Below are 57,671 nucleotides of genomic sequence, written 5' to 3' on the forward strand. Positions count from 1 at the left end.
TACTGCTAAAATCATTTCCGTCAAATCTGATATTCCACCTCACGGATCTACAAAACTACCTGAGATGAGTGTAGGGTATGTTAATCGCGCCGTTGTGGGGTGCGATATTAGGGTGATTAAGGCCTCTATATAATCTACGTTTTAAATTACCAATTGTTGAATCTGATCCACAATTACGACATGTGATGTAGCAGATTACGTCGTTTTTGGGTGATACATGGCTTTTTTTCGCCGGAATAGTTTTTTAAACCTGCCTTATAAACAAAAGGTAAGGTTATGGTATATTTAATAGAACAATTATTCGAGCAGTTGCCATACGCTTTTGTAGGGGCCTGCGCTTCGGCACTCCTGGCGGCATGCTGGCTTTTATACAGCATCCAGTCTAAATCCCAAATCAGCGGGCCATACCACACTTTCCAAAATCGGTTTCGGCTTACTTCAAAACAATTGAAGAGGTTTCGCTATGGCTCACATTCGTAGCGCCAGGAATATTTTATTAAACGAAATAATATGGGTTTTTTCAAGGACTTCAAGAATTTTGCTGTCCGGGGTAATGTCCTGGATCTGGCAGTAGGGATTATTATAGGCGCGGCATTTGGTAGTATCACTCAGTCGTTGGTAAATGATATGATCATGCCGCCTATTGGTAAATTTATGGGTAATGTGGATTTTTCCAATCTATACATTCCTTTGGATCATCAGCGTGGTATCCACTCCGTGGAGGAAGCCAGAAAAAGTGGGGCGGTTATTGCTTATGGCAAGTTTCTCCAAAGCGTGGTCAATTTTATAGTTATCTCGTTTTCCGTTTATCTTATCGTCCGGCTAGTGATGGTTCTTCAGCATAAAGACAAGGAAATCAAGGAAGCTTCCAGTCCGGTACCGTCAAAGGAAGAAATACTATTGACAGAAATAAGAGATGCAATAAGAGGATTACAGCCGAACGGTGAAACTGGTATCAAACAAAGTTGAGGTCAAGCCAAGATTTGTGCTGAGACAATAATAAAAAAACAACCTGGGGTAATACCTCAGGTTGTTCGATTTTACTCAACGTTATGAGAACCAATTAATGGTTTTCAAGTACAAAGGTATAGAAATTTTATTTAAATACCATAGAAAAGTAATACGTAGCAATTAAAAATTCATTATATTTTTAGCGAGATTAAACGAAATTATCCACACAAAACTGGGGGTTATTATATCCTCTGATAGTAAAACTAGTTGGTCAAAAACATTTTTTTTGTAAAAATAGTTGTGTTTTGGTGAACTCAAACTTAACTTATATTAATCAATTAACCTTTTGGTAGAATTCGTTGATTTAATTCACCGATCAATGTAACTCTGAAATTGGGAGCAGTATTTATTTTTATATGGTAAAGAGGGTGCGTTTGACTTAGTTGTTTGCTGATTTTGTTCAAATCTACACTCCAAGGGGTTTGCCATCATCATAATTTCCCAACCACACGCTTCGACTCAAAAATTTTACATGTTTTTAATATAATAATTTCTCAGATTTATTCAATTTATAGTTTTGGAAAAAGCGACAAAAATGTGACAATTTCCTGACATTCAGGTCTTAAACCTACAAGTTATAGATTTACAATACCGCGTTGCGGTCAGATTGCCGAAAAAGTGGATGCTTATCTAATTGATATAGCAAACAGCGTAAAGATTATCAATACCTTTATACGTAAGTTAGCACAGTGTAACATTTTGATTAGGTAGCGTGTAAAGGTGAGGTGTGCAAAAAGAAACAACCTAGCAATAGACCAACTTAATGAAGCTTTATTTTCTTTGATATATCTTTTTTAATGGTTAGGTTGTTAATATCTTGTAAATTTGGTCTCAATATTCTGTGAATGAGGTGATGAAATTATATTTGTTTTATAATTACGTATCATCGTCAAATTTTATACTGTTATGAACGACATCATGAAAACTAAGACTGAAATTTTGTCAAAGTACCAGTTATTCAGCTCTCCAGAGCGCGGAGATCCAGCCGTCGAAGCCGAGTTGTCAATGCTCATGAAAAGCATGACAACTCCATCTAACGTAAAGAAACTTGAGGCATTAGTCGAGGGGCCATTGGGAATGTCCGCAGACAAGCTCCGGTCTCTAAGGGAGGCTTTTAAGCGGATTGATCAGGAAAAAAAGGATGATGTTTGAAGTTCATAGAAGTGTAGAGTCTTAAAAATATTGGCCAACACGATCTAGTATTGATACCAGGTGTCCCACCACTGCTTTAGTTTTTTACGAAGTTCTTCCTCTCTGACATTTTTTCCGGGTTCATAGAATTTACTTCCTGCAAGTTCGTCAGGCAGGAACGCTTGTTGTGCAAAATTTCCAGGAAAGTCATGAGAGTATTTGTAATCTTTTCCGTAACCGATTTGCTTCATCAACTTAGTAGGTGCATTTCGTAAATGAAGGGGAACAGGCAGATGCGCTGTATTTTTTGCGGCTTCCATAGCCATATCAATCGCGAGATAACTCGCGTTGCTTTTTGGCGAAGTAGCCAGATATATAGCCACTTGTGATAGGATTATCCGACATTCGGGGTATCCAATCACATTCACAGCATCCATGCAGGCGTTCGCCATGATCATTGCCGTTGGATTTGCATTGCCGATGTCTTCTGAGGCCATAATCAACATGCGGCGCGCAATAAAAGAAGGGTCCTCACCGGCAACAATCATCCGCGCCATCCAATATACTGCACCATTTGGATCGCTGCCGCGCAAAGACTTAATGAATGCTGAAATGATATCGTAATGTTGTTCACCTGACTTATCATAGCGGGCAATATTTTGCTGTGCTATATCTGTAACCAGCTCATCGTTGATAATCACCTCATTAACATCGCCGAGGCCTAACACAACCAGCTCAAGCAGGTTCAACAGTTTCCGTCCATCTCCGCCCGAAAGTCTGAAAAGCGCGTCGTAAGATTCAAATTGGATATTTTTTTCTTTTAGCCACGCGTCTTTTTGAATGGCGCGATCAATTAACTTTTTTAATTCTTCTTCACCAAACGCCTCCAGAATATAAACCTGGCATCTGGAAAGCAAAGCCGAATTGATTTCAAATGACGGGTTTTCGGTCGTGGCGCCGATTAACGTTACCTGACCTTTCTCTACCGCACCCAACAGCGAATCCTGCTGGCTTTTATTATATCTATGAATCTCATCAATGAAAAGAATGGCGGGAAACAGGCCAGATGGACGGGCAAGGATTTCCCTTAGATCTTTCACACCAGAACTGATAGCACTTAGGTTGTAAAATTGTCTTTTGGTAATTTCTGCGATCAGGAGTGCCAAGGTTGTTTTCCCAACCCCGGGAGGACCCCATAATATCAAAGACGGAATTGTATTCTGTAAAATAGCTTTCCTGAGTGCTCCATTCGGACCTAGTATCTTATCTTGTCCCACATAGTCATCCAATGTTCTCGGTCTCAGGCGCTCGGCCAGCGGGGTACTTAATATCGTCATTAATTTGAACCAGTTTTATATTGTTCATTACCTTATGAACAAAAAAAGCACGGCATAGTTCTGGCCGTGCTTTCAATAAATATCGTTTGTCGGGCTAGAATGTCAACCTTTCCAAAGTCATTTGTTTCTTTAAATTCCCCAATGCTCCAAAAACGAGGTTATACACCGACTGAATATTGATTTTCATCAAGTCAGCGATTTCGTGGTTGTTCAGGTTCATGTAAAACTTAAGGAAAATAGCTTCGCGCTGGCGACGGGGCAGGCTGTTGATTGCAACATTAAGATGCTGATTGGTTGAATCAAACTCTTCTTCCGAAATCAGATGATTTTCGTGCGACGGCGTATTGATGTGCCAATACTCAACTGGAATGTCTTCGTTGCTTGTGTGTTTTTGTTGTGCATTCAAATGACGTACCAACTTTCTTTTGATAGAAGCCATCAAATAAAAGCGAACGGATGTTGTATCGCCAAGGGTGGATCTGTTTTTCCAGAGCTCTACAAATAAATCATGAATGCAATCTTTAATTAAAGGTTTGTCAATGGTGAACTGCGAACAATACTGATAAAGAATGTTTACGTAAGAGCGATACAGGCAAGCGTATGCATTTTCGTCGCCTTTTCTAAACTGATCCCAAAAATTGAGTTCTTCTTCTTGTTTGTAGCGTAAGTGAGCCATTTTAAGGTTAGGAATTAGGATGTGGGGTTAGGAACTATGTAAGAATAAAGGTCATTATTACACTTGTAAATATATTTATAAAAAAACAGATAAAAAAAATATTTTCCGGATAAAATTACATTTCAAAAAGTTTCCGTCACACTTTCCAAAATCTTGCTAAATCATTTTATGTGAAATTGACACAAATTGGAAGTTTTCGCCATCAAATAACCCTTTGTCACTGAGTTTTAAAGAAGGGATAACTAACAATGCCATGAACGATAAAGTCATATACGGGGACATAAGGCTTGACTTTAATTCTGATTTTACGAACTCGTCTATTGCCGTGTAATCCGCCGCCGCCTTATATCCATCAGTGTCTGTCATCAAACCGGCAATCGGTAACGCTAAAGATCTTTTTGCCCGTTGGGCCACAGCCGAAATGCCGCCTTTGTTTTCGATTACTATATTCACAGCCTTACAAATACTTTCGTCATCGCACCCTACAGCTACTATATTATGAGAGTCATGGGCTACTGACGAAGCAATGGCTCCGACTTTTAAACCAAAATTCTTAATAAACGCAACCGCTGGCTTTTCATTCGAGTACCTGTTGACTACGGTGATTTTAAGAATATCATTTTTAAGATCCGGTGTCCAGAAGCCATTCTCAACTGGCAACTTGACCAGAACCTGATTGGTGATCAATTGACCTTCCAGAGCTTCAATAACCCTGACAAGCATTTCCTCTTTTTCAGCAGGACATAAGAAATCTTCAGGTGCCTTTGGATCGCAGTTAAATTTGTTGACATGCTCGCTCCGCAAATCGGGGAGGAGAGTCGTGTTGTCCTTGGCTACAATTTCACCATTTAGCCAGGTTTGAGAAATATTGAAGTCGGTAAGGTTATCGACCACTATAAAATCAGCAGTGTCTTTTTCCCTCAAAAGCCCGACTGGTAAATTGTAGTGAATTACTGGGTTTACTGAGGCAGCACGCAAAATGTTCCATATATCGTGACCTAATGCCAACGACCTTTTGACTAACACATTAATATGCCCTTCCACCAAATTGTCAGGGTGCTTGTCATCCGAGCAAAACATAACCTCATCGGGAAACTCTGCCAGCAACGCAATCAACGCGTCAAAATTTCTGGCAGCACTTCCTTCTCGGATCAGGATCTTGACGCCGTATTTTATTTTCTCACGCGCTTCTTCATAAGTATAGCACTCATGATCGGTAGAAATCCCATGCTGCGCATATTGTTTGGCCGCTTTTCCCCGCAAACCCGGCGCGTGACCATCAATCGGTTTCTTATAATGCTTGGCCCAGTTGATTTTAGCGATCATATCCGGATCGTTGTTCAGAACTCCGGGAAAATTCATCACTTCCGCCAGGTACCCGATTTCATCTTTTTCCAAAAGAGTTTTGATATCCTCAGGATCCAATATATCACCTGCTGTTTCAAAAACAGTTGCCGGAACGCAGGAAGGTGCACCAAAGCAAAATTTGAATGGCGTTCTTTTGCCATCAGCGATCATATATTCTACGCCGCGCATTCCAAGTACATTAGCGATCTCATGCGGATCTGATACCGTGGCGACAGTGCCATGAACTACAGCCAGCCTCGCAAATTGCGAAGGAGTCAGCATCGAGCTTTCTATATGTACATGCGCATCCACGAAGCCGGGAAGAACATATGGGAAATTGGCAGATTCGGGACCAAGTATACTAATTTGTTCTATGATGGCTCCGTTGATAGAGATTTCGGCAAGATGTATCGTTTTTGCAAACAGGTTGACGAGGTTGGCAATCATATTTAGATGGATTAAAAGAATGGAATGTTGTCGATGAGGCGCTCTAAGAATTTACCCACAACGGTTTTCTTCAATAACCTCTGACCTGGGGTACTGAGAACTTTAAATATAATTCAAAAGCTTTGCCTTCCCTATATAAAGGTGTTAGTCAGCAATGGAAATTTTTTAAATATCCTGTCGAAAACTTTTTTGGTATTGTAGCGGACTTTTTCCCGCGATCATTTTGAAATACTTGTTGAAATTGGCAAAGTTGTTAAACCCGCTTTCAAAACAAACTTGCGCAACACTGAGCTTTTCTTCCTGTAAGAGTTTGCAGGCATGACCGACCCGTAATTCCAGCAAAAACTGGGAGTATGTTTTTCGGCTGCGGCTCTTAAAGTACCGACAGAAAGAATTCGGGCTGATGTTGGCTACTTCCGCTATTTCTTCGATTGTGATTTTCTTCTGAAAATTGCTGACGGAATACTTATAAATTTCGTTGATCCGGTCGGTGTCATGAGGGTCAGGCTCGTGTGGATAATAGGTTTTGGAAAGTACCTTTACTTCCGGGCAGACGGCCAGGGTTTCCAGGATTTCCAGTACTGATATAATAGGATTTGATCGGGAATTGTCCAACAACCCCTGCATCAGCAGTTTGACTTTTTCCGCTGTTTCGCCGTAGAGTTTCATTCCGCTTCGTGCTCGCTTCAAAAGATCCACGATCGCCTTGTTCTCGGGCATGTTCAGGAAAGTATCTCCAAAAAGTTCCGGCAATACGTGAACGACTGTGGCTTGGGCGCTAAGGTTGCTATCGCCTTTAAAATACTTCTCGTCGCATCGCCAATAATGGGGAAGATTTGGTCCGATCAGAAGAAGATCTCCACTTTGAAAATTTTCAATACTATCTCCAACAAACTGAGTACCAGACCCTTGTTCGATATGAACGAGCTCCAGTTCAGGGTGATAATGCCATCGGTTATAAAAGTATAATACGACATCACGCCTGACAGTAAATGACTGTTGGACACCTTTTGGTACTCTTAATAATAGTGGTTTCACGCTTTAAATTACAAAAATGAGAGCCTAGGATAGTTAACTATGCTAATATAGTTTAAGTATTTGCTATTATTACAAAATAATAGGTTGAAATAATTCTATTGCTTTGCTTTATAATTCAAAAACACAAAAAAGTACACAAGGTTAAGTAATTCATATACACTTTCGACTCTTATGCTCTGTTAAGTGGGTAAGTGCTGCAAGAAGTAAGTGAAATATGATTTTTCCGATGTACTTTTTATTTTAACTATGGCGTCAAATATCTTGAAAATTAATGCCTCAGACAACGTAATTGTAGCGCTGAGAGACCTGCCTGAAGGCGAGGTAGTGACTTGGGAAGGGCAGCAATATGCATTGCCATACGGCGTCTCGGCCAAGCATAAATTCGTGACCGAGGATATTGACACCGGCGGGGCGATCATCATGTATGGCGTTTTGGTAGGAAGGGCCAAGCAGCCTATAAAAAAAGGCGAGCCGATTACGACTTTTAATCTAAAACACGATTCTCAGGATTATAGCACGGCCAATCGTCAACCTTACACATATGTTCAGCCGGACGTCAGCAAATGGCAGGGGCGTACTTTCAAAGGGTATCACCGTGAAGACGGGCGTGTTGGAACGTACAATTACTGGCTGGTCGTACCGCTCGTTTTTTGCGAAAATCGCAATGTCCTGATCATGAAGGATGCTTTCGAAAGGGAGCTGGGATATGCACAAACGGATATGTATCGCGAACAGGTTCGTGAATTTTTGCATCTGTATCAGGCCGGGGACACGAGAAAACTGAAAGAACTGGAAGTATTTTCTGACGTTCCACAGATCAAAAAACAGGTTAACCGTCCGTTCCAAAATGTGGATGGAGTTAAATTTTTGACCCACGAAGGCGGTTGTGGAGGTACTCGGTTTGATGCCAACACGTTGTGTTCTCTTTTCGCATCATATGCCGTTCACCCTAACGTTGCAGGTATAACCGTATTGAGTTTGGGCTGTCAGAACTCTGAGTTGACGACGCTTGAAGACGAGATCAAAAAACGTGATCCGCATTTCAACAAACCATTCTACGCGTTTGAACATCAAAAGGGCACTGAATACTCTTTAATGTCAGGTGCGATCAAGGAAACCTTCATGGGTCTAACCAAGATCAACCAATATGAACGTTCCGATGCGCCTCTTTCCAAACTTTCAGTTGGGTTAAAGTGCGGCGGATCCGATGGTTTCTCAGGTATATCTGCAAATCCGGTATTGGGACATTTGTCTGATATTGTGGTTGGTCTGGGAGGACAAACTTTATTGGCCGAGTTCCCTGAATTGAATGGTGTAGAACAAGAATTATTGAACCGCTGTGTAACAGAAGAAAAAGCAGCGAAGTTTGAAAAGCTTATGCGTGATTACGCAGGTAAAGCGGAAGCTGTCGGTTCTGCGTTCGCTTTCAATCCTTCACCTGGCAATATCAAGGATGGGTTGATTACAGATGCGATCAAATCGGCCGGAGCCGCCAAAAAAGGTGGAAACGCATACATATCAGATGTATTGAATTATACCGAAAGAGCGACGGAATCTGGTCTGCACTTGGTATGTACTCCCGGCAACGATGTAGAAGCGACAACCGGGCAAAGTGCTGCGGGTGCCAATATTATTTTATTTACAACCGGATTGGGAACACCAACCGGCAATCCGATTTGTCCGGTTGCCAAAGTTGCGACGAATTCAAATCTTGCCAAAAGAATGCCCGACGTAATAGATTTCGACTGCGGACCTGTCGTCGACGGGATCCAGTCTATCGAGCAAAACGCGGAAAACCTTTTGGAATATGTAATCAAAGTGGCGAGCGGTGAACTTACCAAGGCACAGCAGCTAGGGCAGGATGATTTCATACCTTGGAAAAGAGGGGTTTCTCTCTAAAAGGTAATTTGGAATCTGCTGTCTGGGAACTGCCTGGAAGGTTTTGAGTAAAGAACAGACAATAGAATCCTTTTCTATATAACTAATATGAATTAAGGCGCTTGAATATGTGGCTGGCGCCTTGTTCTTAAATCATAGTTTCATGTTTGAATTAAATGGTAAAGTTGTCCTTGTAACGGGAGGAGCGAGTGGAATCGGTCTGGCGATCAGCCGAACATTTGCGAAACAAGGGGCCTATGTACATATTCTTGAGTTAAACGGCGACCTCGCGCAGCAGGTGGCATCTGAAATAACCTCAGAAGGGGGGCAAGCCGAGGCACACACCGTCGATGTTTCGAAACAGTCGGACGTCATAGGTGTAATTAACGCTATCGCTGAAAAGCAGAAAATTAATATTCTTGTCAACAACGCGGGGATTGCCCATATCGGGAAAGCCGACACAACTTCGGAGGCTGATTTTGACCGCATATATAATGTGAATATCAAAGGTGTATACAATTGCCTTTTCGCAACGATTCCCCATTTGAAAGCAAACGGCGGCGGTGTGATTCTGAATATGGCATCCATCGCGGCGACCGTTGGTATTCCTGACCGTTTTGCATATTCAACAGCCAAAGGCGCGGTATATTCCATGACACTTTCTGTTGCAAGAGACTATCTCGGCGACAATATCCGCTGCAACAGCATCTCGCCAGCAAGAGTGCATACGCCCTTTGTAGACGGCTTTATATCTAAAACCTATCCTGGCAGAGAAGCAGAAATGTTTGAAAAACTATCAAAAACGCAACCAATCGGGCGTATGGCAAAGCCAGAGGAGATCGGTGCCTTGGCATTATATCTCTGTTCGGATGAAGCAGGCTTTATAACAGGATGCGACTATCTCATCGATGGCGGTTTTGAGAAGCTAAACAATTAAGGGAATTCGGCTTTCAGCAGTCGGGCATAAGCATTGAAGGGCTTATAAATATTCAAAAATTTTGATCACTAAATAGCTAACGCCTAACGGCTAACAGCTAACAGCTAAAATATGAAACTTTTTCGCTTTGGAGCATTTGAACAGGAGAAACCAGGAGTAGAACTTCCTGATGGAACACAATTGGACGTATCCGCATTTGGGGAAGATTATAACGAGAAATTTTTTGCTACGGATGGCCTGACCCGTCTTTCGGCATGGCTGGAAACCAACGCAGCCTCCGCTCCTAAGCTTCAGAGTGGATTTCGATATGGATCTTGTATAGCTCGTCCGTCCAAGATCGTATGTATCGGTATGAACTATGCCAAGCATGCATATGAGTCTGGTGCGACGGAGCTTCCCAAAGAACCAATCGTTTTCTTTAAGTCAACATCAGCGCTTTGTGGACCGAATGATCAGGTAGTTATTCCAAGAGGTTCTGAGAAGACAGATTGGGAAGTTGAATTAGCTGTAATTATCGGTAAAAGAGCAAGTTATGTTGACGAAGCTAATGCGTTGGAGTATGTAGCAGGATATGCGGTTCACAATGATTACTCAGAACGCGCATTCCAGATGGAGCGTGGCGGTCAGTGGGTGAAAGGCAAGAGTAATGATACTTTTGCGCCATTGGGGCCATATTTTGTTCCTTCGTCTGAAATAGAAAACGCTAATAATCTGGATTTGTGGCTTTCGCTGAATGGTAAAAAAATTCAGGACAGCAATACTTCGGATATGATTTTCCATATTCCTTTTTTAGTAAGTTATCTGAGCCAGTTCATGAGCTTGCTTCCGGGCGACGTGATCACGACAGGTACTCCGGCTGGGGTTGGTTTGGGTATGAAACCGCAGGTCTATCTGAAACCGGGCGACATCGTCGAGCTTGGGATCGAAGGTCTTGGAACCCAAAAGCAGGAAGCCATTGCTTGGGCACCAGGTAAATAATTTAGAAATGAAGTTCGGGAAATTGCGGTACTCCGACATTTTCCGAACTTCTTCCATATATCAGTTCAGTCAGGAATGGTAGTAGATTCGCATCAGCATTTTTGGATATTCGATCCGGTTAGGGATTCATGGATTTCTCCTGAAATGGAGGTGATCAGAAGGGATTTTGTTCCGGCAGACCTAAAGCCAGTTTTGGAGGAAAACGGAATAGATGGGTGTGTTGCAGTTCAGGCAGATCAGTCAGATGCGGAGACGGAATTCCTCCTACATTTAGCCGAAGCGAATGATTTTGTATTGGGCTTGGTCGGCTGGATTGACTTGAAAAGCAAAGATCTTTATGACAAATTGGAAAGATATGCATTGTACGAAAAACTGAAGGGTTTTCGGCATATCGTTCAGGGAGAAAAAGATGGATTCATGCTTCAGCCTGAGTTTATAAGCGGTGTGAGAGCACTTTCTGCTTTTGATTTTACATATGATATTCTGGTATATCCGCATCAATTGAAAGAAGCATATGCATTTGCGAAAGAGCTTCCGAACGTTCGGTTTGTGCTGGACCATATTGCAAAACCGTACATCAAAAAGGCGGAAATTGAACCTTGGGCAACAGACATTAAAAAGCTTGCTGAGCTCCCGAATATCAGTTGTAAACTATCCGGTATGGTAACAGAGGCAGACTGGAAAAGCTGGAAATCCAGCGATTTTACGCCATATCTGGAAACTGTTCTGGAAACCTTTGGTACGGATCGCACCCTGTTCGGTTCCGACTGGCCAGTGTGTCTTCTAGGGGCAGACTATAAGGAGATGAAAGGAATCCTGGAAAGTAATATCAGCACGCTGTCCGAATCCGAAAAGGTAAAAATAATGGGAGAAAACGCTATGCAGTTTTATGGGCTGGAAGCTGGGCTCTAGCTGCTGGCTATTAGCTTTTAGCGCTTAATTGTCTGGATAGCCAACGCTCGTTTTTCCGATCAGCATTCTAGACATGACAAATATTTTTTTAAACTATATAATTGATATTGAATTGGTTATGTTGGGTCTGGACTCTCAATAACAGCTAACAACCTTTTCCCAAACCTATAACCTAAATCTTAACCTAGAATGGCATCAATACAATCGCAGGAAAAAGTTACCATTAAAAATGAAAGTGGAGGAAAGAGGAACTATATGATTCCTTTGATTTTAGTGACAAGTCTATTTTTCTTGTGGGGATTAGCCAACTCTCTCAACGGATCTTTAATCAAGCAATTTCAAATAGCGCTCGACCTCAATAGATTTCAGGCAGGTGTGATTGATTTTGCGTTTTATATGGGATATTTTTTCATGGCATTGCCTGCGGGCTATTTTATGAAAAAATATGGCTACAAAAAGGGAATAATTTTAGGGCTTCTTCTTTACGCAACCGGAGCATTTTTGTTCTACCCCGCAGCGTCTTTACGTGAATATAGCTTCTTTTTGTTTGCACTTTTTACGATCGCGAGTGGGTTAGCGTTTTTGGAAACTGCTGCAAATCTGTACGTTACTGTTTTGGGCGACCCGGAGAAATCTGAATGGAGAATTAATTTTGCCCAGTCTTTTAATGGCATAAGCCTGGTTCTTGGACCAATTATCGGTGCTTTGTTTATATTCTCTCCCATCGAATATTCCAGGGAAGCGCTGGCAGCGATGCCTGTGGCGGAGGCCGAGCAAGTAAGGATTGCGGAGGCTTTGTCTGTTCAGCCACCTTATCTGGCAATAGGTTCGCTTGTATTATTTGTGACTTTACTTTTTGCTTTCACAAAAATGCCGGAAGTGGGAGCGGCGGAGTCCGAAAGTACCCAGAAAATATCTATCCTATCACTTTTTCGCCATAAACATCTTACCGCGGGGATTATCGCCCAGTTTTTAAATGTGGGTGCCCAAACCGTGTTATGGGGCTATTTTGTTGATTTTAAATTAGACTTTGCGAGAGAAGCTCATTGGACACTCGCGGAAGGTTATATGAACATAATTAACTCGATTACAGGTGTAAAGACGGTACTGACAACCACCCAGATAGCGGGATATCACGCTTCATTCGCATTGGTATTGTTCCTTTTAGGACGGTTCATTGGAACAACATTAATGAGTCGTTTTGCTGCTTCCCGTGTTCTGCTTTGGTACGCTTCCGGTGCGACATTCTTCTTGATATTAGCGATGATGACCGGTGGGCTGACCGCAGTGATCTGTCTAAGTCTCACCTATTTTTGCCAGTCAATTATGTTTCCGACAATTTTTGCATTGGCGACTAAGGGTTTAGGGATCGAGTCTAAACTGGCGTCTTCGTTGTTAATCATGTCAATAGTAGGCGGTGCCATCATGCCGATGATAGCAGGTGCGTTATTCAAATTCGGACCAACCTACGCGCTGATCGTACCGGTAGTTTGCTTTGCATATGTAGTATATTTTGCGGCAGTTGGTTCAAAGATTAAAGATTCATCGATTCAATGAAAAGATATTGTTTGGCTGTAGACCTGGTTGACGACCCTGTGATGATTGCTGAGTATGAAGCATATCATAAGAAGATCAAACCGGAAATAGAGAAAAGTATTCTGGATGCCGGTGTAACGCAAATGGAAATTTTCAGGTCGGGAAACAGGTTATTCATGATTATGGAAACCGTCGATGATTTCAGTTTTGAAGTGAAAGCGAAGATGGATGCAGAGAATGAGAAGGTGCAGGTTTGGGAAAACCTGATGTGGAAGTATCAACAGGCAATGCCAACCGCCAAACCAGGCGAAAAATGGGTGCTGCTCGATCAGATCTTCGCTCTGGTGTAAACCGGATTGTAAGCTGAGTGTCTTTGGGATGAAGTAAATAAATTCTATTGAAGAGACTGATATCATATCTTTTGATAGTTTGTTTTGCCGCTTTTTTGAGTTCCTCCCAACCCAGAAAAGCCGTAGAAGTTAAGATCATGAGTTTTAATATCAGGCATGGAATTGGGATGGATGAGGAGTCGAATTTGCTGGGTATATTGAAAATCATTCAGGAGCAGAAGCCGGATATTGTCGCTTTGCAGGCAGTGGATAGCCTTATAAATCAGTCGAAGGTTCAATTTCAGCTCAGGCAATTGGCCACGCAGACGGGTATGGATTACAGCTACGGTGTTGCAGAGCAGTCGGAGAGTGGTTCGCAGGGAGTTGGCCTGTTATCGGTTTGGCCTTTTGAAAAATCGCAGACGATTAATTTGCCTTCGACACCGGGATCAGATCCCAAAATATTGTTGTGTGGACTGATCAAACAATCCAGAAATCTGACTTTCAGGTTTTGCAGCTCTCGGCTGGAATATGCATCAGTTATGGATCGGGCACTTCAGTCGGCATATATCAATAGGATGCTGGAGGAGAGTATCCAGCCGGTTTTGCTGGGGATGGATATGGGAGCACGGCCAAATGAACAGCCTTATTTTTCATTTCGAAAAAAATGGCGGGACGCGGCGCAGGGCTCGCAATTACCAACCTGGGCGGAGGGCCTTCCCGGCGACAGACTTGATTATATATTCGTTTTGCTTAACAATAAGGTTCGTGTTAAAAATTATAAGGTAATTAGAAATCACCCTGAGGTTTCGGATCACTATCCCATTATTGCAACCGTTGAATTCTGGTAAAAACATGAACATATCTAATTTAAAAATCGGACTTTTTATTCCTTGCTATGTGGATCAGTTTTATCCGCAGGTAGGAATAGCGACGTTGGAGTTATTGGAAAAACTGGGTTGCACGGTCGTTTTCCCGTTGAACCAGACGTGCTGTGGCCAGCCGATGGCCAATTCGGGCTTTGAAAATATGACATCCTCATGCAATCAGCTTTTTTATGATTGCTTTTCTGATTGTGACTATATCGTCTCTCCATCAGGAAGTTGCGTTCTTCATTTGAAGGATCACCTGAAAGTGGACGGCAAACCGGACGAGTCAAAAGTAATTAGGAAGAAGGTATATGAGCTGGTGGAGTTCATCACAGATATATTGGAAATAGATTCGATTGCTGCCGAGTTTCCGCATAAAGTGGGGCTTCATCAGGGGTGTCACGGTCAGCGTGGACTGCATTTATCGCAAATGTCTGAATTGAACGCCGCGCCTTTTTCAAAACCGGAAAGACTACTGAATAAAGTCAACGGATTACAGCTAATTGATTTAGACCGGAAAGACGAATGCTGTGGCTTTGGTGGAACATTCTGCGTGAGCGAGGAAGCTGTGTCGGTAAAAATGGGTAAGGATCGCGTTGCAGATCATATCAAGCATGACGCTGAATTTATAACGGGCTCGGATATGAGCTGTCTGATGCATTTAGAAGGGATATTAAAACGCAGAAATTCGAATGTTGCGGTGAAGCATATTGCTGAGATTTTGAATAGTGCTGTAAAACAAATACCGGCACCCATTGCATGAGTACCGGTATCTTACAAAGTTTATGGAAGCGGGCCACATTGGCCGCGTTGGCTCAGAATCTGAGAAGCCTCAGTCGTTTAGTTGATAGAAGAAACGACGCGGCTCGTCTTAGTCAGAATATCAAACGATTGTGAAACCTTCTCTTTACCGTCTGTGATTTCGAAGGTATAAGTACCGTCCGTCAGCGTTGATAAGTCAAAATATTTCAAATAGGTTGATTCAGCGCGTTTATTTTCAGTGAAAAGAACATTCTTGTCAGTATCCAAAATACGAACCAAAAGTGTTTTTGACTCAGGAAGAATATATGAAACGCGGAATTGCATTGGCTTGATTTCCAGAACGCTAAGCTTAGAAGAAGCTGTTGCAGTGTTTTCTGAAGAAACGGTTGAGGTTTGTGCATTACTTGTGAACGCCAAACCAGATAAAAGTACGCCAGCAAGGGCGACAGTTGCGAAATTGTTTTTGATTTTCATAGGAGTTATAATTTGTTTGTGTCTAAAAAAAGTTAAAATCGAACTTTGATCAGACTCCGATGTCCCGATCGAAACACTTTGTATGTCAAAGATATAAAGTATTGCAATACAATAAAATAGGCGGAAATATGCATTTTTTAAAATTGTTTAATAAGTCTTTTGCGAACTTTGAATAGTGCAACGAATGTGAATAGTGCAATTTAAGTTCTTTAAAAAATACAATTAAGAAATTATTAAGAAGATATGTCCAAATCAGTAATTGACCACGCATCCGCCTCGGAAGTCTTTAATAAGGACGAGGGATATGTGAACTGGCACGATGAAACCTTATGGTTTGTGCGGCAGAAGCGTGATAAATCTTCGCGCACATTACCGGAATGGGAGAACCTTCGGGAGGCGGCGTCGCAGATAAAGCACTACGTTTTGTCTCACATGGATGAGCTTTTGGTATCGTTTGAGACCAAGGCGAAAGAAAATGGGGTGCATGTGCACTGGGCGGCCGACGCAGCCGAGCATAATGAGATCGTCCTCGGTATTTTGAAAGAGCACCAGGTGAAGCAGATAGTGAAAAGCAAATCCATGCTTACCGAAGAGTGCCATATGAATGAATTTCTTTCTCACAACGGTATTGAAGTGATTGATACCGATTTGGGTGAGCGCATTGTGCAGCTAAGACAAGAGCCGCCGAGCCATATCGTATTGCCAGCAATTCACCTTAAAAAGAAAGACATCGGCGACTTGTTCCATGAACATTTAGGAACAGAGGCCGGAGCGACAGATCCACAATATCTGACTGAAGCAGCCAGACAACATTTGCGAGATAAGTTTTTGACCCGCCGTGCCGCGCTTACAGGAGTAAACTTTGCAATCGCCGAAACCGGTTCATTCGTGGTGTCGACCAACGAGGGGAATGCTGATATGGGTGCGCATCTCGCGGATGTACATATTGCTTGCATGGGTTTTGAAAAAATTATTCCAAAGCAGGAGCATCTGGGTGTGTTTTTAAGATTGCTGGCCAGAAGTGCGACTGGACAACCGATCACAACATATAGTAGTCATTTCAAAACCCCAAGAGAAGGGCAGGAGATGCATATTGTGATTGTTGATAATGGACGGAGCACACAGCTCGGTCGGGCTGATTTTCGGAATTCTCTTAAATGTATTCGTTGTGGTGCGTGTATGAATACTTGTCCGGTATATCGTAGAAGTGGTGGGCATAGCTATCATAATGCGGTGGCAGGACCAATCGGTTCTATTCTTGCGCCAAATTTGGATATGACCAAAAACGCGGATCTTCCTTTTGCAAGTACTCTTTGCGGAAGTTGTTCGAATGTTTGCCCGGTTAAAATTGATATTCATGATCAGCTATATAAATGGCGTCAGGTACTTGCTCAGGGGGGATATGTACCAAAAGGAAAGGAGGCCGGTATCAAAGTAATGTCTGTCGTGCTGGGTTCGCCACGGTTTTACCAGTGGTCGGGCAGGCTGGGCAGGGTTGTTATGCGCGCTGCACCGTTCATGGTGAACAATAGCCTGAATCCATGGTTCAAACAACGGGAAATGCCAGAACCACCAAAGGAGAGTTTCCGTGACTGGTATGTTAGAAACAGAAAAGATAGTTGATGTGACTTTTTCGCTATTGGGAAAATAGGGATTATTGGGGAACCAAATCTTCTAAACTTAATGGTTCTAATATACATCAGCCAGTAGGAGAATTTAAGCAGCTCAATTCAACAAGAAATGAATTCCAGAGAAAAGATATTAGCGCAGATAAAAAGTAACAAGCCAGCTGCAACATCGCTGCCTGAGATTTTGACCTTCGAAAGTGACTTTTCGGATGTCAGGCAAATGTTTACTGATATGCTTGCATCAGTATATACAAAAGTAATTTCGGTTAAAGACATGCCTGAGTTGCTGACAATGGTGACAGCCATGTATTCGGATATGACGAATAGAGCTACCACAATTCCCGAATTGCTGCCGTTTGCTGATTTTAGTCTATCGGTTAATGACCCTCACGATCTTGAAACGGTGGAAATGGCGGTTTTAAGAGCCGAATTTGGTGTAGCAGAAAATGGCGCTGTCTGGATTTCTGATCGATATCTGGAACACCGGGTACTGCCGTTCATCACCCAAAACCTGGCATTTGTGATTCCTGCGCACTCATTAGTCAAAAATATGCACGATGCATATAAGCGTTTGACCGATACAACAGGTTGGGGATGCTTTATAGCAGGCCCGTCGAAAACTGCTGATATAGAACAATCGTTGGTAATTGGTGCTCATGGCTCCCGAAGCCTTGTAGTGTTTTTGGTGGACGATTTGTAGTGACGGTACAAGCAAATACCCGTTTATTTGATCTAGCTTCATTGTGCAATATCTTCACCCTTTGTTAGATATCGGATACGCTCACAAATAAATAGGGACAAATATCTTCAAAAGTTACGTCTCCTTATTCTTTCTTCTAAATTTGCATGGTTCGTTAGTTATATGAATGCCTTATCTATTAAGAGGCACGTATTAGTGTTATGTGAAACGAAAATGGCCACCACGAAGTAATAATTGAACTGGAAAAAGTTATTTCTCTATTCAATGCAGGATCCAATGCGACTTTGTGGCCAAAATAGTCAACACTAGCAGATATCATCAATCATGCCAAAAATTATTATTGCCATCGACGGTTATTCCAGCTGTGGAAAAAGTACGACCGCGAAGCTCGTTGCCAGGCAACTGAATTATCCATATATCGATACTGGTGCTATGTATCGGGCAGTTACTCTGTATTTTCTTCAAAATCATATTGCTCCAACCAACCCGAGGGAAGTTGAAAGCGCGCTCGATAAAATCCACATCACTTTTAGAAGGGACTCTGTGGGAGGTGGTAATGATACCTACCTCAACGGATTGAATGTAGAGAGCGAGATCAGGAAAATGTATGTTTCTGAAAAGGTGAGTGAAGTGAGTGCGGTTCCTGCTGTTCGTCATTTTCTTGTGGCCCAGCAGCAGCGCATGGGTAAATCGAAGGCTATAGTAATGGACGGGCGGGATATCGGCACCGTAGTTTTCCCTGATGCGGAACTAAAAATTTTTATGACAGCCGACCCCCTGATTCGGGCACACAGAAGACAGCTTGAATTGGTTGCGAAAGGAGAGCTGGTCGGGTTGGAGGAAATCTTGGAAAACCTGAAAAGCAGGGATTACGTTGACACGCACCGAGCTGAAAGCCCGCTTCGCCAGGCAGAAGACGCGATATATTTAGACAACTCAATGATGACTCTGGATGAGCAGGTTGAACTTGTAGTAAGGCTCGCGGACGAACAGATAAGCAAATCTTTTCGGAAGAAATTGGAAGGTGTGAGGTGATATGACGGAAAATACAAATTCGAAAAAATTTGATTATCTTATTGTAGGACAAGGGATAGCCGGTACGTCTCTGGCTTGGAGCCTTCTTGATAGGAAAAAGAAGATACTGATTGTAGGGAGCCAAAATATGCCATGTTCTTCGAAAGTTGCGGCAGGAATATTCAACCCTTTGACTGGCAAAAAGCTGGTAAAGACCTGGATGGCCGACAACCTTTTCCCTTACGCCGCCGAATTCTACAGTAAGCTTGAGGAAAAATTGTGTGCAAAATTTGTACATCAGGTGCCGCTTTATAGACCTTACCGCTCCATTGAAGAGCAAAATAATTACCTAGCCCAGACAGCGGATCCTTCCATTGCAAAATACGTTTCTGAAACTCCTGATCCTGCGTTGCCTCTTGAGTATGTCGAAAATCCCCATGGAGGATTGAAGGTAATTCAATCCGGGTGGATTGATCTCCCCGTTCTTTTAGAAAAAAGTAGAATCTCTTTCAAGAATCTTGGCGTATATGTGGAGGATTCATTTTCAACAGACGACCTTATTTTTTCAGCAGATTCTGTAAAATGGAAAGATTTCATTTTTGATAAGGTAGTGCTTTGCCAGGGGGCAGAAGCTTTGAGCAATTCACTTTTTAACTGGTTGCCATTTTCTCCGGTGAAAGGGCAGATAATGGAAGTCGAGGTGAAAAATATTTTGAGGCCTTATATCGTTAATCAGGGGATTTTTATTTTACCTATTTCAGAAAACAGGGGCAGAGTTGGCGCAACATACTCCTGGGATCCTCTGGATTGGAATGTGACAGAAGCGGCAACGGAGGAGCTTCAGGGCAAACTAGGTTCGCTTTTGAATATACCTTTTAAGATAAATCATCAGCTGGCCGGATTGAGGCCCTCAGTTAAGGACAGACGGCCTTTGTTGGGGATTCATCCTATCCATCCCAACCTGGTGATCTTTAATGGGCTTGGCACAAAAGGAGTTACTTTGGGGCCATATTTTGCCAATCACCTTGTGGAACACCTTGAGGATGATAAAGAATTGAATCCGTTAGTGAATATTAAAAGGTATTTTTCGTTATATTTCCGTTGACGTGAGCCATATAATTATGACCAATAAATCTATCAAGAAATATATATTTTCAGCAGCGATTCTGACATTATTAGGGTGTTGTTCCAATGTGTTGGCCCAGCGATATCCTTCTCAGGAGACCTTTGGGAAGAATCGTGTGCAGTACAAAACCTTTAGCTGGAAGATTTTCCGGACTACAAACTTCGAGATATATCACTATCAAGGTGGAACTGCCTTGGCCAAACTTACCGCGCAATATGCTGAAAGTGAGTTCGATAGAATCACGGATGTTTTGGGTTGGACTCCATATAGTCGCGTCAAGATTTTTCTTTACAATTCGCCTGCAGAGCTTGAGCAAAGCAACATGGGATTGTCTACACAGGACAATCTCGAGGATCGTAAACTGGATTTGGCTCAATCGAGGGTGGAAGTTGCTTATACAGGTGACCAGGTCGGTTTTAAAAAGAAATTGGTGAATGATATCAGTCTCCTTTTTGTATACGACATGCTCTATGGCGGGAATATGAAAGAAGCACTACAGAGTTCGTTACTTCTGACTGTACCTGAGTGGTTTATGACGGGAACTGCAGCATATATTTCCGAGGGATGGTCGCCTGAATTGAGTGACTATATGCGCGATTTCTTCAAAAACAGGAATGTGAAAAAGCCTACTTTATTGACTGGTAAAGATGCTACCCTAGTAGGCCACTCCATTTGGAACTATATAGCGGAACGATATGGAAAGGATAAGATTTCCGACATACTTAATCTCACAAGAATTATCAGAACAGAACAAACCAGTATTACCAGTACTCTGGGAATTTCTTCATACAACCGTTTTCTGCGAGACTGGAAAAGCTATTATGTGGACCTGAACAAAGACGCCGAGAAATTTTACACCACTCCTACGCCGACCTGGAAGGAGAAATTAAATGAATTTACCGATTCAGAACTGAATGCCTTTGTCAAGATTTCGCCGGATAAGAAACTCGCTGCATTGAGTGAAATTAAAAAGGGTAGGTATCGCGTCTACATACTGAATAGTGAGACTGGAAGTAAAAAGATCATCCGCCAGGGTAAGATGGAGATCATAAACGAGAAAGGTAAAAATCATGCACCGTTGCTGGGATGGGGGAAAAATAACTCCCTTATGATCCTCGCGTCCGAAAACAGCAGACACAATTTGTATATCTACGAAAAGGTCGATTCGAAAAAGCCTAAGTTGAGAGGAAAAAGGAACATACGAGGTTTGGATCAAATCGTTGATATGGACGTATCGAGTGACGGTAGTATGCTAGCTGTAAGTGCAGACAGAGGAGGGCAGAATGACCTATACCTTATTAGTGTAGCACGCGCTTCACCGCTTCCGCTTACGAGTGATCTATATGACGATCTATCTCCAAGATTTATAAAAGGATCGTCAAGAAAGGTAGTATTTGCTTCCAACAGGCCAGCTGACACATTAGGAACCAACGCCAAAGAGGACTATAAATCGGTCACTCCATATTTATCACTTTATGAGCACCCCGGCACTCCGAGAGCTGCAGTGATACCCAAAATAATGGAGGGCAGTGGAAAAGCAAAAGTAGCGCCTATATATGCAACTGATGGAGAAGTGCTTTTCATATCTAATGCCAAAGGAGCGAGCAATATATTTAAGCTGGACAGAGCTTCTGGGGCGACTACCCAGGTAACAAATTATATTTTTAGCATAAGAAGTGCTGATGTTACTTTGAACTCAGGAGGCGGGTTGGCATATACTTATCTAAATGACGGCTATTACACAGCGGCATATCAAAATTCTTTTGATGCCAATATTTCGCATGATCTGCCAACTCTTGCAACAGAAAAAAAACCGGGTGCAACAGCTGCTGATGTAAGTGCAAACCCTTCGCAGGTTAAAAACGATTCTCTTGGGAAAATTGCTGGAAAGGCAAAATTGGTGCTGAAGGAAGGTGAGGTTGATACCGATAACTATGAATTCGATGAGGATGTTTTGAAAGCATATGAATCCAAGCAGAGACGTGGTACCTTTTCAAGTTCTCCTGGTGCACTCACTCGGTCGAAAAGTGTGAGAGAAAATATTGCGATCAAAGGGCCGTATCCCTACAAAGGCTTGTTTATCCATAGCGATGCAAGCTCAGACTGGAGAATTGACCCGATTCGTGGATTCGGTTTCGCTCAGAACGTTGCGCTAAATGATCTGCTTGAAAATCACGTGATCAAAGCAGGAATATTCATAAACTCAAATTTCCGGAGCAGTAATTTATTTGCCGAGTACTGGAACAACACCCATCGCGTTGATTTTGGAGTTCGTTTTGATCGTCAAAACCTGTTTGTTGAGTTAGAAGGATCTCAACAGAAATACAAGTTCAATCAGGTAATGTTTACCATGGCGTATCCGTTTACTACGACCAGCCGATTATCGGTTTCCCCCATGTTTTCTCAAACAAAGAGAGTCGATATCAATTGGAATTACCTGGCGAATCCTGACCTTGTATCCAACTACGGTGGTTTGAGAACGGAGTATGTTTTCGACAATACCCGCGTGACAGGTATGAATATGATGGAGGGCACACGTTTTAAACTTCGCTACGACGCTTTCCTGGGGATGTCTAATGGTAATGAAAGCTTTAACCGACTGAGTCTGGATTTCCGTCACTACCAAAAGATTCACCGTGATCTGGTACTGGCAGTCAGGATGGCGGCGAGCAGATCGGGAGGAAAAGCACCTAAGCAAAATGTTTTGGGTGGTATGGAAAACTGGATATCTAATCGTCAGGACAGAAGATCGGCCAATGATCCGCTGCAATTCGGGGAAACAATTGATAACCGGGATATATTCTTTACCGACTTTGCCACCAACCTGCGTGGTTTTAATATCAATCGCATGTCTGGTACGAGCTATATGTTGCTGAACGCTGAATTGAGGATCCCTTTAATTAAATACCTTTACAGAGGAGCTATCACTTCCAGTTTCTTGCGAAACTTCCAGATTGTAGCATTTGGAGACATCGGTACAGCCTGGACAGGAAAAGGTCCATTTAGCGAAAACAATAGCTTGAATACCCAAATTATTGGTGCAGACGGCGATCCGTTCAGAGCCACGGTTACAGATTTCAAGAATCCTTATCTTTATGGATATGGCGCAGGAATAAGAACAACAGTATTCGGCTTCTATGTGAAGTTTGACTATGCCTGGGGCGTAGACAACGGATATACTCAAAAGCCAATACCATATGTTACATTGGGTCACGATTTTTGATTTAAGTGAGAGTTTTGATAAAAGAAATTTGAATGTTGTGGCAGGGGAATGTTCCTCTGCCACTGTTTTATACCGCCTCCTGGCGTATTGTTAGTAACTATAATGACAAAATTCAGATTAAGTTTGGTTTGCTGGCTGTTCCTGGGTCTGGGAGTGAGTTTTGGCCAGAGAGAAGTAATGTTCGAGCAATATGTTCAAAATCCTATGGCCATCAACCCGGCATTTACTGGGGTCAGGGAAACATTCAATATGACCGCACTCTTCCGGAGGAAGTGGTTTACGATTCAAAATTCACCCTCAAGCCAGACGTTCGCAGCTGATGGCACAGTCGCGAATGGCAAGCTGGGTATTGGTTTTCAGGCATTGAACGATCAGACCAGTTATTTTACAACTACCGGATTTTATGGGTCGGTTGCATATCATCTGCCCGTTTCCGAAGCTTTCAAACTTTCATTGGGCGCGCAAGGCGGTGTTAATATACTTCCCATTGCAAACGGGTCTGGTGTGAGTACCAACAACGACGCACTTGGAAGCCTGGGAGTAGGAGCGTGGCTGTATTCGGATCACTTTTATATCGGTGTTTCCAAGCCAGAGCTTCTCAAACAGAGCTTTGGGACCAACAGTGCAAATGCATTGTATCGAAGACCACTTTATATAATGACAGGCGGGAGCTATGATTTGGCCGAAGATGTTTTACTACTTCCTCATTTGCTAATTGTCCAGGAAAAAGACCGCAACTTACGGGCGGACGTTGGAGCTCGATTCTGGTTTAATGAAAAAGTAGGAATTGGGACCTCATACAGAATGGGTGGCGGGCTAAAAGTTTCTGATATTGCCGTAAGTTATTTCCAGTTTTCGGCTGAGACTCAGATTGGAAGAAACATTCGTCTGGGTTATTTTTATAGTACGAAACAAGCGGAGGCGATATATTACCAGCAATCCGGACCGAAGGGCGTGCATGAATTGATGTTGAAATTTATACCATCACCTAACGGTTTTCAGAAATACTGATTTTTCAGACGGAAACATGAATTTTGTAAGAGGTTGATTTATAGAGAGATAATGTGCTTATATTAATTTAAATAATAATTTTGAGATTTAATTGGATTACTCCATTTAGCCCTCACCACTAATATCATACTAAAAAGGAACTTTTTTGCGCGTTGTAAACATAAGTCTCGTAACTTTGTCGCGCAAAAGAATTATTCACATTTGTGATGGATAAATACACATATATAGCGAATTCAGACGGTGCTTACATAGAAGAATTGTATAATTCCTATAAGCAAGATCCGGCCTCAGTAGATGAAGGCTGGCAGAAATTTTTTGAGGGTTATGATTTTTATCAAAAGTACCCTGTAAATGGTCACGCAAACGGCTCCTCCAACGGAAAAGCTGTGGCACAGAGCGTCAAGGTTGACTCTTCTCAGATTCGCAAGGAAATGGAAGTGGTTCACCTAATCAGAGGATTCCGTTCTCGCGGGCACCTTTTGGCGACGACTAACCCTATCCAAAAAAGAAAAGACAGAAATCCACAGTTGGATATCACAGATTTTAATCTGGGACCCGAGGATCTTTCAACTGTTTTTGAAGCTGGAGTTGAAGTTTTCGGCAGACCAGCTACTCTGAACGAGATTGTGGAGTCGCTGAAAACGATTTATACCAAGAATATCGGATTTGAATATCTGTATATCCGCGATAAAGAGCAGAAAAACTGGCTGAGAAAGAAAATTGAGAAGGAAGCTCTTAATATGAGCTTCTCAACTGATGAGAAAAAGCATATTCTTTCAAAGCTTAATGAAGCGGTTGTATTCGAAAACTTCCTTCACACCAAATATCTGGGTCAAAAAAGATTCTCATTGGAAGGTGGAGAAACTACCATTCCAGCTTTGGATGCCATGATCAACAAGGCAGCTGAAATGGGCGTGGTAGAAGTAATGATCGGTATGGCGCACAGAGGCCGTTTGAACGTTCTTGCGAACATCATGCAAAAAACGTACGGACAGATCTTCAATGAGTTTGAAGGAAATCTTCCTGATCAGGTTTGGGGTGATGGGGATGTGAAATATCACATGGGCTTTGACAGCCAGATCACGACCAAAGAAGGGAACAAAGTTCATATGAAGCTGGCTCCGAATCCATCACACCTTGAGGCCGTGAACCCTGTGGTTGAAGGCTATATCAGGGCACGTGCTGATGGGATGTATGACAGTGACTACGATAGAGTACTACCTGTTTTGATTCACGGTGATGCCGCTGTTGCTGGTCAGGGCATTGTGTATGAAGTAACTCAGATGTCAGGGCTGAATGGATATTATACTGGTGGAACCATCCATTTCGTAATCAATAACCAGGTTGGTTTTACAACGGATTTCGTTGATGCAAGATCGAGTATCTATTGTACGGATGTTGCGAAAATAGTTGATGCTCCTGTCTTGCACGTAAATGGTGACGATCCGGAGGCCGTGGTATTCTGTATGCGATTGGCTGTTGAATATCGTCAGAAGTTCAACAAGGATATCTTTATTGATATGGTTTGTTACCGTAAACACGGACACAACGAGGCCGACGAGCCGAAATTTACTCAACCGGTATTATATAAGGCAATTGAAAATCACCCTAATCCAAGGGAGTTATATCAAAAAACTTTGGTGGAACGTGGCGACGTAGATGCTGAATTGGCTGTCAATATGGACAAAGAATTTAAGCAACTTCTTCAGGAACGTTTGGACATGGTAAAACAAAAAGCTTTGCCATATTCGATGCCGAAACTTGAACAGGAATGGCATTCTCTAAGAAAATTCAAACCGGCTGATTTTGAAAAATCACCTGAAACGGGTGTTCCGTTGGAAATGCTTGAGACAATTGGAAGAGCTTTAACGAGCACGCCGGATGGTTTCAACCGTTTGAAACAAATTGATAAATTGTTGAAAGACAGAGAACAGATGATCTTCGAGAAAAAGGAGGTTAACTGGGCTACTGCTGAACTTTTAGCATATGGTTCGATTCTTACCGATGGTAATATCGTGCGTTTAAGCGGACAGGATGTTCAGCGTGGTACTTTCTCGCATAGACATGCTGTTTTGAAAGATGTCGACACTAACCAGTCATACAACAGTTTGGCGCATATTCAGGAGAAGCAGGGAGAGTTCATGATTTATAACTCGCTTTTGTCTGAGTATGGGGTATTGGGTTTTGAATTCGGTTATTCGATGGCGAATCCTAATGCATTGGTTATTTGGGAAGCCCAGTTTGGTGATTTTGCCAACGGAACCCAGGTGATCATTGATCAGTTTGTAACTTCTGCCGAAACCAAATGGGACCGCTGGACGGGATTGGTAATGTTATTGCCTCACGGGTATGAAGGACAAGGACCTGAGCACTCAAATGCAAGACCCGAAAGATATTTGCAATTGGCAGCGAATTATAATATCATCGTTGCGAATGTAACAACGCCGGCTAACTTCTTCCATTTGCTGCGCCGTCAGCTGAAGTTTCCGTTCAGAAAACCGTTGATCGTGATGTCTCCAAAATCTATGCTGAGACATCCACTTTGTGTTTCTCCTTTGGATAGCCTTGTTAATGGTAATTTCCAGGAAACGATCGGAGATACATATGCAGATCCGGCGAAAGTAAAGAAGGTTTTGTTGTGTACTGGTAAGCTTTTTTATGAGCTTTTCGAAAAACAGCAAACTGATAAGAGGGACGATGTCGCAATTATTCGTCTTGAACAAATGCATCCATTCCCGCAAAATCAAATTGATGAGCATCTGAGCAAATATAAAAATGCGAAGGTATATTGGGTACAAGAAGAGCCATTCAACATGGGAGGCTGGACATTTATGCTGAGAATGTATAAAGGCGCCAAGCCTCTGGAAGTTATTGCAAGAGTATCAAGTGCATCGCCATCTACTGGCTTCTCTAAAATACATGCAAAAGAGCAAGCTGAGATTATTAGAAGGGCATTTGAATAAATACCAATATTAAGAGACTTAATCCGAAAACAAGATTGCTGATAAAATGGCTGAAATTGAAATAAAGGTACCGCCGGTTGGCGAGTCGATCACTGAAGTAACAATTGGAAATTGGTTCAAGAACGATGGTGATTTTGTGAAAATGGATGAAGTGATTTGCGGTCTTGATTCCGACAAAGCGACATTTGAACTGACTGCGGAAGCAGAAGGTGTTTTACATATTAAAGCTCAGGAAGGCGATACATTGAATATAGGGGATTTGATCGCTACGATCGATTCCGCGGCCAATGGATCTGCTCAACCTGCTAAGCCAAAAGAGGAAAAGGCTGTTGCTGCTGCCCCTGTTGTTGAAAAAGCAGAGGCCCAGCCTGAGGCTGCTCCGGCCCCGGCGGTTGTAGCCGAATCAGGCAAAGCTTACGAAATGAAAGTTCCTGCGGTTGGTGAGTCTATCACAGAAGTAACCATTGCTAGCTGGAGTAAAAAAGACGGAGACTTTGTAAATGTCGATGATATACTTTGTGAATTGGAGTCCGATAAGGCTACTTTCGAACTTCCTGCCGAAGCTGCAGGAACTCTTAAGATAGTTGGAAAAGAAGGTGAAACACTTTCGATCGGTGCTGTGATTTGTATTATTGAAGGTGGTTCAGGAGCTGCAAAATCTGCTGCACAAGCTGCGCCAGCTGTTGAAGCTGCTGCTTCGACTTCCGACAAAGGATTTACGGACAAACATACTTCGCCTCTTGCAGCTAAAATTCTGGCTGACAAAGGAATCGATCCAAAGGATGTGAATGGTTCTGGGGCAGGTGGTCGTGTCATGAAAGAAGATGCACTGAAAGCGGGTGCAAAACCTGCTGAACCTGCAAAACAAGCTCCCGCTGCTGCTCCTGCAAAAGCTGAGCCTGTTGCATCCGTTCCAGGAGCGCGCGGACAACGTAGGGAGAAAATGTCTTCACTTCGTAAAACAATCGCCCGTCGTCTGGTGGCAGTGAAAAACGAAACTGCCATGTTGACTACGTTCAACGAGGTGGACATGAAGCCTGTAATGGATCTTCGTTCGAAGTTTAAAGATAAATTCAAGGAAAAGCATGAAGTAGGTTTGGGCTTTATGTCATTCTTCGTAAAAGCGGTTACGGTTGCTCTGAAAGATTTCCCTGTTATCAACGGTGGGATCGACGGAGAAGAGCTGGTGTACAACGATTATGCAGACATTTCAGTGGCGGTTTCTACGCCTCGCGGATTGGTTGTACCGGTTATCAGAAATGCTGAAACATTGTCGTTTGCCGCAATTGAGAAAGAAATCGTACGTCTTGCAATTCGTGCTCGTGATGGTAAATTAGGCCTGGATGAAATGTCTGGAGGTACGTTTACGATCACAAACGGAGGAACATTTGGTTCGATGTTATCAACTCCGATCATCAACGCTCCACAGTCTGCTATTCTGGGAATGCACAATATCGTAGAAAGAGCGGTTGTAGTTGACGGTCAAATCGTGATTCGCCCGATTATGTATGTGGCACTTTCTTATGACCACCGTACGATCGACGGTAAGGATTCAGTGAGCTTCCTTGTTAGGGTTAAACAACTACTCGAGGATCCAATGAGATTATTACTCGATATGTAATATAAAGCAAGAGGCTGTCTGGAAGGGCAGCCTCTTTTGCTTTCTTAGCTTTTAGCCATTAGCTGTTAGTTTTTTGACTGGGTACAAATGCCCAGCTTTGTATTCAGCTACTTCAACTTATCGTTGTTCTTGTGGCGGTCTTTGTCTCGAGCGGTCTTTTTGAGCATATTCTTTTCAAAAGCGGCGGTGAGGTTAATGCCAGTCTGATTGGCCAGACAAATTAAAACCCATAGTATATCAGCCATTTCGTCGCCCAGATCTTTTTCCAGATCCGATTTTTTGAAAGATTGGTCACCGTAGGTTCTCGCCATAATTCGGGCCAGTTCTCCCACTTCCTCAGTAAGGATGGTCATATTGGTCAGTTCGGAGAAATATCTGACACCATAGGATTTTATCCATTCATCGACCTGCTTTTGAGCTTCTTCGATTGTCATATTCTAAATACGGTTTTTTGAATCAATAATAATGGTAACAGGACCGTCATTTAATAACGATACCTTCATATCAGCGCCAAATTGTCCGCAAGCGATCTCTCTGCCTATTTCTGAAGATAGAAACTTGATCATTTCTTCGTAAAGCGGAATAGCGAACTCAGGTCTTGCCGCATCTATAAATGAAGGTCTGTTTCCTTTTTTTGTGCTGGCATGTAGAGTAAACTGACTGATCAAGAGGATATTGCCATTTACAGTTTTGAGATCGAGATTCATCTTACCTTCATCGTCACCAAATACTCTCAAACCAACGATTTTTTTGCCCAGCCATTCAATATCCTCACGGGTATCTTTATGGGTTATTCCTAACAGAACCATAAATCCGGTATCTATTTTACCGTGAATTTGATTTTCGATTGTTACGGATGCTTGGGAGACGCGTTGTATTACTGCAATCATAGAAGGGGAAATATTGGTTCAATTTTAACAGCTAATCATACATCATAGAATTAATTAACTTAGAAACCTGTTTGAGGTGCTATATTTATGCGAGCAGCAGCTGCAAGTTAACAGGTAATTTTTTCGATCTTGAAAATTGTAATTAACTATTATGAGAGTGTCCAGTAAAATAGATTAAAAATCAGGTTATAGACAATTTATCATGAGTGAAGAAAGAATATCGGTTTTTGATATTTTCAAGATTGGAGTTGGCCCGTCCAGTTCTCATACATTGGGTCCATGGAGGGCGGCGGAGCGGTTTTTGAAACGGATATCGATTTCGAGGGAAATTGAATCAGTTAGTAGCATCGATATATACCTGTATGGCTCATTGGCCAAAACCGGAGTGGGGCACGGCACGGATCTGGCGGTACAATTGGGCTTAGCCGGGTATGATCCGATCGAAATAAAGACAGAACTTATTTCTGACATCATCGCCGAAATCAAGTCAAGCGAAAAACTCAATTTGGCTGGACGACATACCATCGCATTTTCTCCGCGAAAGAATATCGTGTTTAAGATTTCCGAGTCGTTACCGTATCATCCCAATGCCCTGACATTCCTGGCGACTTTTAACGACGGTCAGGTTTCGCAGGAAACCTATTATTCCATCGGAGGCGGGTTTGTTGTGCAGGAAAACGAAGAACGATCGGGAGCAAAACCAGTCCTTATTCCTTTTCCTGTTGATAATGCTTCCGAACTTCTGAGTTGGAACAAGTTGACGGGAAAGACGATATGGGAGCTCGTTTTGGAAAATGAACGAGCATGGAAAAGTGATGGCGCGATAAAGGCGGATCTTCTTAATATCTGGCGGGTGATGCAGGAGAGTATCTATAAGGGTTGTCACGAGGAAGGGACATTACCCGGGGGCTTAAACGTGAGGCGGAGGGCTTTCAATTTGAACAAGAAATTATTGGGAGATGAAGCATATGCAACTCAAACTGAATGGCTGCAAAAAATAAAAGCTTCTGGAAATGGGTTTAAATATACCCTCGACTGGGTCAGCTGCTTTGCGCTCGCTGTCAATGAAGAAAACGCATCCTTCAGCCGGGTCGTAACTGCACCAACCAACGGAGCTGCCGGCGTCATTCCCGCAGTACTGCTATATCATGAGGTATTTTGCGAGAGTAGCGACGACACTGTGCTAAGGTTTCTTCTTACGGCTGGCGAGATTGGCAGTATTTTCAAGAAAGGTGCTACGATCTCGGCTGCAATGGGGGGCTGTCAGGCTGAAATTGGTGTATCATCGGCAATGGCCGCTGCAGGATTGACAGAAGTGCTTGGAGGCACGGTTGAACAATGCATCATGGCTGCTGAAATTGCTATGGAACACCATTTAGGTCTCACCTGTGATCCAGTAGGAGGTTTGGTCCAGATTCCCTGCATCGAACGTAATACGATGGGAGCGATTAAAGCTATAACTGCTGCGCAGCTTGCATTACAAAGTGACCCTGGGAATGCTAAAGTATCGTTAGATAATGTAGTCAAAACTATGTGGGAAACGGCTCTGGATATGAATAACCGATACAAAGAAACCTCGGAGGGCGGACTGGCAGTGAATATCCCTTTAAGCTTAAGCGAATGCTGAAATTAAAGGTTGAGTAACAAATGAGCAAGGCCAAAATATACACCATATCCGATCAGGTCATTGGCCGTTGTAATAAACGGACCTGAAGCAACAGCCGGATTTATACCGATTTTATCTAAAACAATCGGCGTCACTGTGCCGGTAAACGAAGCAAGAAATACAACGGATATCAATGCTGCGGAAACAACCAGTGCCAGTCGTACTTCATTTCCGATCAGTAAATTGAATCCAAATACAATCAGGCTGATAATGAGGCCGTTGATAAATGCAATCGAAAGCATTCTGGCCATTCTTTGCCATAAAGTATCATCCAAACCCACTTTGTCCGCCAGACTTTGGAGGATAATTGAAGAGGTCTGTATACCGACGTTTCCACCTGTCGAACCGATAATGGGAATAAAGGCAGCCATCGCTGGGATCACGCGGAGATCTCCCTCAAAAAAACTGATAAACTTGGCGGCAAGAATACCACCCATCATTCCCACCAAAAGCCATGGAAGCCTGGCGCGGGTTTGTCGCAGTATCGTATCATCTTCTTCAACATCACCAGTAATACCCGCCATGGCCAATGTATCCGAACTCGCTTGTTCGGTAATCACGTCGATGACGTCATCAATTGTAATTCTCCCGAGTAGCTTACCTTGCACGTTCACAACAGGCAAGGCGTCAAGGTCATATCGCTGCATGAGCTCTGAAACTTCTTCGACCGGCCGGTAAGTTTCGGTGAAAATTACATCTTTATCATATAGACTTTCAATTTTCGTATTTTTATGAGCAAGCACAATTCGTTTCAGAGAGAGCAGTCCGAGGAGAATATCATTGTCGTCCACAACGTAAACTGAATATACCTTTCCAACATCTTCTGCCTGCTTTCTTAGTTCTTCAATACATTGATTTACAGTCCAGTTAACGTTTGCTTTAACAAGCTCTTTCTGCATCAGACCACCCGCCACATCTTCTTCATAGTGCAGCAAATCCAGGATGAACCGGGCTTGTTCGCGGTCTTCCAGCAATGCTATTACCTCCTCGCGTACACGAATGGGCTGTTCGTTGAGCAAATCCACGGCGTCATCCGAATCGAAAAGATTGACGTACCGCGATATCTCATGGGATGAAAATGACTTCAGAAACTCCTTGCGTTCTTCGGGTTCGAGACTCGCCATGATTTCCGAACCGACCTTGACGTCAAGTTGTTCAAACAGAAATTTGGATTCGTTTGAATCCAGCTCATATAACAGGTTGGTTATATCGGCAGGGAACTGTCCCTCCATCTCCGCGTGGATCGACGCTATATCTTCATTTTCAATGAATTTGCGGATGAGTTCTACGTACTCCTTAGTTAATTCGAAAGTCATGCCTCTACTGTTTTTTGCAGCTAAATCTATCTTGCTCCAACCTTTTGCTCAAAAACTTAAATCACTGATCCTTGCCTCGCTGAACCATATTGGTGAGTTCAACAAATTCCTTCACACCCAACTGCTCTGCTCTTTTTGTTAGTAATGGATTCTCGGCAAAGTCACCTAATGGTCGTAGTGCATTTCTCAAGGTTTTACGCCGTTGGTTAAAGGCTGTTTTTACTACTGTGAAGAACATTTTTTCATCACAATCAAGTTTCGTCGTTGCATTACGTCTCAAACGAATTACGCCTGATTGGACTTTAGGAGGTGGATCAAAGGCACCGGGAGGCACAGTTACCAGATAATCGATATCGTAAAACGCCTGAAGAAGCACGCTCAGAATACCATAATCTTTGTTTCCGGGAGGCGAGGCAATCCTTACTGCTACTTCTTTTTGAAGCATACATACGATTTCCGGTATCCGATCCCTGAATTCCAAAGCTCTGAAAAAAATCTGCGACGAGATATTGTAAGGGAAATTGCCGATGATGCCATATGACTCGGTAAGCAATTCGCTTAGATTGTATTTTAAAAAATCCCCTTCAATGATTCTTGGTGTCAGATCCGGAAAATGAGTCTTCAGATATACTACTGATTCTGTATCGATTTCAACCACAAAAGTGGTGTATTCACTTTTCTTGAGTAGAAATTGTGTGAGAACACCCATACCCGGGCCGATTTCCAAAACCTTAGTGTAACCACCATGCAGCGTAAGGCCGTCCGCGATTTTCTGACAAATATTCAGATCCTTGAGGAAATGTTGTCCTAAATGCTTTTTGGCGCGCACCTTGCCATTTCCTGTATTTTTATAATTTACTTTCACGAGCCAAAATTAAGGCTTAATTCGTAGATTTATTGAATAAATAATAGGAAGTAATCTCATTAATGCGAATAGATACGCGTTGAACTATGGAAATGATTTCATCACAAACGGATTGGCAAACGATCAATGCTACCCTTCGGCATTTGAACCTGATTGGAATAACCTTTACGCCTGACTTTATTATCAAGAATATCAGCGCGCATGTGCTGGTGAAAACCGGCTGGACTGAGGAGGATCTCATTGGAAAAAGTATGTTTGACGTTTTGGTACCAAAAGAAGACGAGTCCGAAATCCGGCAAATGTTGGAGGAGGGTTTTCAGGGTAAGCGTAGATTGGAGCAACGGGAAGTACCTTTTTTAGCCCAAAAAGGAACAGTTCGTACCTTTTCGATCAACTCGGTTCTCATTCACCAGGAAGAGGGTGAGGTAGAATATGTTACGGTAATTGGGCCTGATATAACCCGCCGTCGGCGGATGGAGTCGTCGATCGCGAAGTCCAATTCGCAGTTGCAGGATCTTGTCGATAATACCAGTGACCTGATCCAGCTGGTTGCCATTGACGGGAAATTCATATTTGTCAACAAGGCATGGCGTGAGGTTTTGGGATATAACCTGGACGAGATCGCCTCCATGCGGTTGCAGGATATCGTCCACCCGCAGCATATAGATGAAGTTTCAGCTCAACTTGAGGAGATCAAAAATGGGCATTCCAATCCTAATTTCGAAGCAGTTTTTCAGAATCGCGATGGTAAAAAGGTATTCGTAAAAGGTAGCGTTAATTGCCGTTTTGACAATGGTAAACCAACTGCATTTCGCTGTATATTAAACGATTATACTGAGACTATACGGGCAGAGAAAGCTCAAAGTTTATATTACAGCATTGCCAACTGGACGCTGAATACCCCCAATCTTGAAGATTTTTACCATTCAATTCACGAAGAACTTGGCAAGATTATCGATGTTAAAAATTTTTTTATAGCTCTTTACGATCCTAGCGAAAGCTATTTGTATTTCCCATATTACGTAGACGAATACTTTAAAGGTAATGTAAGATTTACCAGAAGAAGATTAGGAAACGGGGTAACAGAATATGCCATTGCGTCCAACAGACCGCTTTTTTTGTCGGATAAGGACATTGAAGAATTGGCAAAACGGAACAGCTTATATCTATATGGAGTAACTCCGAAACTTCTGCTGTGCGTGCCGCTTCGGATTGGAGATCGGGTAACGGGTATTATTGGTGTCAAGTCTTATGACAATCCGAATATGTTTGACGCCAGGGATCTGGAACTGCTCGAGTTCATTTCCGGACAGGTGGCGTTGGCAATTGCTCGTAAGCAAAGTGAACAGGAGCTGAGCAAATACGTAGCGAGACTGAACGCTATTTTTGACAGCAGCTCGCATATCATGTGGTCTGTCAACAAAAGTTTCCAGCTTACTTCTTTCAATAAGAATTATTCGAATCTGATTCAGAGCCAGGTAGGTGCGAGACCATCTTTGCAACTGACGCCGGAGAAGTTTGGCTGGAAAATGGTAGGGAATACCAACAGACGAACTTTGGAAAGTAAATACCGACTGGCACTGAAAGGTGAGCCTCAATATTTTGAGTTTAAAGTCGATATTAAAGATGGCTCAGAAATGTGGCTTGAGTTTTACCTTAATCCAATCCGATATGAAGGTGGTGTGATCGAAGAGGTCTCCGGTATTGCTCGTGATATTACGAGAAGGAAGGAGGCGGAGCTTTCACTACGCAATAGCGAAGAACTGTTCCGGAGTATATTTGAAAACCTCCAGGATATTTATTGCAGAATAGATCGGGATGGGCGGATTACAATGATCAGTCAGTCTGTGTTGAAGCGCATGGGATATATTCCTGCCGAGGTTATCGGCCGACAAATCACGGAGTTCTTCAATGACCGTGAAAGGATACATTCTGCGTTGATTCGCCTGAGAAAGACGAAAAGTTTACGGAATTTCGAAATTACGATGCGCCGTAAAGATGGCTCTGAGCGTCAGTTTATGATCAATATGCTCATGTTTACCAACGATAAGGGTAAGCCAAATGAGGTAGCTGTTCTCGCAAGGGATATTACTGAGTTGAAACGAAATGAGCTTGAATTACTGAAAGCAAAGGAACATGCGGAGCATTCGTTGAAAGTAAAAGAGGGTTTCCTGGCCAATATGAGCCACGAGATCAGGACGCCGATGAACGGTGTGATAGGGATGATCGACCTTTTGGGCGAATCGAAATTGAATGACGAGCAAAGAGACTATGTAATGACGATCAAGCGGTCGTCGGAAACATTGCTTAATATCCTGAATGATATTCTGGATTTGTCGAAAATTGAAGCGGGTAAAATGGTGCTGCACGAAGCGCCGCTGGCTGTTGAGGAGTTGATGCTGAAACTCGTTTCCCTGTTTGGCCAGGCGGCGAAGAATAAGGGTAATACCTTGACATGCACGGTTGATCCGGAGATTCCAAAATATATCATCGCGGATCAAACCCGTCTGCTACAAATACTCTCGAATCTAACTTCGAACGCGCTGAAATTCACTGAAAAGGGTGCCGTTCGGATCTTCTTGAAATTGATTGAGAGACGTGGCGACAAGATTAAAATCAGAGTGGATGTACAGGATTCGGGAATCGGAATTAGCGCGACGGACAAACAGATTCTGTTTACCTCATTTACACAGCTTGACAACTCCTCGAAAAAGTCATTTGGCGGAACGGGCCTCGGACTGGCGATTAGTAAGCAGCTTTCCGAAATGATGCACGGCGGTATTGGAGTGGAATCTACTCTTGGCAAAGGCAGCACTTTCTGGTTCTCGTTTGAAACAGAAGAAACCACGATGGCCGAAGTGGAAACAACGACTCTTGCGGAAGATCAACCGATTGAAAACGTATTTGTCGACCTTCATCCGGAGATATTGTTGGTAGACGATAACGCAGTAAACCGGAAGGTGGCGAACGAAATTCTGAAAAAATCGGGTTGCAGGGTAGACTTGGCCGAAAGCGGATTTGAAGCAATAGATAAAGTTTTAAAGCGAAATGCGCCTTCTGAGCGAATGTATGATATCATCTTTATGGATATCCAAATGCCGGATATGGATGGAGTACAAACAACTCAGGAATTGAGAAAAAAGATTAAAAGCCTACCTCCGGTTGTTGCTATGACTGCCTATTCCATGAAGGAAGACAGAGACCGTTTTTTGTCCCAGGGAATGGACGATTATGTTCCTAAACCGATCAGAGCGCATCTTTTGGTGCATAAAGTGAAGGAACTGTTGAATAAGAGCAAAGGGGTTGTGGCTGAAAAACCTGTGGCGAAGGAAGAAACTATTCCTGCCTTGCCTATTTTAGATAAGGAAATAATTGATCAGCTAAAAGGGATTGGCGGAGCCGACCTCGTGTTATCTGTTTTCGAAGATTTTGTAAATGAATCTACTGACATGATAAAGGAGGCGTTGGAAGCATATGCATCGGGTGATATTCCAACGGTTAAAAGTAATTTGCACACATTGAAAGGCAGTGCTGGTACGGTGGGGGTGTCTCAGGTTGCAGAGATTGCCAAGGATGCAGAGTGGCGGCTAAAATCAGATGACACTTCAACGTTGTCCGTTGCACTACCGGAATTGGACAAAGCATATACAAGATTTTTGAATGTATATGAGGATACCTTGAAGGATTGGTTAAAATAGCGTCATAAAAATTCAGAAATGGAGTGAATTAGTAGATAAAAACGGGCAGTTGGTCGATTAACTGGCAATTTTCGGTAGGGTAGTTAAACTATTCCTGAGAGGCGTACTCTAAAAGCAAACTCTTTTACGAATTATACCATGAAAGCGCCCTGGACTCAACTTTTCCTTTTTCTTCTAATCACACTGCCGACAATGGTTAACGCGCAGAGCCTTCAGATTTCAGGCACTGTGTTAGACAGTGCAAATAAATCTTCGGTGGTCGGAGCATATATTGCGGTGGGTAAAAATACGCCCGATGCCAAACCAGAATATGTCACGACGGATGTGAATGGAAAGTTTGTCTTTTCCGGCCTTTCTCCCCAAACGAGTTATTTGATCAAGGTGACCTACCTAAGTTATGGTGATTTTTCAAAAGCCGTATTTGTTCAAAATCAGAATATTGATTTGGGAAATGTGATGCTGAAGGAGGTAGCATCAAATCTGAAAGAAGTGAAAGTGGTGGGGCAGGTTACGCCAATGGAGCAAAAGGGGGATACTACACAATTTAATGCAGCCGCATTTAAAACGAATCCGGACGCAACGACCGAAGATTTGATTCAGAAAATGCCGGGGATAACGGTAACCAACGGAACTGTTACTGCCCACGGAGAAACGGTGAACAAGGTTTTGGTGGATGGAAAACCATTCTTCGGTGATGATGCTGCACTTACCCTCAAATCACTTCCCGCTGAAATCGTAGATAAAATTGAAGTCTTCGATAAACTTAGCGATCAGGCAGCCTTGACAGGTTTCGACGACGGGAATTCCCAAAAAACAATTAATATCGTCACCAAAGCAGACCGTAAAGTGGGGCAGTTTGGAAAAGTGTTTGCGGGATATGGTACCGATAATCGTTATCAGGCGGGAGGGAATGTGAGCTATTTTAAGAATAACCAGCGCATTTCGATTATCGGATTGAGTAATAATATCAATCTGCAGAACTTTTCCAGTCAGGATTTATTAGGAGTCTCCGGATCCAGTGGCGGCGGCGGTGGTCGCGGTGGGGCAGGAGGAGCGTCGAGTAATTTTCTGGTGGGGAATCAGAGTGGTATCACTGGTACTAATTCGTTTGGCCTTAATTATTCCAACAAATTTGGAAACAAGGTGGACGTGACGGGGAGCTATTTTTTCAACAGAACCAATAATTCAAATGCTCAAGCGAAACAACAGGAGTATTTTTTTAGCGATGTAAACAGCAATCAGCTTTATAATGAAACGAGCAATACCGGCTCTGTTAATTCTAACCACCGCGTCAACTTCCGTATTGAATATAATATCGACAAAAAGAATTCTCTGATTTTTACTCCAAGATTGAGCTTTCAGGATAATAATTCCCGCAGCCTTACAGCCGGAGAAACGTCTCTCAAAACTGGAGAGATGCTAAATGCCTCTGAGAACAGCAAGACAAACGGCATCAAGGGGTATAACTTTAACAACGACATCCTTTACCGCCACTCGTTTGATAAAAAGGGCCGAAGTATATCTTTCAACCTGAATACCCAACTTAATGATAAGAACGGGATTGGAAGTCTTTATTCGAAAAACCAATATTTTACGAATAAAGAAGTTCCCGGCGACACGATTGATCAACAGAGTTATACTTCTTCAAATGGTACATCATTAGGTGGTAATCTGATATATACTGAGCCGATCAGCACAACGGGACAGTTACAGTTTAACTATGGATTGACGTTGAGTAATAGCAATTCAAAAAAGGAAACATATAATATGGGACCCGACCAAAGTGGCTATACTGACCTGGATACTCTGCTGACCAATAATTTTGATAACCGTTATGTTACGAACCGTGCTGGTATGGCTTATCGCTTTCGCAAAGGTCTTTGGACAGCCAATGCCGGACTTGATTTTCAAAATACCGGACTATATAGTCAACAACTAGCTCCAAATGAGGCGAAAGTAGATCAATCATTTACAAATGTGCTTCCTAATCTGATGTTGATGTATCGCTCGAAAAGTGGTACTCAGTTCCGGGCGTTTTTCAGAAGTTCAACCAATCAGCCTTCAATTTCACAATTGCAAAATGTGATAGATAATAGTAACCCGCTTTCGCTAACTGCCGGAAATCCGGATTTGAAACAGGAATACAGAAATACTTTGAATATTAGATATGGCTTATCTGGCGCTAACAGACCTTATAATTTTAACGCTTTTGTATTTGTTTCTCAAACCAACAACGCCATTGTAAACTCCACGTATATAGCGCAGGAACAGACCCAGTTGCAAAATGGAATAACATTGGAACAAGGAGCAAAACTGACGGCACCAGTCAATCTGGATGGAAGCTGGAACGCCAGAACATTTTTAACTTACGGTAAGCCGATTTCAAAAATTAAACTGAACGTAAACCTGACAACGGGAGTCAATTACACCAGAGCGCCGGGGATGATCAATTATGTGCCTAATTTTTCAAACAGCTATGCTATTTCACAAGGCCTTGTTTTGAGTAGTAATATCAGTGAGAAGTTAGATTTTACTGTCTCATATTCAGGTAATTATAATATAGTTCGAAACTCGATTCAGCCTACTTTAAACAGCAACTATTACACGCAGGGTTTGACTGGTCGGGTTAACTGGATATTTGGAAAGGGATTTGTGCTTTCAACCGATATCAGCAATCAAGCATATCGCGGATTGGGTCAGGGATATAACCAAAACTTTACTTTATGGAACGCGAGCTTTGGTAAGAAATTCCTAAAAAACAATGCTGGGGAGCTGAAACTAACTGTTTTCGATATTCTTAAACAAAACAACAGTATTACAAGAACCGTTACAGAAACCTATATTCAGGATGTAACGAGCCGAGTATTAACACAGTATGCAATGCTTACTTTTACATATACGCTTCGCAACTTCGGAAAAATGCCAACTCGCAGTAATGAAAGAAGAGGTGATTTCGAAGGGCCTGGTGGAGGTTATCAAAGAGGCGGCGGTATGCCAGTGGGTGGAGAGAGAGGACCGGGCGGGTTTTAATTCCAAAACAACGTCCACAAAAAAATCGCTAACCATTGGAAAGCGATTTTTTTGTGTGCCCAAAAAATGGCGAAATGCTCTTATTTTTATTTCCTATTGGCGAACGGAATTACCAGTTTCTCGCCTCTTTCAGCGAAATCCTTCGTTTTGCCGTTGGCCTTCATAATTGCTTCTTTACTTACATTGTATTTACTGGCAACCACACGTAAAACATCGCCTGGACCAACAGTATGAATCGCTTGAACTTGAACAGAAAGCTTAGTTGTACCTGCTTTGATATCTGTCACATCCGAATTCAGTCCCTGAAGAGTTTCAGTATTCAAGTTATATTTAGATGCAATACTGGTCCAGGTTTCACCACTTTGAACCGTGTGTTTATATGATTGTCCCCCAAGAGATGAAGCTGATATCGAAGGGGTTTCCTTTTTTGTTGGCTTGGCCTCTGTGGGAACCGTAACAGGCTCATCAGCCGTTCTTTCTTCTTCAGCAGGAGTACTGGCGTCTTCCTGGTCTATCGGGACAGTCGTAGTATCAACCACAACAGATGTCAACTCCTCCGTATTGCTGGAACTGTCGGTGATATACTCGTATCCAACATACAATATCGCCAAAACAAGCAACACCAAAACGCTCAGTGTTATGATAGGCAAATTGGACTTTTCGACGGGACGTACATTTCTCTTTTTTGGGAACTCGTCTTCCATAGCTTTACTTGATCGTTGTTTTTTGTAGTGTTATTAGTGGAAAATAATAATGTGTTGCTGTTAATCAGGCTGATTTCTCAGTTCCTCATTCATTACGGCGACTTTCTTTTTCAATTCGATTTTAAATTGATCTAATCTATGTCCAACCTCCTGATCAGACACCCCAATGATCTGAGCTGCTAATATCCCTGCATTTCTTGCGCCATTCAAAGCAACTGTTGCGACCGGTACTCCGGAAGGCATCTGTAAAATAGAAAGAATAGAATCCCAACCGTCGATAGAGTTGCTCGATAATACAGGCACACCTATCACAGGCAAACTGGTTACCGCAGCAACCATACCTGGTAAATGAGCGGCACCTCCTGCCCCGGCAATAATTACTTTGATACCTCTGGTACGAGCTGCGGAAGCATATTCAATCATTCTTTCAGGCGTACGATGGGCCGACACAATTTCCATTTCGAACTGTATCCCCAGCTCTTTCAATGCCTCTGCTGCTTCTGCCATCACCTTTCTGTCCGAAAGGCTTCCCATTATAATCCCAACCATTTAATTATTGTATTTTACTTCCTTGAACAACGTCTGAAATTGACTTTCCTTATATTAACCCTTGGTAATCACCCGGATATTCTTTTTTACAAAATCTACTTTTTCTCTTAAAGCCGAAAGACTGTGATCCATGATGGTGATATGCCCCATTTTCCGGAACGGCTTCGTAATGGCCTTCCAATATAAAAATGGAAAAACCTGTTCAGTCGCCAGAAGCTTCTCCATTCCCTCATATACTGCCGGTCCTTCGTGGCCATCTTCGCCCAACAAATTCACCATTGCAGACGGACCGTATGCCTCTGTACTGCCCAGTGGTAAGCCTAAAATTGCTCTCCAGTGTTGCTCATATTGAGACGTTGCATTGGCGCGAATCGTATGATGTCCGCTATTATGAGGTCTCGGGGCCACTTCGTTAATTAGAATTTCTCCTGATTTTGTAAGAAAAAGTTCGACAGCGAGCAGTCCTACTATCCCAAATTTTTCTGCAGTTTGTGTAGCTATTGTTTTTGCCTGAATATCAAGCTCCTCAGGTATCTCGGCTGGCGCAAAAAGATACTCAACCAGATTCAGTTCGGGATGAAAAACCATCTCCACGGTTGGGAAACAGCTTATCTCACCTGATTCATTCCTAGCAACGATCACCGCAAGTTCTTTTTCAAAATCAACCGCTTTTTCCAAAAGTCCCGGTTGATCAAAAGCCTTAGGGAAGTCAGTTGCTGTAGCTAACCTTTGAACACCGCGCCCATCATATCCGTCTTTGCCCAACTTATGAAATGCGGGAAGGAAATCCGTATGTTTTGCAGCGTCCTCTCTATTTTCAGTTAATATGAAAGGTGCAGTCGGAAGTGCATTTTCGCTATAAAACTGCTTTTGAATTCGCTTATCCTGAATTTTCCTGATTACAGAAGGCTGAGGAAAAACTTTTTTTCCTTCTTTTTCCAATGCCTCGAGTGCTTCAACATTTACTTTTTCGATCTCAATGGTGATGATATCGAGATTCTTTCCAAAATTATAAACCGTGTCGTAATCCTGTAAAGATCCTTGTTGGAAACTCGGTGCGATGTTACGGCAAGGGGCCGATGCATCAGGGTCAAGTACGGAAATGTCGAGGTTCCAGTCTATGGCTGCCTGCAACAACATCAGACCGAGCTGTCCGCCTCCAAGAATTCCTATCCGCGATGAAAGCATTTATATTAAGTCTTATTTTTAAAATACAAAATTGGCCTAAAAAGTGCTAAACTGAAAGTATTTGCCGAGAGATTAGGCAACAATCTGATTTTATTTGTGATGGAACTCAGGAAACAGGTCTATTTCATGAACCGTATCAAACCTATTTCGAGGAGCAAAAATAGTAGCGCGCCATATAGAAAGTACTTCCAGAGGCTTATGCCCAGGCTTTGTTTTCTAAACTGTTCTGCGAAGTCGGAGTCGTCGATCCGATCAAATATTTTGACATTTTTTTGACCTGCAAATATCCTTCCCAATTCATCAGGACTATAATAATCCAGTTTCGACTCGTTATGATTGTGATTTAGAGCAATCACCTGCTCTGGAGAGTCGCCATTTAACAATTCGTAGTAACCTGCATGAAGTCCCTGATTTTCACCAGCTTCCGGCAATTCTAATAATAACTGCCCTCCGGCTATGCGCTGGATCGGGATGATTTCATTTTTGCCGGTTCTTAGTTTATATACATTTCTGGAGCTAGCATTGAAGATTGGAAGACTGATAGGGTTTTCGTCAAAGGTATAAGAAGTCCGTTGTTGTCTCACACTTGCAGCCGCTATTTTATACATAACCGGCACAAACAACGCATGCTGTGCCATAGTGCTGTACTTGCCCACCAAAGGAGATGAGAAAATGTAAGTTTTTCCTTGTGCACTATTAGTTTGTGCCAGAAAAGGTTGCCCATTTCTGAGTGTAAGTAATTGATTTCCAGACTTGCTCCATGTCCAAATGGGTGATGCGGCTGGAAGGTTCAGGTTGTTGTCATTTCTAACTGACTCCTCAAATACGTCCGAAAAAAATGGATTGTTTCGATCTGGCGCAACAACAGAAGTAGCTTCGGAGTTGTCGGCGGAAACGCTGGCAAGCCCTGAAATTCCGACACCGCTGGACAACTGTTTGAAATTTTCAAAGTCAGCCATAGCCGACGGGATGATCGTAAGACTACCACCTTTTTGAACAAAATCGTTCAAATCCGTTATAAATGAAGATCCCAGCTTGTTTACACCATTCAATATCACCAAGTCTGCATTTTTCAGTAGGCCGGGGTCAATATTGTTAATATCCTGATTTTGAAGGCTGAACAAACTATCGTTGGCATATACATTTTCAATATACTTGTCGTTCGAGGCATTGTCATAGATATGAAGGACTTTGATAACTGGCGATGCATTGAGCACAAAGAAATATTCATTATCGAAAGTCACCGGGAAATCGTCAAAAGTGATCTTCCCTTTTTTATATCCTTTTCCAGTAAGGTTAAAGTTGAATCTGGCGGTGGCACTGCCGTTCGCCGGGATATTGACAGAAGCAGTAGAACTTTGGGTATTGTCCAGCGTGAGTTTCAAAACTACATTTTGGGCCGGCTCATTGCCGGAGTTGCTCACTTTTACTAAAAGAATATTATTCTGCAACTCTCTTATAAAAGGAGTATTGAGCCATGCCGAATCGACATACACATTTTTCTCTGTTTGCGCTTGGACCGGCACCAAAAACAGGCGATCAGAACTATCGGTTCTTAGCTCAGATAATTTTCCTGAGGTACTTTTTTGAAAATCGGAAAACCAGAAAAGCTGGCTAGCCGCACGACTTTGCTGTCTTGCGATCAGATTTTTCTGACGAGTATATACCTCTGGTAATGTTCGTGGAGTTAGTGAAAGGCCTACTGTCGTAAGGATATCACGGATTTTTTCAGAAGTAAACAAGCCCTGTTCCTGCGCAGAAAAGTCGTTTGTGACGAGTTGGAGAGAGGTGGCATTGCGCATTAGTCCAAGCAATTCGCCCAGGCGGCTCGTGGCCACGTCAAGATATCTTTTTGAATTAAGCTCGTTCTGCATGCTGAACGAATTGTCCAGATATATGCTGGTGATCCCTCCCTGATTAACCGGAGAAGTCTCGTCTTTGGAAAGAAAGGGTTGCGCGAAAGCGAAAACCAGACAAGCTACCGCCAGAATTCTTGCAAGCAAGACAAGCCAATGCTTTATTTGCCTGACTGAACGGGTTTGGGTATCAACGGCTCTCAAAAACGCAACGTTTGTGAAATATATCCGTTTGGTACGTCTGAAATTGAAAATATGAATGGCAATAGGTACCGAAACGGCAAGCAATCCCCAGAGAAATGACGGAAAAAGAAAACTCATTGATGTGATCGTAATTCGGATTCAGGATTTTAAGACAACACACTTTCAATGTAGGCAGGCTACCGTTTCAGGATATATCAACGGCCCTTGCTTTTTGCAAATTACGCTAAATTCCGGTAACAGTTTTTTATTTCAACGCCTTTCTGATAAGTCTATTGCTTTTTTCTAACTTTGCACTGTGAAACGATTTAGGAATCGTTGTTGGTTACCTTGATATGAGTTCATTGCAGGAGGATTGGAAGAGGACCGGAAAAAAGAATTATTTTATAAAATACATGTATGGCCAAAGTATCGGTAAATAAACACCAGCCAGTTTATCAAATGCCCACGAACCCGGCAGCGGTTCGAACCAAGAAATATGCGTTGCCAACCAAGAAGTATATCAATATCGCAATGCGTTATTTTTTCAAGACTCAGATTAAGTGGGGAATGGTTCCACTGGCACTGATTCTGATTAACGCAGTTTTGAACCTGACAGGAGTATATCCTAATCTATGGATTTATATTACTGTGTTTGTTGGAACAATACTATATGTACTTTTTTGGGTCGTTCAATTTGCAGGCATTACTCAGCTGGCTCAATATAAGCCTATGTTTGAGAAGTTTCAATACGAGATCGACAATCGTCAGATCTTGATGAAGCTGAACCAGAAAGAAGGTAGTCTGATGAAGTGGGATCAGATACTGGACGGCTATAAGGACAAAGATTCATATGTGCTGATTATTTCAAAAGGTCAGTTCATTCACCTTCCGTTTAATATTTTTAACTCGGAACATGAGATTAAAATGTTTGAACGAATTTTGAAACAGAAAGAAATTTTGAAGTCATAACAGACATCTAAGTACGTTGTAAAAGCCTGGTGTCCCACCTGGCTTTTTTTATGACTTCACTGTCTAATCCGCCCTTTTAAGGGAGCTATTTGATAACGAATGGTTGACTTATTCATTGATAGACATGCTATTGACGATTAGAGAATTTAAGGAAAAGGATCGCGACCAGTTGAAAGATCTATATATGCGGGTGCGTTACGAGAGTTTCGAGTGGCTTCGGAAAGACAATTTTATAAAAGATACTTTCGACGCAGATACCGAAGGGGAGCGGATACTGGTCGCGGAATACGGACAAAAAATAGTTGGGTTTATCAGCGTCTGGCAGGCTGATAGCTTCGTACATCACCTTTATATCGCGACCCAGTTTCAGCGCCAAGGCATTGGTTCGGCACTTTTAAATGCGGTGAGGGTCAGTGTCCGACAACCCTTACAGCTAAAATGTTTGCATAACAATAAGAAAGCCATTGAATTCTATTCCAAACTAGGTTGGGTCGCGAAAGCAGACGGTATATCGGCGGAGGGTCTGTATACCCTTTTTGAATTTGGTGTTCAGGAAACTGTTGCGAGGATGGAAATGAGCAATCAATGAGTTTTGGCGAAGTTTTGCTCACCTGCCTCGATAGCAGATTTTAGGTGATTTGTTTTTGGGGGAATGGGGCAGCTATATCCTTCGCTGAAAGCGCAATATGGATTATAAGCACGGTTGAAATCGATAACAAATTGATTATCAACAAAGTCTGTCGTCTTTAAATCGATATATCGACCACCACCATAAGTTTGCTTTCCGTTGGTCAGGTCTTTAAAAGGAATAAAAAGATAGTCTTTGTATTTTGGGTTGGTCTGCAATTGTAAGCTACGATAGACCAGCAGAGATTCTTGCTTTCCCTTTATCTCGAATGTGAGCTTCCCATATGCAACATAGCTTTTCACCTTTCCACTACTTGTAGGCATATCAAATGGCTCGGCATCAGAGGTTCTTTCAAAAGTAGCCTTCACTTTGAAACTCGGGTCCGCGTCATAAAATCGTAGGTATTTCAAATCCTTTTTCTTTAATGGTGAATTGGGCGAGGATAAAAAATCCTTCCTGTATTCATCTCTGAATTGCTCGGTTTCTTTGACAAAATCCTGACCGAATGAGATATGAGCAATAAAAAGCAAAAGTGAGGTAAAAAACAATTTCATAATTGGAAGTAATTTGTGTGATCATCCAATCAAAAATCCGGCATAGGAAAGCCGGATTTCTGATTGGATGAAGGGAATTCAAAAATTCTGTTTGCACAAGCTTATGAAGAAGGCCATTGCTTGTTCGACAATTGAGTGACCAGCTGACTGGGTATCCCTGACCCAATCTTGCTCCTAAAATTTCTAGTTAAGCTCTATTTTTCGAATTTTTGATTCATCCAAATGGAGCAACTCTTTCACCGCGTTATAATCTTTATAATCGATTGAACCGCTTTTTCTTGCAGCAAAATCAGAAGGGAGAATAACCACTCTGAATGTTTGATTTTGCGTCCAATCGCTGGCAAGTTTGGTTAGATCAGTTGTGCCATCCATAAAAACGGAGAAGTCCTTTTTGGTTCTGTCAAAATTGTAAACGACAAAATTGCCGTTGTTATCAACAAAAGCAGTTTGAGGAAGCAACCGCCAGGTATCAAGGGTTTCATTCCCAACTTGCTGAGTGCCCCAATGGATATAAACCAACACCGCATCTGACTCAAGAACTTCCTGAGATAAATCGGCATCTGCGAAGGTCAATCCGAATTGGAAGTTGTTAGCACTTGTGAAATTTACTTTTGTAAGATCAAATGTCTGTCCGATCGTGGCGTTTCCTGAGTCTCCCGGAGGGCCTTGCGGTCCTTCCGGACCAGTACAACTTTGAAACAAAACGAAAGATAATAACAGGATTAGGGGCAAGAGTTTTTTGTTCATGACGTTTTAAAATTTATGTGTTTGTACTTGCTGATTTTACCCTTGGATTATGAATTTGGCCGGAAGTTTAACAAGAGCAATGCCTATTAACGCTTGTTAACAGGAACATATTGAAACAGCCAATGCCCACGATCCAAGGATAGACACAAAAGTAAGGCGTTTTTTTACCGGCGTCCCTAATAATTTAATAATTTGCGTAGATAAACTTCTGGCATTACTTTGCCTCGTATTAACTACAAAATTGTAAACTTAAAATCTATATCATTATGATCAATCGTAAGGCAACCGCAGTTTGGAAAGGTAGTGGAAAAGATGGAAGTGGGGTAATTAGCACGCAAAGTACAGTACTTGAGAATACTCAATATTCATTCAATACGCGATTTGCAGACGGAAAAGGTACAAATCCGGAAGAGTTGGTTGCCGCAGCACATGCTGGATGTTTTGCAATGAAATTGAGCTTTGAGCTAAATGCAGCTGGTTTTACGGCTGATGAATTAAACGCAACGGTTACCATTTCACTGGACCCTGCAAAAGGGCAAGTGGTGAAAAGTCATATTGATCTGACTGCAAAGGTTCCGGAAATTACTCCTGAGAAATTCGCCGAGGTGGCGGAAAAGGCTGAAAAAGAGTGCCCTATCTCGCAGCTTTTAAAGGCAGAGATAACGATGAATGCTGAACTGGTTTAGAATTATTTCAGCTTGATTAAAATTACGAAGCCGCGACTGGACGAATTCCTGCCGCGGCTTTGTGGTTTTTTATGGCTAATTGGATGCAGACTGCATTTGCTCCATCTCATCGGCGCTTGGGCCATAACTTCCTGGAATAGGAATGTTCAATAGGCGAAGGAACACACCCAATTGCGCTCTGTGGTGAACGATCTGACAATAGCACATGCGAATGACATCACGCTTTGGCTCGGTGAAGTATATCTGAGCACCCTCTCTCATCGTCCACATTTCTTCCAGCTCTTCTTCTGTTGCATTTTCAAGGGCTTCACGACCTTCGGCAAGCACTTTTTCGAAATATGCCAGCAAGTCTGCCTCATTATTTATTTCAACAGGATTATACGGGGTTGTCGCAAAATCAATCTCTTCTGTTTCGAAAACCATTTTAACCCAAGTTGGGATTTCGGCAATATGCGTTGCCAAGCTTTTCACCGTCATGCTTTTTGGATGTGGCTGCCAGTCAAATTTTTCAGTAGGCACCTTCGATAGCATTTTACGCGTGATTCCGGCTTCTCTGGCGAGCTCTTCTAAAAATAAAGGGATTAGTTTCATAAATACAGGTGGTTTGTTTTCTTGATGAAACAAAGTAAATACACGCCAATGACAGCCCTATGTCAGTAGTAATGGGGGGAAATGGAAATAATTTTGGGGTTTTTGGCGCTACGGATTGTCAGGGAGTGGCGATTGATTGTCAGTGAGTTGGACGCTTTATTGTCAACCTTCACCTTTCAAATTCTTGAAGCGCGGCTAGTCAATGAATAGATCAGCTGATATTTTGTCGGCGAAGAGTTTGCCTTTTTGAGTGAGTGTAATGGTGGAATCGTTGATATTAAGCCAGTTAATGTCTTTCATTTTCGTGATATCCTCATTACGCTCTTGTAAAAATCGTCCTTCGGAAAGTTGTTCCAAAGTGCGAAGATCCACGCCCCATTTCGTTCGTAAACCTGTAAGAAGATATTCATTGGTCTTGTCGGCCAGCGTCAGAATCTCCACGGTGGCAGGAATTTCATCTTTTGCGATTGCTTTCAAATAAAGCGCATTGTTGGAGACATTATATTCCCTGCTGATTCCATTAAATGAATGTGCACTGGGGCCAACGCCAAGATAAGGTCTTGATTTCCAATAGGAACTGTTATGGCGACTGTACATTTCGTTTGCTGCAAAATTGGATATCTCATATTGTTCAAAGTTGTTCTGAGCCAAGCTGTCAATCAATATTTCGAATTGAGTTGCTGCAAATTCTTCATCAATAGGTTGTATTTTTTTTGTTTTTAGCCATTTGCCGAATGCGGTTTGTGGCTCTATAGTCAGGCAATAAGCTGACACGTGCGGGATTCCCATGGCTGTGACCTTGGCAATATCGCTTCGAAGAATGTCATGACTTTCAGCCGGAATAGCATAAATTAAATCTACTGAAATATTGCTGATACCTGCGTTTTGCGCTTCTAGAACGCATCTTTCTGCTTCCGATGACGAATGCGCTCGATTCAGGAATTTGAGGTGAGGTTCGTGAAAAGATTGAATTCCGATACTGAGTCTGTTTATTCCGGCACCCGCAATTTGTCTGATCTTTTCAGAATTCAAGTCGTCAGGATTAGCTTCCAAAGTAATTTCCGCATCGTCGGTAATAGCAAAATGACTTTTTACCGTGTTCAATATCAGTTCCAACTCAGATTGATCCAATATAGACGGTGTGCCCCCACCAAAATAAACCGTTTCCAATTTGGCGGCTGGTAAATATTCTTTTCGCAATACAATCTCTTTCGCAATAGCCTCCGCCATTGCTCTTTTCGAAGTAGTATTCGTACTAAAGTGAAAATCGCAATAATGGCAAGCTTGTTTGCAGAAGGGGATATGTATGTAAAGATGCATCGGGGGGGCTGTTAGCAATTAGCTGTTTTCAGCTTTTTGTTATTAGCTATTAGCTTTTAGTTTTTTTAATTATTTGAAAATCAATACATTGCTTAAATATTCTCGTGCGCGAACAAGTAGATAGATTAGGTCCTGCTCCTAACCGCTAACCGCTAACCGCTAACCGCTAACCGCTAACCGCTAACCGCTAACCGCTAACCGCTAACCGCTAACCTTTCACTTCCATTCCCATCCAACTTTTACGCCTGCCCATAAATTATCTTTTGGCGCGCCGTTATAATATCGGTTTCCGAAAGCATTAAGGTCATAGCCGAGGCTATATATTCCGGCATTTACTTTTTCGGCTGAGGCAGACAGTTCGCTGTAAAAATGACCACCCCATTTTTTCTTCCATGAAACCCGGCCAATCCATTGATTGTAAGCCGTATTTTTGACAGTATTGGCGTCATTCAAATAAAAAGATCCACCATATTGGTAAGTTGCAAAAAACGAAATGCCATATTTCAGCAGCACATCAAGGCCGGCAGTTTGGGTTAAACGAGGTATACCGGGGATTAGTTTCCCGCTAAGATTGGCTTCGCCTTGGGTATAGTCTTCAAACGTGTATTTTGTCCAGGTACCCGTGTTCCATATCTTAAGATTAAGAGGAGAGCTTGGGTTGGATATCAGATGGTACGAAATATTCCATTCCAATCCATTTTGTTTGGTTTTACCTGCATTGACATAATATTCTGCCCCGTTTTCATCAGATCTTCTCACGATTGTTTCATCCAGCGCAAAGTGATATAGGCTTACTTCCCCGGTAAAACGATTCGTAATTTTACGAATTCCGATTTCTGTATTATTGCCCTGCTCCGGGTTCAAATCTTTCCTAAATCCGCCTGCTGAAGGGCGAACTTCCTGAAGAGTAGGAGGAGAAAATCCTCTACTAAATGATGCAGTTGCCGACCATGTTTCGCCGAGCAGTTTATTTAAAGCGATTCTCGGTGAAAACACCCCGTCAAATTTCCGCTGATCCTTGCTATTCGGAAGCGGGAAAAAGCGCTCGTATTTATATTGCAAAGTGTTGTAGCTCAATCCAACAACCGCAGTAAGATCTTCAAATAAAACAGCTTCCAGTTGACTGAACAAGGTTAAATTCTGAGATCTGATATCCTCAACAGTTTGCTGCGCTCCTGGCACGCCACTTTTGTTGTCATAGTTGCGTTGGGCCGACTTACCGTATTGCCATTCAAATCCACTTGTCCAGTTCAACGACACATTGCGAAATGTTGAACGATTTTGCCAGGTATTTCTTGCCCCCAGTCCTTGCTCATCCCGTCTTTCATAATTGGCGATAAAGGGATTGGCAAAGTCAGTGGTGGTCAGATATAATGCGAGGTTTTGTGTCCAGTTTTTCGAAACCTGAAGATTATAATTTCCACCTAAAAATGCCAGTCTGGTATATATTGCTGCTTTTTGTGCCTCACTTCCCGGAACGGTTGGTGTCGATTGACGAGCAAGTGTTGGGTCGGTTTGGTATTGCGCCAGGTTGATCCCTCCCGGAGTTTGGTAGTAAATATCGGAATACATTCCCAGCAACGACAGAAACCCTTTGTCTCCCGTTTTGATTCTGGTAGTGAATCTTACAGCATCTCTCACCATGGCACTATTATGCCTATATCCATCTGTCTCAGTATGACCATATTGAACGGTTGTTTCTCCCAATTGAATCAGACTGTTCCGATACTGAAAACCATATTTGCCAAAACCCGCTGCTTGTTCAACCCTGTTTTCTTCCGGGTTTGCATTTTGACTGGAAAGCATCACGACTCCACCTGTGCCAGCGCCATAAAGACTACTTCCGGGGCCCTTGATCACCTGCATTCCGGTTATTGCTCCAAAGTCGACAGAATTTAAAGGAGTATTCCCAGCAGCATCAGTGAAAGGGATTCCGTTCCAGTAAAATTTCACATTTCGAACACCAAATGGAGAGCGGATCATACTTCCCCGAACGGCAAAACGGTAGCTTCCTGGCGATCTTTCTTCCATTTTTACACCTGGTATTGTGCTTAATGCGGCGGCCCAGGTTGTTTGGGGGTATTTGTTTAACAATTGCGGAGTCAATAAACCAACTGAAGCGGTTGTTGATAGTCTGTTCGAGTTAGATTCAAAAGCACTTATTTTGACTTCATCTAATTGTTTCGCCAGTGTGTCACTTTGAGCGTTTGTTGTCAATGAAGCCAGTAGGCAGATAAATAAAGTACCAAAAAGGGAAAATTGGGTCATAATTAAGGGGTTATAGGAATATTTATAAAAGGGGTTATAATAATATTAATGAAAACTGCATATCATCTAGCAGTCGTTTAAGATTTTTTGTAATGAATATGGTGGGATGATTATCCAAATTTATCTATGAAGTAATCAGCTTTACATTAATTCTTCCATTAAAGTCAATAGCCTTCAGTTTCTGATGTGAAAGACATCTGAAATTAGATGCAAACCCTATTGTTCGGACATTTTGTTTTTCGTTGGGCAAAGATTTCTACAATTCATTATCAAAAACCTTCAATAAGCTGCTGGTAAAGTTTTAGTAAAGTAACAACCAACATCGCAGCCAGATTTTTACAAAACTAATTAACAGAAAATGAAAAAATTAACATTGCTTGCTTCAACACTCATGTTGTGTGGAGCTTTAACATTGACAAGTTGTTCAGATAAAACAAAAGATTCGGCCAAAGATACAATGGAAGAGGCGAAGGATGACGCGGCTGATAACATTGAAGATGCGAAAAGTGATATAGACGATGCCACTGACGACGTGAAAGACAAGTTGAAAGATGAAAAAGAGTCGTTAAAAGCAGATTTGGAACAAGCTGAGGCCAAACTTGACAGAAAGTTAGAGGAAGCTGACGAAAAGATAAAAAAGGTATCAGGACAAGAAAAAGAAAAATGGGAGGAGCGCAAGAAAAAATTGAAAGCTGAAAAAGAGGATTTGCAAGCTTCGATTCGCAGGACCAGTGATGAGACGGCTGACAAATGGGACGCCTTTAAAGCAGATACCAAAGCTAAGCTTGAGCAGATCAAAGAAGATATAAAAGACTAAAGTAGGATTAGGAAGGTTAGATATTCAAAAGGGGACCAATTGGTCCCCTTTTGACTGTCTAAGCAAGAGAGGTGAGTATTAATTTCTTGGCAGATGGATTTCGGTTATCATGCACCGGGCCGAACCTCCACCATTTCCTTCAATGATGGAGAGATCCGTGTGCAGAATCCTTGCATAATCGTTCAAAACATTTTTTTGCTGAGTACTTAGACATTCATATGCCTGCGTCGACATGATAAGAAATTTTTCATCCTTATTATTTCTGACCATCAGCATATTACCGGCGAAATGTGCGACCTGATCAAGAGTTAGTTCAATGATATATTTGTTCGTTTCCTCCAAAACGGACCTGACGAGTTGTCTTTCATCCGGATTCGTAATGCTTTGCAGACATACGACGGCGAAAATATCTCCTATACACATCATCACATTTGTGTGATATATTGGATTGCCCTTATCGTCAAATGCCGAGAATGCGATAATTTCATAACCCAGATGGTCGGCAAAACTTTGTAAGACTTCCGGGTGGGTTCTTGGAGAAAGGCAAGCGTAAGCAATTTTATATCTTCTGTCCAAAACCATACTGCCGGTTCCTTCCAGATACTTTCCTTCATTTTCAAAATGAGATAGATCAATAATCTCTTCTACTTTGAAATTTTTCCGAAGACTTTGGATAATATCTGCCCTGCGTTCTGTACGGCGATTTTCGGCCATCATCGGATAGAGTACCACTTTTCCGCTTTGATGAAAGGACACCCAGTTGTTAGGAAAGATGGCGTCGGGTCTGTCGAACTCCTGGTTATCGTCAAATACAAAAACTTCAATTCCCGCCTTTTCTAATTGCGAAACCATCAGTTCAAATTCTTCTTCTGCGGCAATAGCTATGCCGTTTGAAACAAGGCCTTCTTGCTGAAATTTATTGCTTTCAGCAGTTTGGGTGTTGAAGGAAAAATTTGCCGGTTTGATCATCATAATCTGTGCGGCAGACTGTGGTTGTATCTGGGCAGTGGATGTGATAACACGCATGGCTGAGTTCAGATTAATTATTTGAAATAACTATAAATGTACGCTGTAAATGGCGACATTGGGTAATACCAAATTTACATATATATGCGCTCTGTTACAAGCAAAGTCCCACGCGATTCGTGCCGAATTTTGATTGCCGCTAAGACGCGAGGTTCAGAAGTATATTGAGGATCAACTGTTTAGTATTGTTACTCTATTTTTAAAATTGCATTGCTTTCCATCAATCTCTAAGAAGAGGCATACTCATACAATGTGATCCTCCCCGGGCGCGGGAAAGCTCGGCCGATGGAAGGGTAATAAACGTATGCGAAAGGGTTTCGGGAAAAAGCTCGTCATTTTCGAACTTCTCGACCAGTTCGGCTGCGCCGATGATATTAAACCCTTTCTGTCTGAATGCTTCTATCGTATTATCGTTGCGGTCATATCCGATTACAACGCCCTCGCGAAGTGCCAGCAAATTGCACGAATCTGTCCACTGTTCTCTTTCGCCAAAGGGAAACTCATTGTTTCCTGAATAGATAAAACTGACTTCTTCTTTGCAATTCAAATCGTTTTGGCTGATATCTTTCAATAGATCTTCCAGGTTTTCAATATCTATTGGCTTGTGTTCCAGTCCTTTGATGAACTGAAGAATACGAAATTCCTTTGAAGGTTCGGGCGTAGCGAAAAAGTGAAGTACGTCGCGTTTCTTGGCGTCGTCGCCGGTTCTGGCCAACGCAGCCAGCAGCACCCAAATGTTCTTGCTCACTTGGGTAAAAAGGGTGTCAATATGCATATAATCCCGTTTTTTTGGGATTTTGATAATGGTAATTGTGTCTACCGCACTTCTTTCGAAAAGAATTTTCATCACCTGTTGAGCCGCGAAAAGAGAAGTTCTTTCACTGCATCCGATCAAAAGATGGCGGGGCGAAACCATCATCACATCGCCGCCTTCCAAAGTACAGCGATGATAGTCACTGGCTTTTTCTTCGTCGGGCAAGAGAAAATGGCGCTCATTGTCAGGAATTTCGATGATCTTGTCTTTGTATGCGGCAAATATGGGGTGGTAGAAAAATACAGCCTGAGCGAGAATGGATTCCCTTGTCCTGGCAGATTTGGCAGGTTTGTTTAAAAGAATATGGTCGTTAATCACAATTCCAATATCTCTCATAAAAATAAGGTTCGGCAACGGCGCGAACAACATTCTTTTGTTGGGCAGCGAGCCTGAGATAAATATTGTAGCCAGTTCATCAGCGTCATATTCCTCAAATTCTTCCTGCGTTTGGAAAGTACATTTTTCAATCCCGCTTATAGCAGCCGTCAGTTTTACTCTAACTGATTGTATTTCAAGTATTTCACTCAGTAGTTTCTGGATATCAACAACTTTGTCTGAATTGAAGTAATTATCTGAGCCAGGTATGAAGAACGACCTCGTCGGGTCGGCGTCGATCTCTTTAAGTTTTCCTTTGATCTTCGCAGGATCTAGGAAATAAAGTAATATTTTGACATAATAATCATACTCATCCCGTCTCATGGTGTCCAGATGCACAATATCTTCGAATAACCAGTCTTGTGCTTTGGAGGGTATTACCTTTCCCAAGCCTCTGTCGGGGCTGTGGATAAGCAGTCTTCGCAGCGGGTTAATTTCAGTAGTTACGTTAATTTTCGAAGTATAAGGTTTCCCTGATTTCATAAGTTCATAAATTTAAATTGTTAAACGAAGAGTTAACTGAGGGCATGCCCGGCGTACATAGCTGCTTTTCGCAGAGTTCCTGTCCGATGTTCTCTACGTAAAACGCTCTTCACTCTGCTTTTCAAAACCATTTCCAGACGAAACCGGACTTCTTAATAACAACGGTCGTCGGGAACGTCCAGCCAGTAAAAAAGGTTAACATTGTAGGTGCAGACCTTTAACTTGTTGGTCTACATTTTAATATACGGGCAAAGGTTGCTACTTTTGCGGTAAATTACCAAGAACTACATATTAAGTATAAATTTAGTTATGCTGTCAATTAAAGGATTGCGTGCCTCTATCGAGGGGAAAGAAATATTAAAAGGAATCAACCTGGAAGTGAAACCTGGTGAGGTTCATGCTATTATGGGACCAAACGGGTCTGGTAAAAGCACGTTGGCTTCTGTTCTTGCCGGAAGAGAAGACTACGAGGTAACCGAAGGAAGTATTCTTTTCGAAAATAAAGAGTTACTTGACCTGGCAGCAGAGGAACGAGCAGCAGAAGGAATCTTTTTAGCGTTTCAATATCCCGTAGAAATTCCAGGTGTGACAACCATCAATTTCCTGAAAACAGCGGTTAACGAAATCAGAAAATATAGAGGGGAAAGCCCGCTTGATGCCGCTCAGTTCCTGAAAATGGTAAGAGAGAAGGCCAAGTTGGTGAGTATGAATGATTCACTATTGAAAAGAGCTTTGAACGAAGGCTTTTCGGGTGGGGAGAAAAAACGTAATGAGATATTCCAGATGGCAGTTCTTGAACCGAAACTGGCTATATTGGATGAAACCGACTCTGGTTTGGATATCGATGCGTTGAGAATTGTGGCTGAGGGAGTTAACTCACTCCGTTCTCCTGAAAGATCGGCGATTGTGGTAACGCACTATCAGCGCCTTTTGGACTACATCGTACCTGATTTTGTACACGTATTATATAAAGGAAGAATTGTTAAGTCTGGTCCGAAAGAATTGGCGCTGGAATTGGAAGATAAGGGTTACGACTGGATTAAGGCAGAAGTGGAAGCTATAGGACAATAAGTCTGAGGCGGTTGAAGCTAAAAACCTTGATACATTAATACCAATTTAGAATCCCATGAGTACCGAGACAATAGATTTAAAAACAAAGTTAGTTGTTGATTTTCAGGCGCGCGAATCCATTATGAATGGAGAGGCAAGCTCTGCATTTCATCAAAAGAAACGCGCAGCCATTGCCAGATTCGACACGCTTGGTTTTCCTACGATAAAAAATGAGGAGTGGAGATACAGCAATGTAAAGGAGCTGATCAACGGAAGCTATGAGTTTGGGGCAAAAAGCACGCTAACAAGTGACGACCTGGCCAAACTCAATATCCCCGACCAGAATGCGAATATCCTTTATTTTGTAAATGGTCATTACCACCCGGAGCTTTCGCAGATCATATCGTCTTCGAAAACGATTACGATAGACTCGCTGCAAGCTGCATATAA

General features: G+C 42.4%; 48 protein-coding genes (2 of these 48 only partly in view). 28 read left to right on the forward strand and 20 right to left on the reverse strand.

Features of this window, described 5'->3' with window-relative positions; genetic code table 11:
- The 3 genes from AC1XUD_RS00885 to AC1XUD_RS00895 all read left to right on the forward strand — a co-directional run.
- On the forward strand, positions 1-133 hold the end of the coding sequence (locus tag AC1XUD_RS00885; RefSeq protein WP_483359047.1) for a hypothetical protein. It extends 356 nt beyond the left edge of the window; the window shows 133 of its 489 coding nt (coding positions 357-489); the start codon falls outside the window, past its left edge; its stop codon occupies positions 131-133.
- A 377-nt stretch (positions 134-510) separates the two neighbouring features.
- The gene (gene mscL, locus AC1XUD_RS00890; RefSeq protein WP_483359048.1) at positions 511-969 is read left to right on the forward strand and encodes a large conductance mechanosensitive channel protein MscL; all 459 of its coding nucleotides are present in this window, start codon (positions 511-513) and stop codon (positions 967-969) included.
- Between the two features lie 960 nt (positions 970-1,929).
- Positions 1,930-2,163, forward strand: a complete 234-nt coding sequence (locus tag AC1XUD_RS00895; RefSeq protein WP_483359049.1) for a hypothetical protein — start codon at positions 1,930-1,932, stop codon at positions 2,161-2,163.
- Between the two features lie 44 nt (positions 2,164-2,207).
- Here the strand turns inward: AC1XUD_RS00895 and AC1XUD_RS00900 are convergent, their stop codons facing one another.
- From AC1XUD_RS00900 to AC1XUD_RS00915, 4 genes are all read right to left on the reverse strand, one after another.
- Positions 2,208-3,479 carry a replication-associated recombination protein A gene (locus AC1XUD_RS00900; RefSeq protein ID WP_483359050.1) on the reverse strand — a complete coding sequence of 424 codons (1,272 nt, stop codon included), beginning with the start codon at positions 3,477-3,479 and terminating at the stop codon, positions 2,208-2,210.
- A gap of 94 nt (positions 3,480-3,573) precedes the next feature.
- Positions 3,574-4,155, reverse strand: coding sequence for an RNA polymerase sigma factor (locus tag AC1XUD_RS00905; RefSeq protein WP_483359051.1), 582 nt, complete (start codon positions 4,153-4,155; stop codon positions 3,574-3,576).
- A 156-nt stretch (positions 4,156-4,311) separates the two neighbouring features.
- Positions 4,312-5,949, reverse strand: a complete 1,638-nt coding sequence (gene ade, locus AC1XUD_RS00910) for an adenine deaminase (RefSeq protein WP_483359052.1) — start codon at positions 5,947-5,949, stop codon at positions 4,312-4,314.
- Positions 5,950-6,114: 165 nt separating this feature from the next.
- Positions 6,115-6,987, reverse strand: coding sequence for an AraC family transcriptional regulator (locus AC1XUD_RS00915; protein WP_483359053.1), 873 nt, complete (start codon positions 6,985-6,987; stop codon positions 6,115-6,117).
- A gap of 246 nt (positions 6,988-7,233) precedes the next feature.
- Between AC1XUD_RS00915 and AC1XUD_RS00920 the strand changes: the two genes are divergently transcribed.
- From AC1XUD_RS00920 to AC1XUD_RS00955, 8 genes are all read left to right on the forward strand, one after another.
- On the forward strand, positions 7,234-8,886 hold the full coding sequence (locus AC1XUD_RS00920) for a UxaA family hydrolase (protein ID WP_483359054.1): 1,653 nt from the start codon (positions 7,234-7,236) through the stop codon (positions 8,884-8,886).
- Between the two features lie 142 nt (positions 8,887-9,028).
- Positions 9,029-9,802, forward strand: a complete 774-nt coding sequence (locus tag AC1XUD_RS00925; protein ID WP_483359055.1) for an SDR family NAD(P)-dependent oxidoreductase — start codon at positions 9,029-9,031, stop codon at positions 9,800-9,802.
- Between the two features lie 111 nt (positions 9,803-9,913).
- Complete coding sequence (locus AC1XUD_RS00930) at positions 9,914-10,780, forward strand: fumarylacetoacetate hydrolase family protein (protein ID WP_483359056.1); 867 nt, start codon at positions 9,914-9,916, stop codon at positions 10,778-10,780.
- A 75-nt stretch (positions 10,781-10,855) separates the two neighbouring features.
- Positions 10,856-11,692 carry an amidohydrolase family protein gene (locus AC1XUD_RS00935; RefSeq protein WP_483359057.1) on the forward strand — a complete coding sequence of 279 codons (837 nt, stop codon included), beginning with the start codon at positions 10,856-10,858 and terminating at the stop codon, positions 11,690-11,692.
- 189 nt (positions 11,693-11,881) lie between these two features.
- On the forward strand, positions 11,882-13,249 hold the full coding sequence (fucP, locus tag AC1XUD_RS00940) for an L-fucose:H+ symporter permease (protein WP_483359058.1): 1,368 nt from the start codon (positions 11,882-11,884) through the stop codon (positions 13,247-13,249).
- On the forward strand, positions 13,246-13,578 hold the full coding sequence (locus tag AC1XUD_RS00945; protein ID WP_483359059.1) for an L-rhamnose mutarotase: 333 nt from the start codon (positions 13,246-13,248) through the stop codon (positions 13,576-13,578). The genes fucP and AC1XUD_RS00945 overlap by 4 nt, the downstream gene beginning before the upstream one ends.
- A 137-nt stretch (positions 13,579-13,715) precedes the next feature.
- Complete coding sequence (locus tag AC1XUD_RS00950; protein ID WP_483359060.1) at positions 13,716-14,408, forward strand: endonuclease/exonuclease/phosphatase family protein; 693 nt, start codon at positions 13,716-13,718, stop codon at positions 14,406-14,408.
- A 4-nt stretch (positions 14,409-14,412) separates the two neighbouring features.
- Positions 14,413-15,189 carry a (Fe-S)-binding protein gene (locus AC1XUD_RS00955; RefSeq protein ID WP_483359061.1) on the forward strand — a complete coding sequence of 259 codons (777 nt, stop codon included), beginning with the start codon at positions 14,413-14,415 and terminating at the stop codon, positions 15,187-15,189.
- 77 nt (positions 15,190-15,266) lie between these two features.
- Here the strand turns inward: AC1XUD_RS00955 and AC1XUD_RS00960 are convergent, their stop codons facing one another.
- Positions 15,267-15,662, reverse strand: a complete 396-nt coding sequence (locus tag AC1XUD_RS00960) for a hypothetical protein (RefSeq protein ID WP_483359062.1) — start codon at positions 15,660-15,662, stop codon at positions 15,267-15,269.
- Between the two features lie 243 nt (positions 15,663-15,905).
- On the opposite strand from AC1XUD_RS00960, the gene AC1XUD_RS00965 reads away from it, so the two are divergent.
- The 8 genes from AC1XUD_RS00965 (at position 15,906) to odhB (ending at position 28,948) form a co-directional block, all read left to right on the forward strand.
- A complete protein-coding gene (locus AC1XUD_RS00965) occupies positions 15,906-17,285 on the forward strand; it encodes a lactate utilization protein B (protein WP_483359063.1) in 1,380 nt (459 codons plus the stop codon).
- Between the two features lie 117 nt (positions 17,286-17,402).
- Positions 17,403-17,990, forward strand: coding sequence for a LutC/YkgG family protein (locus AC1XUD_RS00970; protein WP_483359064.1), 588 nt, complete (start codon positions 17,403-17,405; stop codon positions 17,988-17,990).
- 324 nt (positions 17,991-18,314) lie between these two features.
- Entirely contained in the window at positions 18,315-19,025 is a 711-nt protein-coding gene (gene cmk / locus AC1XUD_RS00975; RefSeq protein ID WP_483359065.1) for a (d)CMP kinase, read from the forward strand.
- A 1-nt stretch (position 19,026) separates the two neighbouring features.
- Entirely contained in the window at positions 19,027-20,109 is a 1,083-nt protein-coding gene (locus tag AC1XUD_RS00980; RefSeq protein ID WP_483359066.1) for an NAD(P)/FAD-dependent oxidoreductase, read from the forward strand.
- Between the two features lie 16 nt (positions 20,110-20,125).
- On the forward strand, positions 20,126-23,353 hold the full coding sequence (locus tag AC1XUD_RS00985) for a hypothetical protein (RefSeq protein ID WP_483359067.1): 3,228 nt from the start codon (positions 20,126-20,128) through the stop codon (positions 23,351-23,353).
- A 102-nt stretch (positions 23,354-23,455) separates the two neighbouring features.
- The gene (locus AC1XUD_RS00990) at positions 23,456-24,364 is read left to right on the forward strand and encodes a PorP/SprF family type IX secretion system membrane protein (protein ID WP_483359068.1); all 909 of its coding nucleotides are present in this window, start codon (positions 23,456-23,458) and stop codon (positions 24,362-24,364) included.
- Between the two features lie 206 nt (positions 24,365-24,570).
- Positions 24,571-27,327: a 2-oxoglutarate dehydrogenase E1 component gene (locus tag AC1XUD_RS00995; RefSeq protein WP_483359069.1), complete on the forward strand. Its 2,757-nt coding sequence runs from the start codon at positions 24,571-24,573 to the stop codon at positions 27,325-27,327.
- Positions 27,328-27,373: 46 nt separating this feature from the next.
- Positions 27,374-28,948, forward strand: coding sequence for a 2-oxoglutarate dehydrogenase complex dihydrolipoyllysine-residue succinyltransferase (odhB, locus tag AC1XUD_RS01000; protein ID WP_483359070.1), 1,575 nt, complete (start codon positions 27,374-27,376; stop codon positions 28,946-28,948).
- Positions 28,949-29,055: 107 nt separating this feature from the next.
- Here the strand turns inward: odhB and AC1XUD_RS01005 are convergent, their stop codons facing one another.
- Positions 29,056-29,382 (reverse strand): nucleotide pyrophosphohydrolase, encoded by a 327-nt coding sequence (locus AC1XUD_RS01005; RefSeq protein ID WP_483359071.1) that lies wholly within the window; start codon positions 29,380-29,382, stop codon positions 29,056-29,058.
- A 3-nt stretch (positions 29,383-29,385) separates the two neighbouring features.
- Positions 29,386-29,838 carry a D-aminoacyl-tRNA deacylase gene (gene dtd, locus AC1XUD_RS01010; RefSeq protein WP_483359072.1) on the reverse strand — a complete coding sequence of 151 codons (453 nt, stop codon included), beginning with the start codon at positions 29,836-29,838 and terminating at the stop codon, positions 29,386-29,388.
- 271 nt (positions 29,839-30,109) lie between these two features.
- Between dtd and AC1XUD_RS01015 the strand changes: the two genes are divergently transcribed.
- Positions 30,110-31,465 (forward strand): L-serine ammonia-lyase, encoded by a 1,356-nt coding sequence (locus tag AC1XUD_RS01015; RefSeq protein WP_483359467.1) that lies wholly within the window; start codon positions 30,110-30,112, stop codon positions 31,463-31,465.
- Between the two features lie 2 nt (positions 31,466-31,467).
- On the opposite strand, the gene mgtE is transcribed toward AC1XUD_RS01015, so the two are convergent.
- A complete protein-coding gene (gene mgtE / locus AC1XUD_RS01020) occupies positions 31,468-32,820 on the reverse strand; it encodes a magnesium transporter (RefSeq protein WP_483359073.1) in 1,353 nt (450 codons plus the stop codon).
- 61 nt (positions 32,821-32,881) lie between these two features.
- Positions 32,882-33,685 (reverse strand): 16S rRNA (adenine(1518)-N(6)/adenine(1519)-N(6))-dimethyltransferase RsmA, encoded by an 804-nt coding sequence (rsmA, locus tag AC1XUD_RS01025; RefSeq protein WP_483359074.1) that lies wholly within the window; start codon positions 33,683-33,685, stop codon positions 32,882-32,884.
- Between the two features lie 92 nt (positions 33,686-33,777).
- On the opposite strand from rsmA, the gene AC1XUD_RS01030 reads away from it, so the two are divergent.
- Together AC1XUD_RS01030 and AC1XUD_RS01035 are read left to right on the forward strand one after the other, a co-directional pair.
- Positions 33,778-37,383 carry a PAS domain S-box protein gene (locus AC1XUD_RS01030; RefSeq protein WP_483359075.1) on the forward strand — a complete coding sequence of 1,202 codons (3,606 nt, stop codon included), beginning with the start codon at positions 33,778-33,780 and terminating at the stop codon, positions 37,381-37,383.
- 138 nt (positions 37,384-37,521) lie between these two features.
- A complete protein-coding gene (locus AC1XUD_RS01035; RefSeq protein ID WP_483359076.1) occupies positions 37,522-40,413 on the forward strand; it encodes a TonB-dependent receptor domain-containing protein in 2,892 nt (963 codons plus the stop codon).
- A gap of 86 nt (positions 40,414-40,499) precedes the next feature.
- Here the strand turns inward: AC1XUD_RS01035 and AC1XUD_RS01040 are convergent, their stop codons facing one another.
- The 4 genes from AC1XUD_RS01040 to AC1XUD_RS01055 all read right to left on the reverse strand — a co-directional run bounded on the left by AC1XUD_RS01040 (position 40,500) and on the right by AC1XUD_RS01055 (position 45,031).
- The gene (locus AC1XUD_RS01040) at positions 40,500-41,117 is read right to left on the reverse strand and encodes a LysM peptidoglycan-binding domain-containing protein (RefSeq protein ID WP_483359077.1); all 618 of its coding nucleotides are present in this window, start codon (positions 41,115-41,117) and stop codon (positions 40,500-40,502) included.
- A 60-nt stretch (positions 41,118-41,177) separates the two neighbouring features.
- Positions 41,178-41,666 carry a 5-(carboxyamino)imidazole ribonucleotide mutase gene (gene purE / locus AC1XUD_RS01045; protein WP_483359078.1) on the reverse strand — a complete coding sequence of 163 codons (489 nt, stop codon included), beginning with the start codon at positions 41,664-41,666 and terminating at the stop codon, positions 41,178-41,180.
- A gap of 54 nt (positions 41,667-41,720) precedes the next feature.
- A complete protein-coding gene (locus AC1XUD_RS01050; RefSeq protein WP_483359079.1) occupies positions 41,721-42,854 on the reverse strand; it encodes a 5-(carboxyamino)imidazole ribonucleotide synthase in 1,134 nt (377 codons plus the stop codon).
- A 119-nt stretch (positions 42,855-42,973) separates the two neighbouring features.
- Positions 42,974-45,031 carry a BatA domain-containing protein gene (locus tag AC1XUD_RS01055; protein WP_483359080.1) on the reverse strand — a complete coding sequence of 686 codons (2,058 nt, stop codon included), beginning with the start codon at positions 45,029-45,031 and terminating at the stop codon, positions 42,974-42,976.
- A 279-nt stretch (positions 45,032-45,310) separates the two neighbouring features.
- On the opposite strand from AC1XUD_RS01055, the gene AC1XUD_RS01060 reads away from it, so the two are divergent.
- Entirely contained in the window at positions 45,311-45,862 is a 552-nt protein-coding gene (locus tag AC1XUD_RS01060; protein WP_483359081.1) for a YcxB family protein, read from the forward strand.
- A 124-nt stretch (positions 45,863-45,986) separates the two neighbouring features.
- Positions 45,987-46,451: a GNAT family N-acetyltransferase gene (locus tag AC1XUD_RS01065; protein ID WP_483359082.1), complete on the forward strand. Its 465-nt coding sequence runs from the start codon at positions 45,987-45,989 to the stop codon at positions 46,449-46,451.
- Here AC1XUD_RS01065 and AC1XUD_RS01070 read toward each other — a convergent pair.
- The gene (locus tag AC1XUD_RS01070) at positions 46,445-47,044 is read right to left on the reverse strand and encodes a DUF1684 domain-containing protein (protein ID WP_483359083.1); all 600 of its coding nucleotides are present in this window, start codon (positions 47,042-47,044) and stop codon (positions 46,445-46,447) included. The two genes, AC1XUD_RS01065 and AC1XUD_RS01070, sit on opposite strands and share 7 nt — an antisense overlap.
- A 183-nt stretch (positions 47,045-47,227) precedes the next feature.
- A complete protein-coding gene (locus tag AC1XUD_RS01075) occupies positions 47,228-47,791 on the reverse strand; it encodes a hypothetical protein (protein WP_483359084.1) in 564 nt (187 codons plus the stop codon).
- A 266-nt stretch (positions 47,792-48,057) separates the two neighbouring features.
- Here AC1XUD_RS01075 and AC1XUD_RS01080 point away from each other — a divergent pair, with 266 nt between their 5' ends.
- Positions 48,058-48,477: an OsmC family protein gene (locus AC1XUD_RS01080; protein ID WP_483359085.1), complete on the forward strand. Its 420-nt coding sequence runs from the start codon at positions 48,058-48,060 to the stop codon at positions 48,475-48,477.
- Between the two features lie 75 nt (positions 48,478-48,552).
- Here AC1XUD_RS01080 and AC1XUD_RS01085 read toward each other — a convergent pair whose 3' ends face one another.
- From AC1XUD_RS01085 to AC1XUD_RS01095, 3 genes are all read right to left on the reverse strand, one after another.
- Entirely contained in the window at positions 48,553-49,068 is a 516-nt protein-coding gene (locus tag AC1XUD_RS01085; protein ID WP_483359086.1) for a DinB family protein, read from the reverse strand.
- Positions 49,069-49,263: 195 nt separating this feature from the next.
- On the reverse strand, positions 49,264-50,388 hold the full coding sequence (gene hemW, locus AC1XUD_RS01090; protein ID WP_483359087.1) for a radical SAM family heme chaperone HemW: 1,125 nt from the start codon (positions 50,386-50,388) through the stop codon (positions 49,264-49,266).
- A gap of 216 nt (positions 50,389-50,604) precedes the next feature.
- Positions 50,605-52,656: a TonB-dependent receptor gene (locus AC1XUD_RS01095; protein WP_483359088.1), complete on the reverse strand. Its 2,052-nt coding sequence runs from the start codon at positions 52,654-52,656 to the stop codon at positions 50,605-50,607.
- A gap of 358 nt (positions 52,657-53,014) precedes the next feature.
- On the opposite strand from AC1XUD_RS01095, the gene AC1XUD_RS01100 reads away from it, so the two are divergent.
- Positions 53,015-53,473: a hypothetical protein gene (locus AC1XUD_RS01100; RefSeq protein ID WP_483359089.1), complete on the forward strand. Its 459-nt coding sequence runs from the start codon at positions 53,015-53,017 to the stop codon at positions 53,471-53,473.
- Between the two features lie 78 nt (positions 53,474-53,551).
- Here the strand turns inward: AC1XUD_RS01100 and ctlX are convergent, their stop codons facing one another.
- Entirely contained in the window at positions 53,552-54,499 is a 948-nt protein-coding gene (gene ctlX, locus AC1XUD_RS01105; protein WP_483359090.1) for a citrulline utilization hydrolase CtlX, read from the reverse strand.
- Positions 54,500-54,719: 220 nt separating this feature from the next.
- Positions 54,720-56,171 carry an arginine deiminase family protein gene (locus AC1XUD_RS01110; protein ID WP_483359091.1) on the reverse strand — a complete coding sequence of 484 codons (1,452 nt, stop codon included), beginning with the start codon at positions 56,169-56,171 and terminating at the stop codon, positions 54,720-54,722.
- Positions 56,172-56,480: 309 nt separating this feature from the next.
- Here AC1XUD_RS01110 and sufC point away from each other — a divergent pair, with 309 nt between their 5' ends.
- Complete coding sequence (sufC, locus tag AC1XUD_RS01115; protein ID WP_483359092.1) at positions 56,481-57,242, forward strand: Fe-S cluster assembly ATPase SufC; 762 nt, start codon at positions 56,481-56,483, stop codon at positions 57,240-57,242.
- 55 nt (positions 57,243-57,297) lie between these two features.
- A protein-coding gene (gene sufD, locus AC1XUD_RS01120) for a Fe-S cluster assembly protein SufD (RefSeq protein WP_483359093.1) crosses the window boundary here: on the forward strand, positions 57,298-57,671 show its beginning. Its footprint extends 943 nt past the window's final position; the window shows 374 of its 1,317 coding nt (coding positions 1-374); the start codon lies at positions 57,298-57,300; its stop codon lies off the right edge, out of view.

The sequence above is a fragment of the Dyadobacter sp. HNCC25DJ184 genome, from assembly GCF_056895215.1.

Bases quoted from the DNA above. Each gene is read 5' to 3' on its own strand.
- mscL (WP_483359048.1), top strand. From the start codon at position 511: ATGGGTTTTTTCAAGGACTTCAAGAATTTTGCTGTCCGGGGTAATGTC.
- AC1XUD_RS00895 (WP_483359049.1), top strand. From the start codon at position 1,930: ATGAAAACTAAGACTGAAATTTTGTCAAAGTACCAGTTATTCAGCTCT.
- AC1XUD_RS00900 (WP_483359050.1), bottom strand. From the start codon at position 3,479: ATGACGATATTAAGTACCCCGCTGGCCGAGCGCCTGAGACCGAGAACA.
- AC1XUD_RS00905 (WP_483359051.1), bottom strand. From the start codon at position 4,155: ATGGCTCACTTACGCTACAAACAAGAAGAAGAACTCAATTTTTGGGAT.
- ade (WP_483359052.1), bottom strand. From the start codon at position 5,949: ATGATTGCCAACCTCGTCAACCTGTTTGCAAAAACGATACATCTTGCC.
- AC1XUD_RS00920 (WP_483359054.1), top strand. From the start codon at position 7,234: ATGGCGTCAAATATCTTGAAAATTAATGCCTCAGACAACGTAATTGTA.
- AC1XUD_RS00925 (WP_483359055.1), top strand. From the start codon at position 9,029: ATGTTTGAATTAAATGGTAAAGTTGTCCTTGTAACGGGAGGAGCGAGT.
- AC1XUD_RS00930 (WP_483359056.1), top strand. From the start codon at position 9,914: ATGAAACTTTTTCGCTTTGGAGCATTTGAACAGGAGAAACCAGGAGTA.
- AC1XUD_RS00935 (WP_483359057.1), top strand. From the start codon at position 10,856: ATGGTAGTAGATTCGCATCAGCATTTTTGGATATTCGATCCGGTTAGG.
- fucP (WP_483359058.1), top strand. From the start codon at position 11,882: ATGGCATCAATACAATCGCAGGAAAAAGTTACCATTAAAAATGAAAGT.
- AC1XUD_RS00945 (WP_483359059.1), top strand. From the start codon at position 13,246: ATGAAAAGATATTGTTTGGCTGTAGACCTGGTTGACGACCCTGTGATG.
- AC1XUD_RS00950 (WP_483359060.1), top strand. From the start codon at position 13,716: ATGAGTTTTAATATCAGGCATGGAATTGGGATGGATGAGGAGTCGAAT.
- AC1XUD_RS00955 (WP_483359061.1), top strand. From the start codon at position 14,413: ATGAACATATCTAATTTAAAAATCGGACTTTTTATTCCTTGCTATGTG.
- AC1XUD_RS00960 (WP_483359062.1), bottom strand. From the start codon at position 15,662: ATGAAAATCAAAAACAATTTCGCAACTGTCGCCCTTGCTGGCGTACTT.
- AC1XUD_RS00965 (WP_483359063.1), top strand. From the start codon at position 15,906: ATGTCCAAATCAGTAATTGACCACGCATCCGCCTCGGAAGTCTTTAAT.
- AC1XUD_RS00970 (WP_483359064.1), top strand. From the start codon at position 17,403: ATGAATTCCAGAGAAAAGATATTAGCGCAGATAAAAAGTAACAAGCCA.
- cmk (WP_483359065.1), top strand. From the start codon at position 18,315: ATGCCAAAAATTATTATTGCCATCGACGGTTATTCCAGCTGTGGAAAA.
- AC1XUD_RS00980 (WP_483359066.1), top strand. From the start codon at position 19,027: ATGACGGAAAATACAAATTCGAAAAAATTTGATTATCTTATTGTAGGA.
- AC1XUD_RS00985 (WP_483359067.1), top strand. From the start codon at position 20,126: ATGACCAATAAATCTATCAAGAAATATATATTTTCAGCAGCGATTCTG.
- AC1XUD_RS00990 (WP_483359068.1), top strand. From the start codon at position 23,456: ATGACAAAATTCAGATTAAGTTTGGTTTGCTGGCTGTTCCTGGGTCTG.
- AC1XUD_RS00995 (WP_483359069.1), top strand. From the start codon at position 24,571: ATGGATAAATACACATATATAGCGAATTCAGACGGTGCTTACATAGAA.
- odhB (WP_483359070.1), top strand. From the start codon at position 27,374: ATGGCTGAAATTGAAATAAAGGTACCGCCGGTTGGCGAGTCGATCACT.
- AC1XUD_RS01005 (WP_483359071.1), bottom strand. From the start codon at position 29,382: ATGACAATCGAAGAAGCTCAAAAGCAGGTCGATGAATGGATAAAATCC.
- dtd (WP_483359072.1), bottom strand. From the start codon at position 29,838: ATGATTGCAGTAATACAACGCGTCTCCCAAGCATCCGTAACAATCGAA.
- mgtE (WP_483359073.1), bottom strand. From the start codon at position 32,820: ATGACTTTCGAATTAACTAAGGAGTACGTAGAACTCATCCGCAAATTC.
- AC1XUD_RS01030 (WP_483359075.1), top strand. From the start codon at position 33,778: ATGATTTCATCACAAACGGATTGGCAAACGATCAATGCTACCCTTCGG.
- AC1XUD_RS01035 (WP_483359076.1), top strand. From the start codon at position 37,522: ATGAAAGCGCCCTGGACTCAACTTTTCCTTTTTCTTCTAATCACACTG.
- AC1XUD_RS01040 (WP_483359077.1), bottom strand. From the start codon at position 41,117: ATGGAAGACGAGTTCCCAAAAAAGAGAAATGTACGTCCCGTCGAAAAG.
- purE (WP_483359078.1), bottom strand. From the start codon at position 41,666: ATGGTTGGGATTATAATGGGAAGCCTTTCGGACAGAAAGGTGATGGCA.
- AC1XUD_RS01050 (WP_483359079.1), bottom strand. From the start codon at position 42,854: ATGCTTTCATCGCGGATAGGAATTCTTGGAGGCGGACAGCTCGGTCTG.
- AC1XUD_RS01055 (WP_483359080.1), bottom strand. From the start codon at position 45,031: ATGAGTTTTCTTTTTCCGTCATTTCTCTGGGGATTGCTTGCCGTTTCG.
- AC1XUD_RS01060 (WP_483359081.1), top strand. From the start codon at position 45,311: ATGGCCAAAGTATCGGTAAATAAACACCAGCCAGTTTATCAAATGCCC.
- AC1XUD_RS01065 (WP_483359082.1), top strand. From the start codon at position 45,987: ATGCTATTGACGATTAGAGAATTTAAGGAAAAGGATCGCGACCAGTTG.
- AC1XUD_RS01070 (WP_483359083.1), bottom strand. From the start codon at position 47,044: ATGAAATTGTTTTTTACCTCACTTTTGCTTTTTATTGCTCATATCTCA.
- AC1XUD_RS01075 (WP_483359084.1), bottom strand. From the start codon at position 47,791: ATGAACAAAAAACTCTTGCCCCTAATCCTGTTATTATCTTTCGTTTTG.
- AC1XUD_RS01080 (WP_483359085.1), top strand. From the start codon at position 48,058: ATGATCAATCGTAAGGCAACCGCAGTTTGGAAAGGTAGTGGAAAAGAT.
- AC1XUD_RS01085 (WP_483359086.1), bottom strand. From the start codon at position 49,068: ATGAAACTAATCCCTTTATTTTTAGAAGAGCTCGCCAGAGAAGCCGGA.
- hemW (WP_483359087.1), bottom strand. From the start codon at position 50,388: ATGCATCTTTACATACATATCCCCTTCTGCAAACAAGCTTGCCATTAT.
- AC1XUD_RS01095 (WP_483359088.1), bottom strand. From the start codon at position 52,656: ATGACCCAATTTTCCCTTTTTGGTACTTTATTTATCTGCCTACTGGCT.
- AC1XUD_RS01100 (WP_483359089.1), top strand. From the start codon at position 53,015: ATGAAAAAATTAACATTGCTTGCTTCAACACTCATGTTGTGTGGAGCT.
- ctlX (WP_483359090.1), bottom strand. From the start codon at position 54,499: ATGCGTGTTATCACATCCACTGCCCAGATACAACCACAGTCTGCCGCA.
- AC1XUD_RS01110 (WP_483359091.1), bottom strand. From the start codon at position 56,171: ATGAAATCAGGGAAACCTTATACTTCGAAAATTAACGTAACTACTGAA.
- sufC (WP_483359092.1), top strand. From the start codon at position 56,481: ATGCTGTCAATTAAAGGATTGCGTGCCTCTATCGAGGGGAAAGAAATA.